Origin of the sequence: Phaeovulum molybdatiresistens, from assembly GCF_023544865.1 — a bacterium.
Taxonomy (GTDB): domain Bacteria; phylum Pseudomonadota; class Alphaproteobacteria; order Rhodobacterales; family Rhodobacteraceae; genus Pontitalea.
Map to the genome: position 1 here is coordinate 1 of NZ_JAMJFX010000010.1, position 55,911 is coordinate 55,911.

The window sequence follows — 55,911 nt, forward strand, 5'->3', positions numbered from 1 at the left end:
CCTCAGGCGCCCCGTCACAACCTTCGCTGCTTCGGTGAAGCGGTATCTACGGAGAACAACAAACACACGCAAGAGGGAATCGCAGAAAAAATGAAACAAACGGAATAAATTTCAAAAGATACAACGAATACAAAATGATAGAGACATGGCGAGGAAGCGGCCAGGCAGAGCGAAGCACGGGGTGGACGCATTTGGCAGCGCCCCACCCTCGGGCAGGCCGGGAATCGCGCGCGCGCCACTGCGCAACTGCGCCTGCCGATGGGCGACCCCACCCGGCGCCCCCTCGGCCCACCCAGAATTGCGCCAACCCCCAAGTCTATTGACGCGTTGATCCGATCGATCATCATCGGATCAGGGAGGACTTCATCATGTGCCAGATCTTTTCGGGTCAGGACCCGACCCGCTACGAATCGGTTACCCGGCGCCTACGCCTGAACGGCCAGTCCACAAGCATCCGCCTGGAACGAGCATTCTGGTCGATTCTCGACCAGATGGCGGCAAGTGAGGGTGCGACCACCCCCGCCTTTCTGTCGCGACTGCATTCCGAAGTTTTGGAACAGCATGGCGAGGCGAGCAATTTCACATCGCTGCTGCGCTGTGCCTGCACCATCCACCTGGGCGAACTGGACAAGGTGCCTCAGGCACGCCGACACCCCCCGGTCCGGCCCGAAGCCCATGTCGCGGCGGAATAGCCCGAAAATGCGAATGTAGTATCGGGCTACTACCTTTGGCTGAATTGGTCCGTTAGCCTTACCAAAACCCCATCTTTGAAGGGTTGCGGCGAAGTCTGACCATCGAGCAACCGCGCGTCGGGGAGGCGCGCGGCGGGCACACGCCCGAAGCGGACCAAACCAAGGGAGGAAATCATGAAAAGATCAGCGATCATTGCCGGACTGTTTTTGTCCACCGCGCTCGGCACAGCCGCAGTCGCGCAGGACAACATGGAGAAACTGTCCAATATGCAGCGCACCGACGCCACCTTCACGGTCATCGACCAGACCGGCCAGACCGCCGAGGCGCTGGCGGCGATCGTGCCGCACATCAAGGTCCCCGAGGGATTCCAGGCCAGCCTCTACGCTGTCGTGCCCGATGCACGTTCGATGGCGGTGGCGCCGCAGGGCACGGTCGTTTTCGTCGGCACCCGCAAGGACAAGGTCTGGTCCGTCGTCGACCGCGACCGCAACCGCGTGGCCGATCAGGTGATGGATTTCGCGCCCTCGGTCACCTTCGACATTCCCAACGGGCCCTGCTTCTCGAAGGATGGGTTCCTGTATATCGCCGAACGCAACCGCGTCCTGGTGTTCCCGGCGGCCGAGTTCTTCTTTGAAGGGCCGGACCCGGCGGTGGGCACGGTCGTTGCCAAGGGCGAACTGATCCCGGCAGAAGAAGAAAGCTTCAACCACACCGCCCGGGTCTGCCGCGTGGGGCCGGATGGCAAGCTGTATATCTCGCTGGGGCAGCCGCATAACGTCCAGCCTGCCGACAAGGTGGAACTTTACGACAAGATCGGCATCGGCGGCATCATCCGCATCAACACCGATGGAACCGGGCGTGAGGTCTATACCCGCGGCATCCGCAACTCGGTCGGGCATGATTTCAACCCGGCCAATGGCGATCTGTGGTTCACCGACAACCAGGTTGACGGTATGGGCGATGACATCCCCCCGGGCGAGCTGAACCGCCAGACCGCCGGGGGCCAGCACTTTGGCTTCCCCTGGACGAATTCGCGCATCGAGATCCCCGAGTTCAAGGATGTGCCCCGCCCCGAAGGTGTTGAATTCACCGAGCCGCAGGTGGAAATGCAGGCCCATGCCGCCGATCTTGGCATGAGCTTCTACAAGGGCAATTCCTTCCCCGAGGAATTTCGCGGCGGCATCTTCTCGGCCCAGCACGGGTCGTGGAACCGCACCGTTCCGGTGGGCGCGCAGGTGATGTTCACCCGCCTGGATGAGGAAGGCAACGCCGCGGGCACCGAGGTCTTTGCCTCGGGCTGGCTGAATGAAGAGACCGGCGAGTACCGTGGCCGGCCAATGGATATTGCCTTCCTGCCCGATGGCTCGATGCTGGTGTCCGATGATTTCGCCGGCGCGATCTGGCGCATCGCCTATGTGGGAACGCCTGCGCAATGAGGTTGATTGCGGTTCTGGCTCTCGGCGGGGTTATCCTCGCCGGGGGCGTCCCTGTCGGTGCGGCAGGCAAAAATGAGTCTGAAAAGCCGGCATCCGCGTCAGCCCCGGAACCGGATGCCACGGGCGACCGGGCGGCGGGCCGGGTTCTGGCGGGCCAATGCCGCACCTGTCACGGCCTGGATGGCATGGCCCAGATCCCCATCGCCCCCCATATCGGCGGCGAGCCGGTAGACTATATCATTCATCAGCTGACAGCCTTCCGCGATGGCACGCGCGAACATGAGATGATGTCGATCGTCGCCCGGTCGCTAAGCGATCAGCAGATCCGCGATCTGGCGGCCTGGTATTCGGGCCATTCCGTTACCGTCACTCCCGCCCCCGACCCGGCTGCGGCGCCAGAGGCCTGTCTGGCCTGTCATGGCACCGACGGGCTTGCCCAGATCCCCGATGCGCCCAACCTGGCAGGTGAGACAAACATCTACATAGACACCCAGCTGAAGGCCTTTCGCAGCGGCAAGCGTGTGCATGACATCATGACACCGATCGCCCAGGGCATGACCGACGCCGATATCCGTGCCGTTGCGGATTGGTATTCCGCCGTGAAGATCAACATCGAACTGGCCGAGTAGGGCCGGCCCCGCGCTTGATCCCGGCCCGAACCGCGCCATATCTCTGGCGCGACAGGGGCGGCCAACCGGCGGAGGGGTGATGGCAAAGATGCGCAAGAAGGCGGATTTGCCGACAAAGGTCTGCGCCTGTTGCGGGCTGGGCTTTGCATGGCGCCGCAAATGGGCGCGGGACTGGGATCAGGTCAAATACTGCTCGGACCGCTGCCGCAGCGCCGCCAAGGGCCGCGCCCAGCGTGAGCCACGGGCATGACCGCCGCCCCATCCCCGCCGCGCACGGGTGCCTTGCGCCTTGTGATGGGCGATCAGTTGACGACGGGGCTGGCCTCGCTGGCCAGCCTCGATCCTGCGCGCGATGTGGTGCTGATGGTCGAGGTCGCGGATGAGGCGCGCTACGTCCCGCACCACAAGCAAAAGATCGCCTTCCTGCTGGCCGCGATGCGCCATTTCGCGCGCGATCTGGCGGCGCGTGGGGTGCGCGTCGATTATGTCCGGCTTGACGATCCGGCAAACACCCACAGCTTCACGGATGAGCTGACCCGCGCGGTCGCCCGCCACGCACCCGCACGGGTGGTGGTGACCGAACCCGGCGAATGGCGGGTGTGGCAAATGATGCAGGGCTGGTCCACCACGCTGGGCCTGCCGGTCGAGATCTGCGCCGATGATCGCTTCTTCTGCAGCCGGGCTGAATTCGCCCGCCTTGCCCAAGCCCGCAAGACCGGCCGGATGGAATTTTTCTATCGTGAGATGCGCCGCCGCACCGGCATCTTGATGGATGGCGATACCCCTGTGGGCGGGCAATGGAATTTCGACGCGGACAACCGCAAGGCGCTGCCGCGTGGCCTGCGCCCGCCTGCCCGGCGCCGCTTTGCCCCCGACGACCTGACGCGCGAGGTGATCAACCTGGTCGCGGCGCGCTTTGCCGACCATTTCGGCGATCTGGATCCGTTCGGTTGGGCGGTGACGCGCGCCGATGCGCTGGCCGCCCTAGACGATTTCATCGCAACGGCCCTGCCCGATTTCGGCGATTATCAGGATGCGATGAAGGCAGGCGAGGATTTCCTGTTCCACGGCTTGATCTCACCCTACCTCAACTGCGGGCTTCTGACCGCAGTTGAGGTCTGCGCCGCGGCCGAAACCGCCTTGCGCGCGGGGCGTGCGCCGCTGAACGCTGTCGAAGGCTTCATCCGGCAGATTCTGGGCTGGCGCGAATTCGTGCGCGGCATCTACTGGACCGAAATGCCCGATTATGCGCAGACCAACCACCTGAACGCGGGCCGCGACCTGCCCGCGTTTTACTGGACCGGCCAGACATCGATGCGCTGCATGGCCGATTGCATCGCCGCCACCCGCCGCAACGCCTATGCCCACCACATCCAACGCCTGATGGTCACCGGCAACTTCGCGCTGCTGGCCGGGATCGCGCCCGCGCAGATTGAGGAATGGTATCTGGCGGTCTATGCCGATGCCTTCGAATGGGTCGAGCTGCCCAATGTGCATGGCATGGTTATGCATGCCGATGGCGGGCGGATCGGATCAAAACCCTATGCCGCCTCTGGCGCCTATATCAACCGGATGTCGGATTATTGCGGCACCTGCACCTTTGATCCGAAGCAAAAGACAGGCGCACGGGCCTGCCCGTTCAACTATCTCTACTGGAATTTCCTGATCGAGAACGAAGCGGCCCTGGCCCGCAACCCGCGCATGGCCCTCCCCTATCGCAATCTGGCCCGGATGACCCCCGCCGACCGCGATCAGATCATCCGCGCCGCCCGCCATTTCCTGGCCGGTCACGCCCCGGCGCCCGCATCGATGCAGCCGAGGCTGGATGACGGCTGGTAGCGCCCGTCACAACTGTGCACTGTTGACTTTACCCAAGGGCCCAAATTAGCTGGCGGCCTCGACAACTGTGGGTGAAGATTATGAATCTTTTGGGTAAATTGTCACAATTCTGCTGCGCGGCCCTTGTCGCGTCGGGCCCGGCCGTGGCGCAAGGCGCGCCCGACGTTCAGGGCTTCTGGGCCGGGGGCTACGTTGATGGCCGGGGCGGGCAGATCCAGTTCCAGCTGACCATCATCGATGGGCTTGGAGAACTTGAATATAATGCCTCGAATTGGGGCGGCTTGGGGTTCGCGATCTGCGAATATCTGTTCCCCGTCGAAAACGGGCAGCCGGGCAAGGTGCTGCGCAACTCGGGCGCGGGCACGGGCAATTGCCTGGCGGAACCCGCCTTCACCCTGACGCGCGCCAACAAGGACGTGCTCAGCGTGGCCTTCGCCAACCCCGAGATCGAGCTTGAGGCCGCCGAACTGTCCGGCGTCCTGCGCCCCTTCGACCCGGCCGAGGCCCATGCCCCGATCGCCAATCTTGACATTCTGGGCGCAACGCCCGGCATGACGCTGGACCAGATCGAACAGCTTCTGGCCGATAAGGGCTATCAGCGGCAGGAAAACCGCGATCGGTTGATGGAATATCAGGATTTCACGCGCGACATGCTGGCCTGGGGCCGCGCCCCCAATGATCAGGGCAAACCCACCGATTGGTTCTTTGCCAGCTTCAGCGCCAAGAAAAGCTGGGCTCCAGACGACGCCCCCGTCGCCATGTCCATCGCGCGCGACTGGACCATTCCGACATCCGAGGCGATCGCCGGCGCAACGATGGTGGAAAGCCTTGCCACCAAATACGGTCCGCGGTCGAATTCGATCAACGAAGCGCGGTTTTATGACCGATCGGGCACTGTGCTGCAGGACGCCTATTCCTGCGGCGATGGCCCGCATCAGCCGATCCAGTCCAGCTATCAGTTGGATGACCAACTGGGGAATGAGGAAATCTCGGTCACCTGCGGCGCGGTTCTGGACGCTTACGTCTCCACCGATTCCTCGACCGGGCGCGCGGTGCGGTTGAAGCTGCGCATCACCGACCCGGACCCGCTGTGGGATGATTTCTGGAAAACCTGGAGCCATTCCGAAGGCGCGCGGATCAAGGCCGTTTACGAAGGCGTCGCGGGCGCCACCGGCAAGGCGCCGGAACTGTGATCGCACGCCCGGGCCGGACCCTGCCGGCCCGGGCGTAACCGCAAAGCCATCAGGCCCCCGTCACAGCCGCGCCAGAATGCGGTCAGCACGCTGGACAAGATCGCCCTCGCCCGGACCAATCGCCAGTTCGCCGATGCGCTGGTGCCAGTCGGCCACAGCGGCGGTCACCGCCCCCGGAAAGCCCAGATCCTGCAGCGTCGCGACAACCTCGCGCATCTCGGCGGCGCGGCGCAGGCCGTGGCTCATCATGCGTTCAAGGTTGTAGGCACCCTGGCGGGGCCAGTCGATTTCCGGGTTCGACGCCATCAGCGAGGCAAGAACCTGCGCCTCGACCCCGGCGCGGCGGGCTGCAAGAAAACATTCCGCATGCAGCGCCTCGATGCCCTTGATCATCACCGAACGCAGCATCTTGACGCTGGACGCATCGCCCACCCCCGGACCGGCAACCTGCGCCGCCATGCCCAGCACCCCCAGCTGCGCCGCCGCCGTGTCCGCATGCGGACCCGACAGCAACATCGGCGTGCGATGCAGGCGCGGATGCACGGGCGCCATGATGGCCGTATCCACATAGCGCCCGCCCACGCCTTCAATCACCCCGGCAGCCGCGCGCTTGGTTTCGGGCGCACAGGAATTGCCGTCGAACCAAAGCGCGCCGGGCGCAAGGTGGGGCGCACATTCATCGGCCGCGCGCCGCGCCTGATCGGCAGTCACAAGGCAGAACACATGGCTTGCACCCGCAAGCGCCTGTTCCCTGTCGCCACAAACCGTGACGCCCCGACCGGCACCGGCCCTGACCAGCAGATCATGCCCCCCGGGGTGCAGCGACTTCAGGTCAAACGCCGAAATCGCCCCCACAGCCTGCCCGTGCCAGCCCTGTGCAAAGGCTTGCCCCGCCTCGCCAAAACCGATCAGCGTAATCTTCGGACCCGTTCCTGTCTGCATGATGCCCCCCTGCCTGTGACGGCAGGATCGCGCAGACGCCCGCAGCGCCCAAGACCCTATAGCCCAACCTTATGACAACCGCCGGCTTTCTGAACCGCAGGATGTCCCCCGGGGCCTAGTCCAAGCTTGCCTGCGCCTCATCCTGGCCGTTGACCCGGTTCCAGCGGATCGAGGACCAAAGCGAGACACCGATCAGTGCCGCGCCGCCCAGGCCGGTGATCACCTCGGGGATATGCACCAGCGATTGGGCATACATGATGACCGACAGCGCGATGATGGCGTAAAAGGCGCCATGTTCCAGAAAGCGGTATTGGGCCAATGTGCCCCGTTCCACCAGCATGATCGTCATCGACCGCACATACATCGCACCGATCCCAAGGCCGATCGCGATCACGAACAGGTTCTGGCTAAGCGCGAAGGCCCCGATCACCCCGTCGAAGGAAAACGAGGCATCCAGCACCTCTAGATACAGAAAAGCCCCCAGCCCCCCGCGCGCTGCGGATTTCAGCGCCTCTTGCGTGCTGTCGATCAGCCCGCCCAGAACCTCGACCAGAAGGAAGGTCAGCAGGCCCCAGATCGCGGCGGTGAAGAACACCTGCGCATCGGCCCCGTCCAGAAGGCGCGAAAAGCCAAGAATCAGCAACAGGACCAGCGCCACCTCGATGCCACGGATCGTGGCATAGCGCGCCATGTGGCGTTCCAGCCAGCGCACCCAATGCACATCCTTTTCCTGATCGAAGAAAAAGCTGAGCCCCACCATCATCAGGAAGGTGCCACCAAAAGCCGCAATCGGCAGATGCGCATCCTGCATGATGCGGGCATATTCCTCGGGGCGGGCGGCGGCCAGCACCAGCGCCTGCCACGGGCCGATCTTTGCCGCGATCACCACGATCAGCAGCGGAAAGACGATGCGCATCCCGAAAACCGCGATGATGATGCCCCAGGTCAGGAAGCGGTGCTGCCATTCCGGCCGCATATCCTTGAGCTTGTTGGCATTCACGATCGCATTGTCGAAAGACAACGAAATCTCCAGCACCGCCAGAACCGCACAGATGAAAAAGATCGTCAGCATGCCGCCAAGTGTGCCAGTGGTGTGCCAGCCCAGAAAGGCGCCAAGCGCCAGGCCCAGGACGGTAAAGATGAAGGCCCAGCGGAAATACTGCAACATCGGGGCCGTGCCCGCCATTTCGGGCGCGGCCTCTGGCCTGAGGGTCGTCTTGCTTGCCATGTCTGATCAAGGTCCAGGCGGCTGGAAGATTTCAGGTGCCGACATCACGAAAGCGCCGCCACTTTCGCCAGAGGGGCCCGGTCACCACGGGTGCCTGCCACAGGCAAGCCGCGCATAAATGCGCGTTTTAACACAATGACGCAAGGGGCGGCGGCAATCACCGCCCCGCCGCCTGATGTGACATGTCAGGCGCGCCACAGGCGCCTGTCAGCCCCGACGGCTTGGCAAAAAGAACTCCATCACCGACCCGTCGCCCGGTTTCACGCCAAGCCAGTCCTCGGCCTGAAAGTCCACGATCAGCGTGGCGCAGGTCGGATAGCGCCGGAATTCGGGCGCCATCGGGGGACGCGCCGGCAACATCGCCGCGAATTCCGCGATGCCGGGGTTGTGGCCGATCATCATCACCGTGGGCGCTGTCGCGGTGCGCAGAACCGCCAGCATGACATCAGGGCTGGCGTGATACAACGCCTCGACCAGGCGCACCTCGGGGCGGGTTTCCATCACCGCGCTGGCAACACCATTCCAGGTTTCGCGGGTCCGCAGCGCGGTGGAACACAGCACCTCCTCGGGCTCCATCCCGCGTGAGGCCAGAAAATCCCCAAGTTCGCGCGCCGCACGCACGCCCCGGGTGTTCAGCGGGCGGTCGTGATCGGCCAACAGCGGATCATCCCAGGATGATTTCGCATGGCGCGTGAGGATCAGGCGGCGGTGTCCCAAGGGTGTCATTTGTGAAATTGCCTCATATGCCAAGCGGATTGTCGGGCCAGCCTGCCATAGGTTTGGCTCAACGGGCAAGCGCGGCGCACAAGGCAGCCTGCGTTCAGGCAAGTTTCGCCCTCAGGCCGATCCAGAAAGGCATGGCAGGCCGGAAGAACATACCCCTCCCCGGTCAGGGCACCGGGGGGACAGGCCGCAAGACAGGGCGCAGCGCATCCCTTACAGGGCGGCGCCGCCGCAGGGGTCGGCACACTGATACGGACCGGCAAGGCAATGGCCCCACGATAGGACGCCATCAGCCCCATCCGGTCATGCACCACAAAACCGACAGGCGACGTCCAGGCCCGGCCACTGCGCAAGGCCCAGCGCTGGAACGGATGCCAAGGCGGCCCGCCAAAGGGAAACACCGCCATGCCCCCCAAGCCAAGGGCCATCGCCCCGATCACCCGCGACGACCAGCGATCCAGCGGATCCGCCGCACCATCAGCAAACTCAGGGCTGGCGGTGACATGGTCCCAAAACCCCGGCTCGTCCGGAGACAACAGCGCCAGGGTCGGAAATTCGACCGGCAAGCCATCCCCGGGCCCAAGCCCCACAAGGCCCGACACGAAAAGCAGCTCGGCCGCAGCGACCGCTTGCAGCGCCGCCAGGGTCACCGTTTGCGCGGCTTCACCCGCGGCTCGGTCGAGCGGATCAGGCTGCCCGCACCGTGGTCGGTGAACAATTCCAGCAGGCAGGCATTGGGCACACGCCCATCCAGAATCACCACCGCGCGGACACCATCCTCCAACGCCTTCAGCGCTGTTTCCGTCTTGGGGATCATGCCACCGGCGATCGTCCCATCGCCGATCATCGCCCGGACCTCATCCGGGGTCATCTGGGTGACGACCTCGCCTACCTTGTTCTTGACGCCCGACACATCGGTCAGCAACAACAAGCGATCGGCCTGAAGCGCCCCGGCAATCGCACCCGCCGCGGTATCACCATTCACGTTGAAGGTTTCATTGTCATTCACGCCAGTGCCAACCGGGGCCACAACCGGGATGATCCCGGCATTGTACAGATCGCGCAGAACCTGAACGTTCATCTCGACCGGGCGCCCGACAAAGCCAAGTTCGGGATCGTCGGGTTCACAGACCATCAGGTCGTCGTCCTTGCCCGAAATGCCCACCGCGCGACCACCCTGATCGTTGATCGCCTGCACGATGCGCTTGTTGACCAGACCGGACAACACCATCTCGACCACCTCGACGGTGGCCTTGTCGGTAACGCGTTTGCCCCGGACCCAGTCAGAGGTGATCCCAAGCTTGCCAAGCAGATCGTTGATCATCGGCCCGCCGCCATGGACCACCACCGGGTTCATGCCGACCTGTCGCATCAACACGATGTCGCGGGCGAATTCCGCCATCGCCGCATCGTCGCCCATTGCATTCCCGCCGAACTTCACCACGACGACAGCGCCTGTGTAACGCTGCAGATAGGGCAACGCCTCGGAAAGGGTGCGGGCGGTGGCGATCCAGTCTCGGTTCATGGTCTGCTTTCTCATCGTGGGGTCCCCGGAGCATGCGGGGCAAGTGTTACGGGCAATCGCCCCCCCTGCCAAGCCCCGAGAGCGTCCACCCCCGGGCGCGCGGCCAAGGCCGGGGGCGCCGCCCCCGGACCCCCGGAGGCATCCCGATCTCACCAAGATCGGATCAGTTGAGTGAAGCGATAATCGCGCGCAGGGTTTCGATCCCTTCGCCCTTTTCGGACGAGGTCACCACGATTTCGGGATAGGCGGCGGGATGCTTGCCAAGCGCCGCCTTGACCTGCGCAATCGCCTGTTCGCGTTCCGCGCGGTTCACCTTGTCCGATTTGGTCATCACGACCTGGAACGTGACGGCCGAGCGATCAAGCAGCGTCAGGATTTCTTCATCGACGGCCTTGATGCCATGGCGCGTGTCGATCAGGACAAAGGCCCGACGCAAGGTAACGCGACCCGCGAGATAGGATTTCAGCAGTTGCTGCCATTTCGCGACGATCGCGACCGGCGCCTGCGCATAGCCATAGCCCGGCAAGTCGACCAGATAGGGGCCGCCTTCGGTTGTAAAATAGTTGATTTCCTGGGTGCGTCCCGGTGTGTTCGACGCGCGCGCAAGGTTCTTGCGGTTCGTCAACGCGTTGATGAGCGAGGACTTCCCCACGTTGGAACGCCCGGCAAAACAGACCTCGATCCGGTCGGCCGCGGGCAGGCCGGACATTGCGACCACGCCCTTGAGAAACTCGACCGGGGCCGCAAACATGAGGCGCCCTTTTTCAAGGGAGGCATCATCCGGGGTCGGGGCAAGGGTAAACTGCATCTGCATCACGAAATCTCCACATGATCGCCACGCGTGATAGTGCCCGCCTCGCGCACCACCGCGAACAGCCCGAACTGGGCGTCACCGTTCAGTTGCTGCAACAGCGAAAGGACATCCAGATCCTCATGGCCGGTTTCGGGGTTGGCACAGGTTGCGCGGCATCGCGTGATTGGCTCAACAATTTCCAGCACGGCTGTTCCGATCCGCAGATTGCGACCGGCTAGCGCGCGTTCGGACCACGGCAACCAGCCCTCAACCCATAGATTGCCGCGAAACCGGTTGCGCGACAGGGGCACACCCGTAGCCGCGCCAAGCGCATCAAGCGAGGACTGGGATAGAACCGAGACATAGGGTTCAGGCGAATCGGTCAGGGCCATGCCCGGGGCATGTTCCACACTGCGCGGCGCAGGCCGGTGTGCAGGCCAAAGCGGGCGCAGCCACGCAATGAGCGCCGCCTGATCTTCCGAAAGGTCGGGATGCACGGCCAACGAACCAGCCTCTGGGTGGGTCAGCGTGATCCGCCCGTCCGCGGCAGTCGCGGCACGAATAGCCATCAGGCTGGGCGCGGCCGCGCCACGAAGGAAATTCTGCTTCCCCGCCCAAGCCGTCATCGGGCCTTCAGGCTTTGCCGCCTGATGGGCGATGGCCCACCGCCGGTCGAAAGGCAGAGCGCGCCCCCGGGTCAGGGGCGCGCTTTCGATTTCCTCATACCCGACCGACTTGATCGGATGGCGCAGGATATGGGCCAGATGTGCCGTCATTTCCCGGATTTGTCGGCGGGCTTCTTGCCGGCGTCCTTCGCGGCCTTGCGACGGAAGCCCTGACGGATGTTGTCAAACAGATCCGGGCGTTTCCCGTGCATCGACATGATCGTGTACTGCTGGATGAAGGTGATCGTGTTGTTCGCGATCCAGTACAGCACAAGGCCCGATGCGAAACCGCCCAGCATGAACATGAAGACCCAGGGCATCCAGGCGAAGATCATCGCCTGGGTCGGATCGGTCGGCGCAGGATTCAGCTTTTGCTGGAACCACATCGAAATGCCCAGAAGGATCGGCAGCACCCCCAACGAGAAGATGAAGAAGATCGAGGACGGGTCCGGCGTGGCGAAGGGCAGCAGACCGAACAGGTTGAGGATCGAGGACGGATCGGGCGCCGACAGGTCGCGGATCCAGCCGATCCACGGGGCGTGATAAAGCTCGATCGTGACGTAGATCACCTTGTAGAGCGCGAAGAAGATCGGGATCTGTAGCAGGATCGGCAGGCAGCCCGATGCCGGGTTGACCTTTTCACGCTTGTAAAGCGCCATCATTTCTTGCTGCATCTTCATGCGGTCGTCGCCGACGCGTTCCTTCAGCTTTTCCATTTCGGGCTGAAGTTCCTTCATCCGCGCCATCGAGATGTAGGATTTGCGGGCCAGCGGGAAGACGATCATCTTGATGATCACGGTCAGCGCAATGATTGCCCAGCCCATGTTCCCGATCGTGGCGTGAAGCCAGTGCAACAAGCGGAACATCGGCTTCGTCAGGAAATAGAACCAGCCCCAGTCGATCGAATCGACAAACCCCTGAATGCCGGTGTCATCCTGGTAGTTCCGGATGGCCTCCCATTCCTTTGCGCCGGCGAAAAGCATGGTCGTGGCGCTGATCGCGGCCCCGGGGGCCACTTCCATCACGGGCAGGCGGGCCTCGGTCTGATAGATGTCGGATTGCGCGACGTATTTCAGGGCCGAGGTAAAGCCTTGACCCGGCGCCGGGGCAAGCGTGGTCATCCAGTATTTGTCGGTGAAGCCAGTCCAGCCATTTTCCGTCACGGTGACGATGTCCGCCTGGCCTTCGCCTGCAACTACGTCGAGGCCGGTCACATCGTCGTAATCCACCTCTTGCAGCTTGCCATCCGACATACGCACGGCACCTTCGTGCAGAACGTAGACGCGCTGCGTGTCCGGGATGCCGTGGCGCGCGATGATGCCATAGGGCGCAAGGCGCGCCGCGGCATCCGTGTCGTTCTGGACGGATTGCGTCACGGTAAACAGGTAATCACTGTCCACAGCGATCTCGCGGCGGAAGGTCAGGCCGGCCCCGTTGTCCCATTCCAGCGTCACCGGCTTGCCCGGCGCCAGAACATCGCCAGACGCGAGCCGCCAGATGGTCCGCGGGCCGGGGACCAGGGTCGGATCAAGCCCCGCCCCCGGAACCCAGCCGTAAACGGCATAATAGGGGTTGGAGGCCGCCAGGTCGGTCCCACCGACGGGGGCCAGAAGGCGCACCAACGGCGCGTCGTCTTCCAGTGAAACTTTGTAATTGCGCAGGGACAGGTCATCAATACGACCACCCAACAGCGATACGGACCCAGTCAGCTTTGGCGTATCAATGGAGATGCGCGGGGCCTGCGCCAGTTCGTTTGCCGTCGTCTCGGCCGCACCGGTTGAGGGGGTGCCGGTCGGGGCCGCATCGATCTGCGCCACGACGGCGGGCTGATCACTTTGCGGGACAGGCTCTGGCGGGGCGAAGAAGGTGTACCAGACCAGGATCACCACGAAGGAGAGCACGGTCGCAAGGATTAGGTTCTTGTTCTGATCTTCCATAAGCGCGGGTCCACCAACCTGTCCTGGGTTGGGGAGGGTTCAACAGAAGGGCTGGCGAAAGGTCAAGCGCTTTTACCGGGCTTCACGGCAGAGAGAGCCACGCGTGGCCGCTTCATCCCCCTGTGCTACGCCCCCGCCCCAGGCGTGGCGGCTGCGAAATCTTGGCCCGGTGACGTTCGAGCCAAGCCGCCGTTTCCTCTTGCGGCATGGCCCGGGCGATGCCTGCCCCCTGAACGTGACGGCAACCCAGCTGTGCCAACATCGCATGTTCACCGATCGAGCCAACGCCATCGGCAAGCGTTTCAAGGCCCAGCCCGTCCGCCATCGCGATCAGCGCGGCGGCGGCGCGCTGCTGCGCCGGATCGGTATCAATGCGGGCAACAAACGTCCGATGCAGGCGCAGGCGTTGCGCACCCGACCGACGGATCTGGGCCACCGACGTCGCCCCCATCCCGAAATCCGACAGATCCAGGCCCGCGCCCATCTCACAAAGAGCGTCCAGATTGTGGCGCACCACCTCATCCACAAGAAGCGGCAGGATTGCGGGCGAAAGCACGAAGCGCACCCTTCCTGGCGAAATTTCGAACCTGTCGAAATCCCATTGCATGCGAGAGGCGAACTTGGGGTCGTGAAAAGACTGTGGGTGAACCGGAAGGCTGATTGTCGCAACGCCGGCGCCCTGGCGGTCCCAATCACGCAAGGCGTGGAAGGCGTTGAACACCAGAACCTCCTGCAGACGGCCAAGCAGGCCCGCCGATTCGATCGCTGGCATGATTTCGGCCTCGGTTAGAATGCCGCGCGCCGCATGAAGCCAGCGCGGCACAGCGTCGAAACCAGATACCTCGCCGGTATCGGTACACAACTGCGACTGCAGATGGGCGATGATGCGGCCCTCCTCAAGGGCGGCGGCGGCTTCGCGGGTCAGATCATCTTCATGCATGCGCGCAGGCCAGATGTCGGGCGCATAGGCACGAATCGCGCTGGGGCCACTGCGCCGGGCTGCATCCGCAGCAGCTTCGGCCGCCGAAAGCAGGGCGGCACCAGTCATCTTCGGGGCCCTGCTCATCGGGCAAAAGCCGACATGCGCCGTGACGGTCACCGTCTGCTGCCGGATAGAGAGCGGGGTTTCCACAGCGGCCTGTAGGCGGGACGAAATCTGGATCAACCCCTCAAGGTCAAGCCGGGGGGTCGGTTGCAGGATGACCGCGAAGCGTAGCCCATCAAGGCGGGCAAGGATGTCGCGGTCGCGCAATGCACCGCGCAGGCGTTCGGCACTGCGGCGCAGCAGATGATCAACCTCTGTCTGGCTGCGGTCAGCCTGGACCGATTCCTCATCGTCAAAACCGACAACCAGAGCTGCCGTCTTGCCACCCGTTTCACGCGCGGTGGCCAATGCGCGGTCAATCTGCGCCTCAGCCTCGGGGCGAAGGCAAAGACCCGTTGCCGCATCAAGGCCCGCCTTGGCCTGCGCCAAGGGCGGCAAGGTCCGCCCCATCCAGGCAACACCCAACGCGGTCGCCGCGATCAGGATCATCGCGTCAGCCCCGAACCAGAGCCCAGCCAGACCAATGGCAGGTAGAAAGACAGCCATTTCCCGTCGCAGCAGCATCGCCGCCACCGCCCGTGCCCAATGAACAATTCTTCCGGTCATCACCTGCCCCCGGCACCGCTTTCCCGGGGCACACGCCCCTATCCCGGCAGGCTAGGGCGCAATGGTCAGCAGCCGGTTAATCCGACTGCCGCAGTTTCGGAGGGTTTATCTTAAATTCTTCGGATTCCGCCGGCGTGCCGCCCCGCATCAACCCCGCGAAATCGAACAGCGACGGATCCAGAAGGTGCGAGGGCCGCGCGTTCATCAACGCGCGGAACATGACCTGCCGACGGCCGGGGCTGCGCGCCTCCCACCCGTCCAGGATCTGCTTGACCTGCTGGCGCTGCAACCCGTCCTGGGATCCGCACAGATCGCAGGGGATGATCGGGTAATTCATCGCCCGGGCGAATTTCTCGCAATCGGCCTCGGCCACAAAGGCCAGCGGGCGGTAGACAAACAGATCGCCCTCCTCGTTCAACAGCTTGGGCGGCATGGTTGCCAGCCGCCCGCCGTGGAACAGGTTCATGAAGAAGGTTTCCAGAATGTCGTCGCGGTGGTGGCCCAGGACCACGGCGGAACACCCCTCTTCGCGCGCGATTCGATACAGGTTGCCCCGGCGCAGGCGCGAACACAGGCTGCAATAGGTGCGGCCCCGCGGGATCTTGTCCACGACGATGGAATAGGTGTCCTGATATTCGATCCGGTGCGGAACGCCCATCTTTTCGAGGAATTCGGGTAGAACCGTCGCCGGAAAGCCGGGCTGGCCCTGATCGAGGTTGCAGGCCAGAAGTTCAACCGGCAGCAGCCCGCGCCACTGCAATTCGTGCAGCACAGCCAGCAGGGTGTAGCTGTCTTTGCCGCCCGACAGGCAGACCAGCCATTTCGCGCCGCGTTCGATCATGCCGTAAGTCTCGATCGCCTCGCGGGTTTCGCGCACGATGCGCTTGCGCAGCTTCTTGAACTCGGTCGAGGAAGGCGCGCCCGCGAACAGCGGGTGGATCGGTTCGGCGTCATCATCAAGCATCGGGATCATCCTTCGCGGGCGGGACCGGATCATAGCCATGGCCGCCCCAGGGGTGGCAGCGGCAGATGCGGCGGGCAGTCAGGTAGCCACCCTTCAGCGCGCCGTGTTTTTCCAGCGCCTCTAGCGCATAGGCCGAACAGGTGGGCTGATATCGGCAGCCATGGCCGACCCAGGGGCTGAGCAGCAACCGATAGGCCCGCACCGGCAGGGCCAGAAGGTGGGCCAGCGGGCTCATCCGCGCCCCCGTCTGGGGCCTTTCGGGGGGACAGGCTCGGGTCGGGGTTTGCGGGGCTTGTCGGAATGCACTTCGGTCAGGGCGCGGCGCAGATCGTCCAGCATCGCGGCAAAGTCGCGCTCGGCAGTGGCGCCGGGACGGCCGACCAGCACATAATCCCAGCCGGGTCGACCGGCACCCGGCAGAACCAGGCGAGCCACCTCACGCAGGCGGCGCTTGGCGCGGTTGCGCGCAACCGCATTGCCGACCTTTTTCGAACAGGTGAACCCAACGCGGATCAGGTCCGGCGCAACAGGCTCATCTGGTTTGCGGGGGCGGGCTTGCAGCAGAAAACCCGGCGCGCCTTGCCGCCGGGCCGAAGCCGCACGCAGAAAATCGGCGCGCTGGCGCAGAACCTCAACTCGGGGCGACGCGCAAACGGAAACCGCCGGTGCGCTTCCCGCGCCCCGGCCTTGCGGGCCAGTCACGGGAACCTCCGGCGGTGTCATGCCTTGCGGGCCGTTCCTGCCTTACGCCGAAAGAACCTTGCGGCCCTTGGCGCGGCGGGCGTTCAGCACACGGCGGCCACCCTTGGTCGCCATGCGGGCGCGGAAGCCGTGGCGGCGGGCGCGAACAAGGTTCGACGGCTGAAAAGTGCGTTTCATCGCGATCACTCCGGTTCGGGCGCCCAAACCGCAAGGATTCGAGAGCCTCTGTCATTCGAAGCCCGGTCTTTAGTCGGGCTTGGGTTCCAAGTCAATTCGCCCGCGCGGATTTTCTTCGCAGGCTTTTGCCGGTGCGGCAAGGCACCTATTTATTCGGCGAAGGGTTTGGTATTTCCTGAAAATGCGGCGGCGGGACGGCGGGCATGTGGCCCGCGATCCGGTTGCGAATGGGTGAGGCATGGCGCTGAACACACTCTCTGGTCGTTTCCTGATGCTGACGAGCGTCTTCGTCATGCTGGCCGAAGTGCTGATTCTTCTGCCCTCGCTTGGCAACTTTCGTGAGGATTACCTGCTGACGCGCCTAGAACGCGCGCAGATTGCCTCGCTTGCCCTGTTGACGACGGATGAGCTGATCGACCCCGACCTGGAATCGGAACTGCTGGAAAACGCCGGCGTGTTCAACGTGGTTCTGCGCCGCGATGCGATGCGCCAGCTGGTGTTGTCCTCGCCCATTCCCGAGGCGGTTGCGGCAACCTATGATCTGCGCGACGGATCCGCGCTGGGACGGATGCGCGATGCGCTGGTGCTTCTGGGCAATCCGGCCAATCAGGTGATCCGGGTGATCGGCGATCCGGTCCGGCAAGGCGGCCTTGTGATCGAGGTCACGATGGAAACCGCGCCGATGCGGGCCGCGATGATCGAATATGGGATGCGGTTGCTGGTGCTGTCTGCGGTGATCTCGGTGCTGACCGCGCTGTTGCTGTTCCTGGCGGTGCGCCGGTTGATGGTTACGCCGATCAAGCGCGTGGTGGCGCATATGGCCGCCTATGCCGAAGCCCCAGAAGATGCCCGCCGGATCATCGCACCACAGGCCCGGATCACCGAACTGCGCGTGGCCGAAGACGCGCTGGCCTCGATGCAGCGCGACCTGACGGCGGCGCTGCGCCAAAAGGAAAGGCTGGCGCAACTGGGTCAGGCGGTTGCAAAAATCAGCCATGATCTGCGCAACATCCTGACGACCGCACAGCTGTTTGCCGACCGGATGGAGGAAAGCGACGACCCGGCGGTGAAGCGGTCGGCCCCGAAGCTGGTCAATTCGATCTCGCGCGCGGTGAACCTGTGCGAAACGACGCTGACCTTCGGTCGCGCGGAAGAGCCGCCACCGGCACTGTCACGTTTCATGCTGGCAGGTCTGGCCGCCGAGGTGATCGAAGGCGAAACCCTTTCGGCCAATGCCGCAGGGGTGGATTTCGTCACCGACATCGCGCCGAATCTGGTGATCCGGGCGGATCGCGAACAACTTTACCGCGTCCTGTCCAACCTGGTGCGAAACGCCCGTCAGGCGATCGAGGCGACGGGGCGGCCCGGCACCATTGAGATCGGCGCCGGCGAAGAGGAAAGCGGCTGGTGGATTCGGGTCGGCGACACCGGCCCCGGCCTGCCCGAGCGCGCGCGCGAACATCTGTTCCAGCCCTTTGCCGGGGGTACGCGCAAGGGCGGCACGGGCCTTGGCCTTGCCATCGCCGCCGAACTGGTGCGCGGCCACGGCGGCCGCCTGGACTTGGTGCGCACCGATTCCGAGGGCACCGAATTCATGCTGCACCTGCCAAAGGATCTTGTCCTGGACAGCACCGCAGCCTGAGCTGCGCGCATTTCTAACATTTTCCGAATTTTGCCCTTGCAAACCCCCGACACCAGGTCTAAATCCCGCCCCACAGTGGACCCGTAGCTCAGCTGGATAGAGCACCAGACTACGAATCTGGGGGTCGGGCGTTCGAATCGCTCCGGGTCCGCCATTTCCCCAAGATAATTCAGAAAAAACCAATCGGTTGATGGGCGTATCGTCAAACCGCTTGGACAGGTTTGTCAGTCTCTGCTCCGGTTTCGATCCGGTCGAGCGTGTCAACGACCCGTTACGCCAGGTCACTCCTGCCCGCTTCAATCGTGCAACAAGACAGCTCTGCCAGCGGCCAGTGACCGCTGATCGCCATGATGTCATGCGGCGTGCAGCCCGTGCGGCGACAGCCCATCGGGCAACCCGGCCTCAACTGCCATCGCGCGGAATCCGTTCATGAATCCTGCAGGAACGAAAGGCTCGCCGTTCGAAACGACAAGGAAGGCTAGGTTGTCGAGCGCAAGACGGTCGATCAGCGCCTTCAACTCGGGGTGCAGCAGGATATGCACGTCCCGACCCGTCTTCTGTTGAACGACGCCCAGAACGCCGGGACATGTGTAGCAGAAGATCACGCGCGGTGCGGTGCTGGCGCCGCACCCCATGGCCGCAGTCACATGCGCATGCCGCAGTAGTGCGCGAAGGCGAGGAAGCAGGATCATCTCAGGCTCAGCGTCCGGCGGCTCATGAAGCAGATGCGTTTGGTGCCGGTCCACCAGGAACCGACAAGATTTATCCATACCTGCTCAGGGACTTGGCGATCACCCGGCCCAACCTAGTGTGGTGCACCGACATCACCTGTATCCGCATGCATCGCGGATTTCTTTACCAGGTTGCCGTCATGGCCGCCATCACCCGGAAGCGGCCAGCTACCCCTGCGTCTGACGGGGCGCATCCGCCTCGGGCGCTGTGGGTGGCAGGGCCAGAACATCCACCGCCGAGGCAGCCAAGACCTTTTCGGTGACACTGCCCAGGACCATCCGCGCCAGCCCGCTTTTGCCATGGCTTGCGAGGACGATCAGATCGGCGTTCAGCGCTTCGGCCGCCCTGTGGATTTCATGCACCGTTGTCGTCGCGCCGTAACGGACCACCGGTTCCGCCTGCATGAAGGCAAGGTCGGCCATGAAGCGTGCCAGATTGCGCCGCGCTTCGCTCTGCTGGTCTGCCAGATGGCTGTCACGGTCATCCTTGGGCATCGACCCAGACATCGCCAGCCGAAGGGCCGGGACGTCGAAGACATGCAGGATCGACCGGCGCGCATCCTGCCCCAGCCCCAGCGCGGCAAAGCGATGCAGCGCGCGTTTTGCGCCATCCGAAAGATCGGTGGTCAGCAGGATATGCCGCCACGGCGCGACCGGCGGACCGTTGACCATCAGCACCGGGCAATCCACCGACCGGATCACCCGCTCGGCCGTCGTGCCCAGAAAGGCATCCTTAAGGATCTGCCGCCGGTGTGGCCCGATCACCAGCAGATCGGGCTTGCGGTTTTCCGCCGCCTGCACGATCCCCGAAAAGGGATCGGCCAGGACGATTTCCATTTCGCAGTCAATGCCATCGGCAGCGCGCAACGACTGCGACAGCTCGCGCATCAGCGTGCGCGCATCCACTGCCTCATGATCGACGATCCGGCGGGGGCGGTCGTCATCGACGACATGCACAAGGTCCAGAACCGCCCCATGCGCGCGCGCCAGCAGAACGGCACGGCGTAGCGCCCTGTCCGACCGTTCGGAAAAATCCGTCGCCAACATGATACGCTGCATGGTTTCCCCCCATCTACCCGTGTCCACGTGATTTAATCCGGCCTTGACGTCGGATGGATTGATCGAGGTCAAACATGATGAAGAATTCTTCACTATACTACATCAAAATACCATTTACTTGGGTGTCCGATGGCGAACGAACAATATCAGACCGTGAAGGACGTGGCCGGGCGCCTGAAGGTCGCCGAGGCGACGGTGCGCCACTGGATCAAGCAGGGTGAACTGCGCGCCATCGACATCGGCAAGGGCTGGCGCATCGCCGAGGCCGATCTGGACCGCTTTTTGCAACGCCACGAAACCGCCCCCCGCGCACCAGGCGGGGCAGTGCGGGGGGCTGCGGGTCAGGAGGAAGTCACGTGATGATGCCAATGTCCCCTTTTGCCGAAGTCGCCATTCTTCTGGTCATGGCCGCAGGTATCGGGCTGATCGGCACGCTGCTGCGCCAGCCCCTGATCGTCAGCTTCATTGCCGTGGGCCTGATCGCGGGTCCATCGGCGCTGGATGTCGTGCATTCGGACGAACAGATCGACCTGTTGTCGGAACTTGGCATCGCGGTTTTGTTGTTTCTGGTGGGGATCAAGCTGGATGTGAAGCTGATCCGTTCGTTGGGTGCGGTGTCGGTGCTGACGGGGCTTGGGCAGGTCGCCTTCACCGCCTTCTTCGGCTATCTGATCGGGCTTGCGCTGGGGCTGGGCCATGTCACCAGCCTGTATGTCGCCGTGGCGCTGACCTTTTCGTCCACCATCATCATCGTCAAGCTGTTGTCCGACAAGCGTGAGATCGACGCGCTGCATGGCCAGATCGCCCTTGGCTTTCTGATCGTGCAGGATCTGGTCGTGGTGCTGGCGATGATCGTCCTGTCGGCGATCGGCATCGGCGCGCCGGGCGAAGGTGGCGGGCATGGCGGCGGATCGGTTCTGATGGTGCTGGCCTCGGGCGTGGCGCTGGTGGGGGCGGTGGTGCTGTTTGTGCGCTATGCCGCCGATCCGCTGACCGAAAGGTTGGCCCGCGCGCCGGAACTTCTGGTGATCTTCTCCATCGCGCTGGCCGCGATGTTTGCCGCGGTGGGCGACGCGGTGGGCCTGGGCAAAGAGGTGGGGGGCCTGATGGCCGGCGTGGCGCTGGCCTCAACCGCGTATCGCGAAACGATCGCGGCGCGGCTTGCCCCCCTGCGCGATTTCCTTTTGCTGTTCTTCTTCATCGCGCTTGGCGCCACGCTGGATCTGTCGCTTCTGGGCGCGCATGTGACCGGGGCGGTGATCTTTTCGGCCTTCGTGCTGATCGGTAACCCGTTGATCGTGCTGGCCATCATGGGGGCCATGGGCTATCGCAAGCGCACCGGCTTTCTGGCCGGGCTGACGGTGGCGCAGATCAGCGAATTTTCCCTGATCTTCGTTGCCATGGGCGTCAGCCTTGGTCATGTGGCCGATGATGCGCTGGGGCTGGTGACGATGGTCGGTCTGGTGACGATCGCGGCCTCGACCTACATGATCAGCTATTCGCACCACCTTTACGCCTTGTTCGAGCCTGTTCTGGGTATTTTCGAACGCAAGGGCACCCCGCGTGAGCCGTCCGAAACCGGCGCCCATCAGGGCCGGGCCTATCGGGTCATCATCTTCGGGCTGGGCCGTTTTGGCACGGCCATCGGCATGCGGCTGAAAAAGCGCGGGATCACGGTGCTGGGGGTGGATTTCAACCCCGAGGCGGTGAAACGTTGGCGCGAACTGGGCCTTGAGGCGAATTTCGGCGATGCGACCGACCCGGAATTCGTGGCCGAACTGCCGTTGCGCGGCGCGCAATGGGTGGTCTCGACCGTGCCGATCCATCCCACGGGGCTTAGCCACGAAGATGCCCGCCGGACCCTGATTCAGCTGGCCCGGACGGCGGGGTTTGCGGGCCGCATTGCCGCCGCCTCGCACAGCGCCGCCGATACCGAAGTGCTTTTCGGATCGGGCGCGGATCTGGTGCTGGAACCGTTCCAGGATGCCGCTGACCGGTCGGTTGAGCTGCTCTGTGGCGCGGCCGAGGAAGAACGCACCGAAATCCCCGAAATCGCCGCCGAGGGTCGCGAACCCGCCTGACCGCCATCCCCGGCCGATCCTAAAGGAGAGCCCTATGACCGATGCCCATGCCCGCCCCGCCGCCGAATGCCTGGCCGATCTGGACGCCCGTCCCGATGGCCTGACCGGGGCCGAGGCAGACCGGCGTCTGTCCCAGCATGGTCCGAACCGCCTGCCCGAAGCCCATGCACGCGGCCCCGTGCTGCGCTTTGTGGCGCAATTCAACAATGTGCTGATCTATGTGCTGCTGGGCGCGGCGCTGGTCACCGGCGCCCTGCAGCACTGGATCGACACCGGGGTCATTCTGGCGGTGGTGCTGGCCAATGCGGTGATCGGCTTCATCCAGGAGGGCAAGGCCGAAACCGCGATGGCAGCGATCCGCAACATGCTGGCCCCGCGCGCGACCGTTCTGCGCGACGGGCGACGCCAAAGCGTCGAGGGCGCGGCGATCGTGCCCGGCGACATCGTCTTGCTGGAGGCGGGCGACAAGGTGCCCGCCGATCTGCGCGTTCTGGAAGCACGCGGCCTGGCCGCGCAAGAGGCGATCCTGACGGGCGAATCCGTCCCGGTGGAAAAGGGCGTGGCCCCCGTCAGTGCGGATGCCCCGCTTGGCGACCGTCGGTCGATGCTTTGGTCGGGGACACTGGTCACCAAGGGAACGGCGCGGGGGCTGGTCGTGGCCACCGGCCGCGCCACCGAAATCGGGCGCATCGGCGGGCTTCTGGCGGGCGTCGAACAGCTCACCACCCCGCTGATCGCGCAGATGGATCATTTTGCGCGCTGGCTGTCGTTCCTGATCCTGCTGGCCGGGGGGCTGCTGCTGGCCTGGGGCTATTTCGTCGGCCATCAGGATTTCTCGGACCTGTTCATGACGGTGGTGGCCATCGCGGTCTCGGCCATCCCTGAAGGCTTGCCCGCGGTGATGACCATCACCCTGGCCATCGGTGTGCAGGCCATGGCCAGCCGCCATGCCATCGTGCGCCGCCTGCCCGCGATTGAGGCGATTGGCTCGGTCTCGGTTATCTGCACCGACAAGACCGGCACCCTGACGCGCAACGAAATGGTCGTCGTCGCCGCCGAGACACCGCAGGGCAGCTTCACGGTCACCGGCGAAGGCTATACCCCGCAGGGCGAGGTCACACCCGCCGGCGATCTGACGCGTCTGGCGCGCGCGGCGGCGCGGTGCAACGATGCGGCGCTGGTCGATCGCGGCGGGATCTGGACCGTCGAGGGCGATCCGATGGAAGGCGCGCTGCTGGCCTTTGCGGGCAAGATCGCGCCCCCCGGCGATGGGCCGCGTCTGGATGCCATTCCCTTCGACAGCCGCCACCGTTTCATGGCCGTGCTGACCGAAACGGCGGATGGTCGCTGGACCCATGTCAAGGGCGCGCCCGAACGCGTGCTGCGCATGTGCCGCGATCTTGACCTTGATCACTGGCATGACCGGGCCGAGGCGATGGCCCGGCGTGGCCTGCGGGTGCTTGCGCTGGCCGAACGGGCCGAGGCGGGCACGGACATCGCCGAAGACACGCTTGACGGCAGCCTGACCTTTCTGGGCCTTGTCGGGCTGATCGACCCACCCCGCCCCGAGGCGATTGCCGCCGTGGCCGAATGCCGCGCCGCTGGCATCCGGGTAAAGATGATCACCGGCGATCATGCGGGCACTGCCGCCGCCATTGCCGCGCAGATCGGGCTGGAAAACACCCGCGCCGTTCTGACCGGCGCCGATCTGGACAAGCTGGATGACGCGCAGCTTGCGCTGGAGGTGACATCGGTCGACATCTTTGCCCGCACCAGCCCCGAGGACAAGCTGCGCCTTGTGACCGCGATGCAGGCCAATGGCCTGTCGGTTGCGATGACCGGCGATGGCGTGAACGACGCGCCCGCGCTGAAACGGGCCGATGCGGGTATCGCCATGGGGCTGAAAGGGTCCGAAGCGGCCAAGGAGGCGGCCGATCTGGTGCTGGCGGATGACAATTTCGCCTCGATCGCGGCGGCGGTGCGCGAAGGCCGGACGGTCTATGACAACCTCAAGAAGGTCATCAGCTGGACCCTACCCACCAATGCGGGCGAAAGCTTTGTCATCATCGTCGCGCTGATGGCGGGGATGGCGCTGCCGATGTCGGCGGTGCAGATCCTGTGGGTCAATCTGATCACCGGTATCACCCTTGGCATCGCCTTGGCCTTTGAGCCGACCGAGGCCGGCACCATGCGCCGCCCGCCGCGCCCGCGCGATGCGCCGATCCTGTCGGGCGGGCTGGTCTGGCATGTGGTTCTGGTGGCGCTGTTGTTCCTTGCAGCGGTGTTCGGCATGTTCAGCTATGCCATCGACAGGGGCTATCCGCTTGCGCTGGCGCAGACGATGGCGATGAACACCTTGGTCGTTCTGGAAATCTTCCACCTGTTTTTTATCCGCAACATCCACGGCACCTCGCTGACATGGGCGGCGGTGCGCGGGACGAAGGTGGTCTGGACGGTGGTGATCGCCGTCACGGCCGCGCAATTCGCGGTGACCTATCTGCCGCCCTTGCAGACGATTTTGGGCACCCGGCCCGTTCCCTTGGGCGATGGCGTACTGATCGTTGCAATCGGCGTCGCCTTCTTTGCGATCATCGAGATCGAAAAGCAGATCCGACTGGGGCTGAGACGGCGTTGATCGCCGTTGCCCCGGGTCACGCGCGGGCCCCTCAGCGGCCCCACCGGACCACAGGGTCGGGTGGGACCGTCTGGTCCGGGACCATCAGCGCGCCTTGACCCAGCGGACAATCTCGGCCGGGTCGGGCGGCAGGGCCTGGGCAAGACCGCCGGAAAATTCCTGGAAGGCCGGCAGGTTCAGCGCATTCACCCCGACCAGAACCGGCATCCCGCGATCCAGCGCCTCGGCGATCAGGGCGGACAGGCCGCGGCCTTCCGTTTCGCGTTTCCCGAACTTGTTGACGATCAGCAGATCGGCCCCGTCCAGGCGCTGTTCCACCTGTTGCACGGTCTGTTCCAGCGCGCCGGAATCAAGCCGGCATCCGCGGGCAAGATCGCCCCGGTCCTCGCTGATGCGGATCACCGGACCATCGGGCAGGATACGCAGGTCCATGTCGCATTTTGTCCGCCCCGGCCGGCTTGGGTTGGTCTGGACGGTGCCGCACAGGCGCAGGCCCTCGGCGGAAAGAAATTCGGCGGCCTGGGCAATCAACGCATCCGTGCGCCCGCGGCCTTGCAGGCTGACATAGCCAAGTTTCATCGCGCGGCCCCCGACCCTGTTGCAACATAGCGGCCCGATTTCCCGCCCTCTTTCAGCGTAAGATGGACCCCTTCGATCCGCATTCCCTTTTCGGCGGCCTTGAGCATGTCATAAATCGTCAGGGCCGCAACCGTGGCGGCGGTCAGGGCCTCCATCTCGACGCCGGTGTTGCCGCGGGTGCGCACCGTGGCGCGGATGCGCACGCCGGGCAAGGCGGTGTCGGGGATGAAATCCACCGAGGCCTGGGTCAACGGCAGGGGATGGCACAGCGGGATCAGATCGGCGGTGCGCTTGGCAGCCATGATCCCCGCCAGCCGCGCAACCCCCAGGACATCGCCCTTGGTGGCCGTGCCCGCCAGCACCAGCGACAGGGTGTCCGGGGCCATCACCACGCAGGCCTCGGCGATGGCAAGGCGGTCGGTGGGCGATTTGTCCGCCACATCGACCATATGCGCGTGCCCTTCGGCATTGAAATGGGTCAGCGTCATGTCAGCCCCCCGTCATCGGCGGAAAAAAGGCCACCTCGCGCACGCCGGCCAGCGGCGCCGTGGGGTCTGCCAGAACCTGATCAAGTGCTACGCGCACCGCCGAGGGGTCGGCAAAGGCTGCGGCGTGGCGATCACTGCGCTGCGCCAGTTCCGCGATCAGTTCGGCCGCGGTGGCGGCGGCGGTTTCAATCCGTTCGCGCGGTTCAGCGATGCGTTCGCGCAGCCAGGCGAAATACAGGACATCCAGACTTTGCATCTTTACCCCCCGGTATGGTTCATCGTCCGGCGCATCGCGCCCGCGACGGTCTGGCGGGAATAGTCGAAGTCATGGCCCGCCGGTTTCAGCCCGATGCCCGCACGGATCGCGGTTTTCAGTGCCGCCGCATCGTCGCTTTCGCGCAGAACGCCGCGTAGATCGCTGGAACCTTCCTGGCCGAGGCAGGTGAACAGTTCACCCGTGCAGCTAAGCCGCACCCGGTTGCAGCTTTCGCAGAAACTATGGCTGAGCGGCGTGATGAAGCCGATCTTCTGGCCGGTTTCCGCCAGCCGGACATAGCGGGCGGGGCCGCCGGTGGTTTCGGCCATATCGGTCAGGCTGTAGCGCATGGCCAGGCGGGCGCGCAGGTCCGACAGCGGCCAGAACTGATCCAGCCGTTCCTCGACCGCGGATTGGCCCATGGGCATCACCTCGATGAAGGTCAGATCGTGGCCTTCGGCACCGCACCAGTCGACCAGCGGGAACAGCTCCTCCTCGGTAAAGCCCTTCAGGGCGACGGTGTTGATCTTGACGCGCAGGCCCGCATCGCGGGCGGCGCGGATCCCTTCCAGCACCGGGGCCAGTTGGCCGCGCCGGGTTAAAGAAGCGAATTTTTCAGGGTTCAGCGTATCCAGCGACACATTCACCCGCCGCACGCCGCAGGCGGCCAGATCGGCGGCATGGCGCGCCAGCTGGCTGCCATTGGTGGTCAGCGTCAGTTCGCGCAGCGCGCCGCTGTCCAGGTGCCGCGACAGGCGGCGGAAGAATTGCATGACATCGCGGCGCACCAGCGGCTCACCGCCGGTGACGCGCAGCTTGGTCACGCCCAGGTCGATGAAGGCAGAACAGAGCCGATCCAGCTCTTCCAGGCTCAGCAAATCGCGCCGGGGCAGGAACTGCATCTTTTCCGCCATGCAATAGGTGCAGCGGAAATCGCAGCGGTCGGTAACCGAGACGCGCAGATAGCCGACCTTGCGGCAAAAACGGTCCATCAGCGGGCCACAGGCGGGCCGATGGGGCCCGGTTTCAAAACTGCCTTGGTTCTGGATCATCTTGCGTCTTTCTGTGCTGGCGCGCGGGCCCGAAGGGACAGGGCCCGCGCGCAAGGCTGGCAGCCGGGGAAAAGGCCGGCTGCCATCCAGGGGTAGGGATCAGTTCACCGCGTCCGATGCGTTCTTCATCAGGAAGTCGGAGACCAGTGCCATTTCGGCCTCATCCAGACCTGCGCGCGGGAACATCGAAGGCAGGATGCCTTTCCACTGCATCTGCGTGAAGCCGCCCGGATCGCGCGGGCCGTGGCAGACGGTGCAGCGTTCGTAGAAGATCTTCTCGCCCGGCTCCATGCTGGCGTAAAGCGAGGCGACCAGGTCATAGATCCGGTCAAGTCCCAGCTTTTCGTCATCCACGGCGCCGATTTCGACATCTTCCAGGATCGGCGGCTTGTCATAGGCCATGTTCGGGCCTTCGGGGTCTTCGCATTTGCGCAGGCTGATCAGGCAGGTGTTGGCCGTGGTCGCCTGGCTAAGCCCCGAGGACCGCTGCGTTGAGGTCAGGAAGTTCACCAGACCCGAGTTGCAGCGCCCCTTGCTGTCCAGTTGCGGCCAGCCCCCTTCATAGATCGAGACGACGCCCGGCATGATGTCATCGGACACCACCGCCCCTGCGATCACCGTGCCGCGATCATTGTACAGCTCGACCAGATCGCCATCGGCAATCCCGCGCGCTTCGGCATCCTGACGGTTGATCCGCACCGGCTCGCGGCCCTGCACCATGTACAGATCGCGCAGCCGTTCCGAATTGCCCATCTGGCTGTGCAGGCGGAACCACGGGTGGGGGCTGACCACATGCAACTGACCTTCCTTGGCATTGCCCAGGTATTCGTGCGGCTCAAGCCAGACCGGCATGCCGGGCATGTCCTCAATCCCCATTTCGGCGATGGTGTCGCAGAACATCTCGATCTTGCCCGACCGGGTGTGCAGCGGCGTGGCCTCGGGGTCGGTGTAGAAATCGCCGTGGCGCACCCACTGCCGGGCCTCTTGCGGGGCTTTTTGCCAAGCATAGCCCTTTTCCCAGAATTCTTCGAACGGCGTATCCTGCGCCGCAGAGGTGCGGCCGTAGGCGAATTTCAGGATGTCCATATATTCGGGGAATTGGTCCCATTCGTAATAGGCCGAGGCCACGCCCAGAAGATCGGCCAGCGCGCCAAAGATCTCGAAATCGTCGCGGCTTTCGCCGACTGGCTCGATCACCTTCTTCATCGCATAGATGCGGTCGTTGGAATAGGTGCCGCCGACCGAGATGTCATCGCGTTCCAGCGTGGAGGCCGCGGGCAGCACGATATCGGCCCAGCGGGTTGCTGCCGTCCACCACACGTCCTGGCTGACGATGGTTTCCACCTTCTGCAACGCGCGGATCAGCCGGTTGGTATCCTGCTGGTGCGACATGAAGTTGTTGCCGGAATTGTAGATCATCTTGACGTCCGGATAGACGCCCTTGTTGCCGTTATAGGTGAACTCCATGCCGGGGTTTTCCAGCATTTCGGTGATGCGCGAGGCCGGGCAGATGCCCTTGACCAGGTTCTTGCCCTGGCTAAGACCCGCAGGCGTGGCCTTGCCCGATTGCGGCATGCCGCCGTTGCCGTAATGCCAGCTAAAGCCCACGCCCTCGCCCGGCTTGCCGATCTTGCCGGTCAGCGCGGCAAAGTTGACGATGGCCCAGTGGGTCAGTTCGCCGTGATGCGCACGCTGCAGCGACCACGCGCCCGCGATCTCGGTTTTCGAGGTGGCCAGCAGCTCGGCCAGTTCGCGGATCTTGTCAGCCGGGATTCCGGTGATCTTTTCGGCCCATTCCGGCGTTTTCGGCGTGCCGTCGGTGTCGCCATTGACATAGGCGATCCACTTGTCGGACCCGACGGTGTATTTTTCCATATAGGCGCGGTCTTCCAGGCCCTTTTCCAGCACGTGGAAGGCCATCGCGTTGAACAGGGCGACGTCGGTGTTGGGGACGATCTTCACCCATTCCGAACCAAAGAATTCATCCGAGGCCGTTTTCTGCGGGTTGATCGAGATGAACTTGCAGCCGTTGTCGCGGATCTGTTCCCAGGGCTGATACATGCCGTGGTCAGCCACGGTATATTCCACGCGGTTGTTCTTGATCGGGTCGCAGCCGACCAGAACGAACACCTCGGTATTGTCGCGGATGACTTCCCAGGCGGTCTGGGCGGAGTAAACCTCCATGTCGCCGATGACATGGGGCAGGCTGATCTGGCTTGCGCCGGCCGACCAGTCGCCCTGCGTGTTGGTGCAACCGCCGATCAGGTTGAACAGGCGACCCTGCAGCACGTTGGGGCGCATCAGGCCGGCATGGCTCCAGCCGCCGTAGGACGACGAAAAGATCGCTTGGTTGCCGTGCTCTGCGACGGTATCCACGATCGCCTTCGCGGTCAGTTTCAGCGCGGTGTCCCAATCGACGCGGACATATTCTTCCTTGCCGCGAAGTTCGGACTTGGTGTCGCCGGTTTCCCAGCCTTCCAGATAGGATTTGCGGACCATCGGATAGTTGATCCGGGTCTTGTCATAGGTGCGGTCCAGCACACCGAAACTGAGCATCTCGGTCGGGCGCTGATCCAGTTCCATCATCGGCGACAGGCCGACCAGCTTGCCATCGCGCACGACGGCCTCGAACGGGCCGTAGTGGGTGGCGTGAAAGATGCGGCCTGTATGCGAATTGGGGTCGATCGCGGCCAGCGCGGTGCTGCCCATCAGGCTTCCGACGCCAAAAGCGGCGACGCCGCCCTGCAAAAAGGCGCGGCGGGTTGGGTTGGTAAACGACATCGTGGCCTCCGTAAGCTGCGCGTTCGAAGCTGTTTACCAATTTGGACGGGGGCGCCCGTTGATGTCGCGCAATTTGCATTGTGAGAAGATGTAAAGCTTTGTAAGAACGATCCATGCGCCATCACATCCTGATCGTCGAAGATGACAGGGTCAGCCGGATGCGGCTGGCAGCGCATCTGCGCGCGCTGGGCTATCGCGTGTCCGAGGCGGCCGATGCCGCAACGATGGAACATCTGATAGAGGATGATCCGCCCGAGCTTTTGCTGGTGGACATCAATCTGGAAGGCAAGGATGGCCTGACCATCACCCGCGAACAGCGCGCGCGATCCAAGGTCGGGATCATCCTGCTGACCTCGCGCAGCGACCAGGTCGACAAGATCGTTGGGCTGGAAATGGGCGCGGACGATTATGTGACCAAGCCCTATGATCCACGCGAACTGGCCGCCCGGGTCAAGAACCTGCTGGCCCGGATCGCCGATCTGGGTGGCCCGCCCCAGGGGCCCGGCCCCACCGACGCCATCGGCCCCTGGCGGCTGGACCGCATCCGGCGGCGGTTGGTGTCGCCTGTCGGGGCCGAGCCGCTCAGCCCGCAGGAATTTCAGGTTCTGGTGGCGCTGGCCGATCATCCCGGGCTGACGCTGGGGCGCGCGCGCATGGCCGAACTGATCGGGCGCGGCGATCTGCGCCCCAATGACCGGATGATCGATGTGATCGTCGGCAGGTTGCGCAAGAAGATCGAACAAGACCCGGCCAATCCCGACTGGATCCTGACGATCCACGGCGAAGGTTACCGGCTGGTTCCGTCAGACAGCTGAAGTCCAAGCGCGCGGGCGGCCCTGCGCAACTGCGCTTCGGCGGTGCGGGCCGTCTCACCAATCTCTGCGGGCAGATCGTCGGGCGCAGTCTCAACCGCGGCAAGAAGGTCGCACAGGGGTGTCAGGGCGAAATTCGCCGCCGCCCCCTTCAGCTTGTGCGCCGCGCGCGCGCGGGCGGTGCCGGTTTCGGCCTGCAGCCCGGTCAGGGCCGCGGGCAGGTCGTCAAGGAAGATCTGCACGATCTCGGTCACGGTGGCTTCGCCCAGCGCCTGCAGATCCGCGCGCAGGGCGGCAAGGGTCGGATCATCCTGTGCTATGGCGGGGTCTTCGGGCATGGGGGGCGCGGTCGGGGTTTCCCCGGCGGGCGCGATCGTGTGCAGCAGTGCCATCAGGGCGCGGGGCGATACCGGCTTGGCCAGGATTGCCTGCATCCCAAGCCGCGCGCGTTCGGCCGGGGTATCGGCGATCAGATGCGCGGTCAGCGCCGCCAGCGTGGGCGGATCGGGCAGGCGCGCCAGCCCCGCCGCAACCTCGGTGCCCGGCATGTCGGGCAGGTCCAGGTCGATCAGCGCCAGATCGAACCGCGCCGCTGTGGCCAGCCGCAGGCCGGTGCTGCCATCCTCGGCCTCGGTGACCGTGCACCCGAGCTTTTCCAGCAATCCGCGCGCCACCATCCGGTTCACCGGATGATCCTCGATCACCAGCACGGAAAGGTCGAACTGGGCGCTGGGCGCCCCGGTGGGTTCCGCCGCGATCTGGCCCGGATCGCCGATCCCAAGCGGCACCGTCAGCGTGAACCGCGACCCAAGCCCCGGTTCCGTTTCCACATGCAGCCCGCCGCCCATCGCCTCGGTCAGCTGGCGCGAGATGGCCAGACCCAGGCCCACCCCCTCGGTGCCGGCGCGCCGCGCCGCATCCGACCGGTTATAGACATCGAAGGCCCGCGCCAGGGTGTCCCGATCCAGCCCCATGCCGGTATCGCTTACGCTGAAGCTCAGGACGGCTGAACCCGACTCGGGGCCGGGCGCGTGATCCACCACAAGCGAAACGCTGCCCCGGGCCGTGTATTTCACCGCATTCGAGATCAGGTTGGTCAGCACCTGCCGAATCTTGACGACATCGCCCAGCAACACCGGCGGCGCGTCTTGCGGCAGATCGATCACGGTTTCCAGTCCCTTGGCCTGGCCCAGGCCTTGCAGCTGCTGGCCCAGCTGGCCGATCAGCGCGCGCAGGTCGAAATGCACCGCATTACGGCGGGCGGCGGGTTCCTGGGCGGCGGTGAAGGTCAGGATGTCATTGGTGATTTCCAGCAGATCACGCGCCGCGGTCAGCGCGACCGATATCCGCCGCTGCCCGCTGGCCGGGGCGGTCTCCTGGTGCAACAGTTCCAGCATGCCGATGATCCCGTTCAGGGGGGTTCGGATCTCATGGCTCATGCGGGCCAGGAACTGGGTCTGTTTGCGGTTCGCCTCTTCCGCCTCGATGCGCGCGGCATCCGAGGCCTGCATTTCGCGCAGCACATCGGTCGTGCGGGTCAGGACCGCCTCTTCCAGATGGTCCCGCAGGCGGGCGGCCTCGGCGGCGCGGCGGCGCAGGATGTTGATCGCCTTTTCCATCCGGCCGATTTCGTCATGGCCGCTGATCGGGACGCGGGTTGCAAAATCGCCCTCGGCCACGGCGACGATGCGTTCCGCCACCGTGCCAAGCCGTTTCACCAGCCGCTTACGGGCATAGATCCACAGCAGGCTTGCCGCCATCAATGCCGCCGAGATGAAGACAACCAGCGCCGCGGTCAGGCGCGATACGAACAGATCCGCGCGCGCAATATCGGCCAGGCTTTCGGACTGGGCCGCATCGCGCAGCGATTCCGCCGCCGTTGAAAGCGTCGCGACATGGTCGCGCAGGCGGTCTTCATCCGCGGCAAGGGCGGCGCGCAGCTGTTCAAGGCGCAGCCGCTGATCCAGCGCCCCGCCGGGCTGTGCGGTTTCGCCGAACCGGCCCAGCAGATCGATGACCTCGCGCCGCGCCGACAGGACCGGCAGGTATTGCGCCCGGCGCAAGGCCAGATCATGGGCATTTGCGATGAAGGCGCGGCGCTGCGCGATCTCTTCGGCGGTGACGGGGTCTGCCACACGCAAGGCCTGCAAGCGCAGCGCGTCGACCATGCGCACCAGTTCGGCCAGCCGGTCGAAGGCGAAGAAATACCTGTCCGCCAGGGCATCGATGCGCGGGTCGGGCGGGGTCTGCGGGGCCTGATACAGCGCCGATAGCCCAGCCGTCACCCGCAACCGCGCCAGATCGACCTGGGCCGAGATGATGTCTTCCAGCCGCGCGCCAGCCGCGTCGACCCGCTGTTGCCCGGCAATCAGATCGCGGCGCAGCGCCGTGGCGTCGGCGGCCGTCGCAACCATCCGCGCAAGGATCGCTGCCGGTGCCTCGTTCCCCACGGGCGCACCCTGTGTCCCGGCCAGCTGGGCAAGCCCCGTCTCGATTTCCGCGATCAACGTGGCCAGCGTCTTGGCGATCCGGGCGGTTTCGGCATCGGTTTCGGCGCGCGCCAGCCCGTCGATCAGGGGTGCCATCAATCCGGATTGCGTGCCGATCTGCGCGGCCAATTCCCTTGCCGGAAGGTTTCGGTCTATGATCTCGTCATGGGTGCGGATCAGATACCAGTTCACCGTGATCGCCGCTGCGCCCACCATCACGGTCAGGGCAACCAGTATGGCGAAAACCGATAGAAGCTGGGTATCGAAACGGGCCTTGCGCATGTGCCAGTGTTACGGGCGCGCGCTTGCGCGATCAATCGCCCTTGTGGCGGGGATCGCCACACTTTGGGCCGGGGCCGCGGCAGGGGCCGAGACGCGCCTGTGTGTTTTGGTTCCCCATTTCAAGGATGAATACTGGCTAAGCGTTGGCTACGGGCTGGAAGAAGAGGCCCGGCGTCATGGCGTGGACCTGATGTTCTTTGAGGCGGGCGGCTATCGCGCGCTGCAGACCCAGATCGCGCAGCTTGAAGGCTGCCTTGATCGCGGGGCGGATGCGGTGTTGATCGGGGCTGTCAGTTCGGATCACCCTGCGCTTCTGGCTGCGGTTTCACAGGCCGCGGTCCAGCGCCCGGTGTTCGGGCTGGTCAATGCCCTTGACGCCCCCGATCTGGCCGGGCGCGTCGGGGTGGATTGGGCCGATATGGGGCGCGCGGTCGGCCGCTATCTGGCCGAACGTCACCCTTTGGGCACGGCGCCCCGGCAGGCGGTGCTGATTTCGGGCCCGGCCGAGGCGGGCTGGACTGGCCCGCTTGAAACTGGCCTGCGCGATGAACTGGCGCAAAGCGCGGTCCGGATCGTGGGGGTGCTGGGCGCGGATACCGGCCTGCGCGAACAGCTGCGGCTGGTCGAAGACGCGCTTGATCGCTGGCCCGGGGCGGATTTCCTGATCGGGTCGGCGCCTGCGATCGAGGCGGCGATGGGCCATCTTGCCCAACCGGTGCAGCATGCGACGCCCCGACCGGGCCTTGTGGCCACCTACAGCAGCCATACCATCAAACGCGGCCTGATCGGCGGGCAGGTTCTGGCCGCGCCTTTTGATGACCCGATGGAACAAGGCCGGCTGGCCGTGCGCCAGGCGATCGGCCTGATCGCGGTTGCCCATCCCGATCAGGCGCTTGGCCCCGAAATCCGCCTTTTGCAGCCCGGGTCGGATGGGTTGCCACAGATGAACCTGTCCCCGCCCGAATACTTCCCGATGATCGAATAGGCCCGCCCCGCGCAAACGAAAGGCCGCGACGCAAGCCGCGGCCTTTTTACCGTTGGTTTTGTCGGCCGCGTCAGACCGGCGGCTTGCCCCGCACCGCGCGGGCGATCATCGCAACCACGAACAGGATCAGGAAGATCACGAACAGGATCTGCGCGATCCCCGCCGACGCCCCGGCGATGCCGCCAAACCCAAGCGCCGCGGCGATCAGCGCGATTACAAGAAAGGTCAGTGCCCAACCAAGGATGGCATTCTCCTTTGTTCTGGGTGTTCAACGCGCCTTGGCGCATTCTGTCAGGGTAACGCGCGCCTTGCGCTGCGGGTTCCCGTGCAGGCCGATATTGCCGCGGGGGAACAAGCCGCGGGGCGCCGCGTTCGGAAGGTGCCGACACAACGGATAAGGAATTTCTGGCATGAACATGTTTGAACTGCGCGGGCTTGGCGGGCTTTTGCTGTTGGCGCTTGATATCTGGGCGCTTGTTTCCATCATCAATTCGTCGCGCAGGACCGGGTCCAAGGTGCTGTGGTGCCTGCTGGTCGTGCTGCTGCCGCTTCTGGGATTCATCATCTGGCTTGTGGCGGGGCCACGGTCGGCAAAATAAGCAATGGCCCGCGCGGTGGGCGCGGGCCATTGCAAAAATCCGGGGGACCGGCGTCAGATGCCGCGGCCCCATTCATCGACTTCGCGTTCGACCTCGTCCTTGGCGCGGCCATAGCGTTCCTGCACCAGGCCCACCAGCTCTTCGCGGCGGCCCTTGATCTGGTCCAGCTCGTCATCGGTCAGCGCACCCCATTTGGCGATGGCCTTGCCCTTGATCTGCTTCCAGTTTCCTTCGATGCGATCCCAGTTCATGGCATCCTCCTTGCACTTTGTGACACTGTGCAAGGGAAACGGTCGGGGGCGGGCGCGGTTCCCGCACGGCTGCGTGAACGCCAGGTTCAGACCATTTCATCCGGGATCAGCGGGGCCGGCGTGCCAAAGGCTTCGGCCGCGCGCAGATCATAGGGCAGGATAAAGCCGTGGCGCTGATCGGGCGGATATTTCGCATTGGCCAGCGCCAGCGCGCGCCAGGCCTGCACCGCATGGTCCAGCGACAGGAATTCATCCCCCGCCGCTGGCGGCAACCAGTGGCGCATGACGCGTTCGCGCAGCGCCTCGATATCCTCGTGCCGGTTCAGGAAAACGCCTGCCTCGGTGTCCCAGTGCAGCGACCGCCCGTTCAGATTGGCCGAAGACACGATCGCGGCCCGGTCATCGAAGATCGAGACCTTGGTGTGGATATAGACCAGCGGCGCACCGCGCAGGGCGGCGCGGCCATTCGGCGCCTCGCCCGGATCGGGGCGGCGGGGCTGGGCCGTTGCCCCGATGAACAGACGCGCGCCAAAGCCGTCGCGCAGGATACGCAGGGCCCTGGCCTGCAGGAATTCGCCAAAGCGCGCATCAAGCCCGGTGGCCCCGTCAAAGGCCACCTCATCGGGGGCGGCGGGCAGGATCAGGATCATGCCCAGGCCGGGGTTTTCCCGCGCGGCGCGGGCCAGCGTTCGCGCCAGCCCCCGGTCGCGGAAATATTGCGTTTCCAGATAGATCAGCTTGCGGCTGCGCCGGGCCAGCATGGCGTGGCCATCATGGATTTCGGCGGCGACAGGTTCGGGCCCGAAACGGAACAGGTCAAAGCGGCGGCGGCGCGACAGGGTGCGCAGGAAACGCCGCGGCGGGGCGGGCTCGGCCCGGCCGGCAACCACATCCAGAAAGGTTTCCAGATGGGTCTGCGCCTCGGCCACCACGGGGCCTTCCAGCAACAGCTGCACATCCTGCCACGTTTCACCCCCGGGCCGGTCATGGTCGGGGCTGTCAAAGCGCCGTTCATTCAGGTCAAGCCCGCCGATATAGAGCCGCTTTCGGTCAAAGACCGCCAGCTTCTGGTGATGCGTCGCGGGGTATAGCTGCGGCAGCCCGATCAGGCGGGGAAAGCATTGACCGTTCAGCCCCAGTTTCATCAGGCGCAAAAGCCCCGGCGCCTCGCGCAGGGTCGTGGCGCGTTCGGGCGCCGGCATGGCGTTCAGCCATCTGGCGTTGCGCAACAGCCGCCGCGCGATCAGCGGCCAGACCAGCAGCCGCGGCACAAGGCCCGTTCGCGCCGGGTGCATCGCGGGAATGACGCGCAGCTTGGCGCGCGGCCCGGCAAGTTCGGCCGCGGCATAGAGCATCCGCACACTGCGCCATGTGCCCCGGTGCAGGTCCGGGCGCGCGCAGGGGTCGAAATCCGACAGGATGAGGGTGACCGCAACACCCCGGCGCAGGGTATGTTCGACAAGGTCGAACCACGTGTCCCCGATCGCCCTGCCGGCACGCGATCGCAGCCGTGTGTCCAGATCAAAGATGCGGAAACTGGCCCAGATTTCGCGGCTCGCTTCCAGGAAGGCGCGTTCCAGCGCGGGATAGGCCTCTGCCGCTGTCAGAAGCACCCGCATCCGGCTGTCGGCCCGTATCCCTGCTTTTCTAAGCCGTTCCATCCATTCCTACCACCACGCCTTTCCCGCCCCGTTGGTCAAACGTTCGCAGATGCGGCCCGGTTCCCGTATCATGCCGCCTCGGGGTTCGGGGGCGGCGTTGTGCGGTCATGGCGGGCCTCGGCCTCGGACAGGGGGCGCAGGGCAAAGGGCACGCTGACATGATAGGTGTCATCTTTGACGCCAGATTCTATCGTTCCGCCCAGTTGCTGCACAAAGGCCCCAAGCAGTTGCGACCCAAGGCCGGTGCTGTCCTGGCCATGCGGCGGCGTCACCGGCCCTGCCACACTGTTGGAAATACGCAGATGTGCCCGCATCGGTTCAGCACGCTTCAATTCCACCTTGATCCACGGCGCGGCCGTGTCGTTGCTGGCGTATTTCAGCGCGTTCGTCATCGCCTCGGTCAGCAACAGCGCCAGCGGCACCGCCTGATCCGGGGTCAGGCGGATGTCATCGACATCGGTGGCGACCGAAAAGCGCCGCCCCGGGCCCGAGCCCAGCTTGACGATCTGGTTGACGATATCGGGCAGCAGTTCATTGGCGCTGATGTCGGTCAGGCCGCTGGTCTGATACAGCCCGCGGTGAATTGTCGCCAGGCTGATCACCCGTTCCTGCAGGCCCTTCATCAGGCCCTTCGCCTCGGGCGTGCGGGCCTGACGCATCTGCATGTTGATGATCGAGGCGATCAGTTGCAGGTTGTTCTTCACGCGGTGATGCACCTCGCGCAGCAGAACTTCCTTGTGGTGGATGGTGTCTTCCAGCTGCGCCTCATCATGCAGGATGGTTTCGGTCATGCGTTCAAAGGCATCGGCCAGTTCGCGAATTTCCAGCGACGCCCGGTCCAGGTTCAGATGCCCGACGATCCGATGGCCACCGGCAAAGCGGCGGATGGCGCGGCCAAGCTGGCGGATGTGCCGGATCACCAGCTGCTGAACCGCGACATAGGCCACGAACAGGCTGGCAAGCCACATGGCCGTGGGAAATAGCACCGGCGGCAGGTCGGCCAGCGGGCCAAGGCTTTGCATCCCGTCCGCAGGCCAGCTGCCCAGCGCATAGACCTGGTTTGGCACCAGTTCGACCACCGAATAGATCCGATCATTGCCCAGCCGGGATTTCGCCGAAAAGCTGACCGAAATCGGCGCGGCCAGCGCCTTGAGCGCGCGATCCGCAGGCAGCCGGTCCTGCGCATCCTCAAGCCCGGTGGACGAGGTCAGGATACTGCCGGTGCGATCAAAGGTCATGATGATCAGCGGGCGGCTGACCTCGGTATCGGGGCCGTCATTCGCCTCGGCCAAGGCCTTGTGCGGGATCGACAGGGACACGACCCCGATCTTGTCGCCCCGTTCGTCAAAGACCGGATGCACGATGCCCAGGATCGAAGTCCCCGAAACCGGCGACCCGGGGTTGACGATGAACGAGGGTTCATCCTTCTCGATCATCTGTTGGAACAGCGCATCATCGGCATAGTCGAACAGCCGCCCCGATGACGAACAGGTCATCAGCCCCGACACCGGGATATAGGCGGCAAGCGACAGATAGGGCAGCTGTTCGGCCACCAGCCGCATCTTGTCGACGCAGGCGGCATCATGCCCGATCAGCGGCAGGATCGACCGCGACACCACCGCGGCCACCCCTTGCGCCTGTTCGATCAGCCGGGTTTCACCGCCCAGCGCGCGCATCGTCGCCCCCATCAGCGCGGCTTCGGACCGGGCGCGGGCCTCGTTCATCAGCGAGGTGGCCTGATAGACCGACAGCACCAGAACCGGGAACAGCGCGATCGCCAGCACCACCGCAAGCCGAACCGGCAACCGTCGGGTCCAGCCCTGCGCCGGTGGCATCGGCGCCGGCATCATGCGGCGGCAACCCCGGACCGGCCCATGACCGCCAGCGAATTGCCATCCGCCTCGGCCAGAATATCCTCGCCCTCGGCCAGGTTCAGCATTTCGGCCAGCCGCGCGCGGGCCCGGTTGGCGCGGCTTTTCACCGTGCCGACCGCCACGCCCATCATCGCAGCTGCATCCTCATAGGAAAAGCCCGAGGCGCCTACCAGCACCAGAACTTCGCGATGTTCGGGGCTAAGCTTATCAAAGGCCTGCAGAAAATCGTTCATCGCCAGACGCCCGTCATGCGCGGGCTTGTCAAAAAGCGAGGCGGCGTGAATGCCATCGGGGTCTGCCACCTCGCGTTTGCGTTTGCGCCGGTCGGAATAGAATGTGTTGCGCAGGATGGTGAACAGCCAGGCCCGCAGGTTGGTGCCGCGCTGGAACCGGTCGATGTTGGACCAGGCCTTCACGATGGTATCCTGCACCAGATCATCGGCGGCCGAGGCATTTCGCGTCAGCGACAGCGCAAAGGCCCGCAGCGCGCCCAGATGTTCGGGCAATTCATCGCGGGGATCTTGCGCGGGATTTGCCAGCGCGTCGGAGGCGGCTTTGGAGGGCGCGCTCATTTGTCGCCCTCCTTCGCCTTCAGCTGCGCCAGCAGCTGCTTGAACCGATCGGGGATTTCCTCATTCAGCGCCTCTTCGTAGACCCGCTTCAGGTTTTCGTCGATCTGCTCTTTCAGCCTGGCGTTTGACTTGCGCTCTGCCATGTCAATATTCATACCTGCCTTCCGATCCCGCGATTTTTGCACGGAACCAAACGCGCGGCCAGAACGTTTGGTTCCCGAAAAACATGAAAAGGGAGATTTTCATGACCAATGACCTTGCCGGCGCCATTGCTGCCAACCTTCCCTATCTGCGCCGCTATGCGCGTGCGCTGACCGGCAGTCAGGGCAGCGGTGACCGCTTTGCCGCCGCCACGCTGGAAGCGATCCTGGCCGATACGGCGCCGTTCGCCGATGGCGTGGAACCCAAGGTCGCGCTGTTTCATGCGTTCCATCTGGTCTGGGCCTCGGCCGGTGCGCCCCTGGGCGAGGCGGACAGCGCATTGGCCGAACGTGCGCAGCGCCACATGGCGCGGCTGACGCCCAACACGCGCGAGGCGCTTTTGCTGAACTCTCTCGAAGGGTTCCGGCCCGATCAGATCGCGCGGATCATGCAGATCGAAACGGACGAAGCCGCCGCCCTGATCGATATCGCCCTGGCCGAGATGGAAGCCTCGATCGCCGGCAAGGTGATGATCATCGAGGATGAGGCGATCATCGCGATGGATATCCGCGCCATCGTCGAGGACATGGGCCATACCGTCACCGGCGTTGCGCGCACCCGGTCCGAGGCGGTGGCGCTGGCCGCCAGCAACCGTCCCGATCTGATCCTGGCCGATATCCAGCTGGCCGACAATTCATCGGGGATCGACGCGGTCAACGACATCCTGGGCCAGTTCGACGAACTGCCGGTGATCTTCATCACCGCCTTCCCCGAACGGCTTTTGACCGGGGAACGCCCCGAACCCGCCTTCCTGATCACCAAGCCCTACAGCGAGGATCAGGTGCGTTCCGCCGTCAGCCAGGCGATGTTCTTTGCCTCGACGGAAACGCTTGCGGCCTGATCGGGCGGCATAGTCCTGACCAGCGGGCCCCGGCATCTGCCGGGGCTTTCCTTTTCGTGATCGGCGGCGGGGGAACGCGGCCGGCTGGGGGGCGTTTTTCCATGCATGGGCAGGCTGACCTGCCACAATGAAGGGAGACGAAAATGTTCAACAAGATCCTAATCTCGACCCTGTCGGTGGGGCTTGTGGCCGGGGCGGCACTGGCCGAGGAAACCCCGATCAAGTCAATCGAGGTTACCGCCGACATCGCCGCGATCGAGAATGCCGAGGCGGCAACGTTCTGGGGCAATCTGGAATCCGACCTTGAAGCGGCGATCGCCGCGGAAATCGCGCCCGATCGTCTGGTCGGCGCCGAGGGCGAGGGGTCGGAAATCAAGGTCGATGTGGACGAAATCGCCCTGTCCGACACCTGGGCCACCGTCACCGATCTGGGGGAATCGCGCCTGGTCGGTCAGGTCAACGTGACCAGCCAGACCGACAATTCCAAATTCGACGGCTATGAGCTGAGCGTTGCCTTCAAGGATGCGATCGTATTCCTGCCCGAAGGCGCCGATGTCACCCTGCTGACGCGTGACAGTGCCGAATATTACGCGGCCATGCTGCAGGCCTTTGCCGAACATGTCGTGGACCGGCTGAAATAAGCCCGCATTTGCACGAAACGATCGCCCCGGACCAATGGTCCGGGGCTTTTTCATGCGGGTCTTCGGGTGGTGCGGCACGAAAAAACCGGGCCCCGGTAAGGGGCCCGGCAAAGCGCGGCAAGATCAGGGATCATTTGGCGGTCGCGCGCAGCATCCAGGCGGCCTTTTCGTGAAAGGCGGACCGCGCCGTCGCCAGATCGGCGGTGACCACATCCTTGCGGCTTTCGGCCAGGGCGACCAGCGCATGCATCCGGTGTGCGACGCGTTCGTGATCGCCAGCCAGATCCGCGGCCATCGCCTTGGCATCCGGCATCTTTTCCAGATCCTGCACCACCGAGGCGGCGATGATCTGCGACATCTTCATCGGCGCCAGCTGGCCCAGCGCCCGGATGCGTTCGGCCAGGTCGTCGGCGGCTTCGAACAGATCCTGATACTGTTCCTCGGTCAGTGCATGGATCGAATAGAACAGCGGCCCTTCCACGTTCCAGTGATAGGCGTGGGTCTTGAACAAAAGGCGATAGGTATCGGACAGAACCGAGGTCAGCGCCTCGGCGATCGGTTCGACATCGCGCACCCCGGTCTTGACCGTCTCGGCTGTGGGAACGACCTTCATTGCATCGGCCATGATAACTCCTTTCCTGCGGGCGCGTCTGGCCCCTGTTTTCGGTGACAGGGCGCAAAACGCCCCTTGCCACGTCAACGCGCGGAGCAGCCCGGATGTTCCGGTTGTGCGAATTCCGACGGCCCCGGCGCAGGTTGTTGCGCTGCGCGCCCGGCTGCGCGAAGGTTGCAGGGGAAAGGAATGGGTCATGGTGAACCGGATCTGGCAGCTTGTCAGGGGCATCGCGCAGCGCATGGAACAGACAAACCTGTCGCTGGTGGCGGCAGGTGTGGCCTTTTATGCCATGTTTGCCCTTTTCCCCGGCCTGACCGCGACCATCGCGATCTGGAGCATCGTTGCCGATCCGGGCGTGATCCGAAGCTATCTGACGGTGGCCGAGGATTTCATCCCCACCGACGCCTATGCCATTGTTCTGGATCAGATCCTGGCCCTGCTGGCCGCACCCCGGGCGGCGCTGGGCTGGGGCACCGTTCTGTCGGTGCTGATCGCGCTGTTTTCTGCGCGCGCGGGGGTGGGGGCGCTGGTGCGCGCGCTGAACGTGATCCACGGCACAAGGCAGCGCAACACCCTTTGGGCGCTGCTGACCGGCTATGCCATGACCATGGCCTTGGTGGGGGTGATGCTGGCGGCGCTGGCGACGGTGGTGGTCGTGCCCATCGCGCTTCGGTTTCTGCCGCTTGGCCTTTTGAATGGCTGGCTTCTGTCGGCACTGCCCTGGGGGGCGATGCTGTTGCTGATGCTGACCGCGCTGGGCATCCTGTATCGCTATGGGCCCAATACCGAAGGCCACCGCGACCCGATCGTGACCTGGGGCGCGGTGGTGGCAACGCTTAGCTGGGCCGCGGCCTCATTGGCGTTCAGCTTTTACCTGACGAATTTCGGCGCTTATAACCGCGTCTACGGGTCGATCGGGGCGGTGATCGCGCTGTTGATGTGGCTGTATCTTTCCGCCTTTTCGGTGCTGCTGGGCGCCGCGCTGAACGCCGAGCTGATGGCCCGTCGCGGTCAAAAATCGAAGGTCACCCCCTGCGCCAGCGGCAGTGCGGCGGAATAGTTGATCGTGTTGGTCTGGCGCCGCATGTAGCCCTTCCACGCATCCGACCCGCTTTCACGCCCGCCCCCGGTTTCCTTTTCGCCACCAAAGGCCCCGCCGATTTCCGCGCCCGAAGGCCCGATGTTGACATTGGCGATCCCGCAATCCGACCCGGCCGATGACAGGAAGGCCCCCGCCTCGCGCATGTTCAGGGTAAAGATGCACGACGACAGGCCCTGCGGCACATCGTTTTGCAGCGCGATGGCGTCCTCCAGCCGATCATAGCCCAGAACGTAGAGGATAGGGGCAAAGGTTTCCTCACGCACGCAGCCGGTCTGACCCGGCATCTCGACCACGGCGGGTTCGACATAGGCACCGCCCTGTGGAACCCCCTCGGCGACGGCGCGGCCGCCATGAACCTTGCCGCCTTCGGCCCGGGCCTGTTCCAGCATGGCCAGCATCCGATCGCGCGCGGCATGGTCGACCAGCGGCCCTACCAGGGTCGTGGCCTTGCGCGGGTCGCCGATCGGCAGGCTGGCATAGGCCTTGGTCAGCCGGGCCACCAGTGTTTCGCGGATGTCATTGTGCACAATCAGCCGCCGCAGGCTGGTGCAGCGTTGCCCTGCCGTGCCCACGGCGGAAAACACGATGGCCCGCACCGCCATGTCCAGATCGGCCGAGGGCGCCACGATCATCGCATTGTTTCCCCCCAGCTCCAGGATCGAGCGGCCAAAGCGTTCCGCCACCTTCGGCCCCACGATCCGCCCCATCCGGGTTGATCCCGTGGCCGAGATGATCGGAACGTCAGGCGCGCTGACCAGCGCCTCGCCCAGCGCCGGACCGCCGATGACCAGCTGCGCCAGCCCCGCAGGCGCGTCACCGAACCGGGCTATCGCGCGATCCAGGGCCTTCATCGCGGCGATTGCCGTCAGCGGGGTCTTTTCCGACGGTTTCCAGATGATCGAATCGCCGCAAACCAGCGCCAGCGCCGCGTTCCACGACCAGACCGCGACAGGAAAGTTGAACGCCGAGATGATCCCGACGGGTCCCATCGGATGCCAGCTTTCCATCATCCGGTGGCCCGGCCGTTCCGACGCGATGGTCAACCCGTAAAGCTGCCGCGACAGGCCCACGGCAAAGTCGCAGATGTCGATCATCTCTTGCACCTCGCCCAGACCTTCCGAGGTGATCTTGCCTGCCTCCAGCGTGACCAGCGCGCCAAGCGCCTCTTTGGCGGCGCGCAATTCTTCGCCCAGCAGGCGGACCAGTTCGCCGCGGCGGGGCGCGGGCACCTCGCGCCAACTGCGGAAGGCCGTCTGCGCGCGGGCGATCACGGCGGGCATGTCGCTGGCGGGGGTTTCGCGCACGCGGGCGATTTCGGCGCCATCAATGGGCGAATGCACGGCAAGGCTGCCGCCGGTGATATCGGCGGATGTGATCCCGAGGGCGTTGAAAATGTCTTCGGTGGTCATGTCAGTCTCCCTGTGATGTGACTGTCGCGCGTTGCGCCTCAATCCCCATCGAGATGAGGAAGGGGCGCGTTTTCTGGCGCTGTTGAAAATCGGATTTCGACCCTGTTCCGGCCCAATCAGCCAGAATTAGCGACTGTGCCACCGCGCCGCCCAATGTCGTGCCGGGGCCGGTGACGATGAACAGATCGGGGGCGAATTCGCGCGCCGCTGTGGCGATGGCGCGTGTGAAGTCGTAGGTCCGGACCACCTGATGGCCCAGCGTGTAATCCCACAGGGCGGCGGTGTCGCTTGCCCCGGGCCACCAGATCGCGCCGCGCCCGTCGATCAGCGGAACCTTGGGCTGGCCGAACAGATCCTGGGCCAGGCGTGCGCGCCCGGCTTCGGCGATGGGGGACTGAAGCGCGGTGTGAAAGGCCGCGTGATTGGCAAGCCGCATCGGAAACCGACCCTGTTCCGGCGGAAGAGCGGCCTCAAAGGCGGCAAGCCCGGCGTCATTTCCGGCCAGAACCAGCATCCCGCCAAGGTCGATCGACAGGCCCAGATCATGGCCCGGCCGCGCGTCGATATCCGCCACCAGCGACAGAAGTTCCGCCTTGCGGGCCGGGTTCGGGACCCAGTCTTCGACCATGAAAGGGTGGATGATCTGACCGCCGATCAGCGCATCCTGCATCAGCGTGCCCATGGTGTTGACGACGTGAAACCCCGCCTCGGGGCTTAGCGCGCCACCACAGGCCAGTGCCGAATACCAGCCCATCGAATTGCCGGTAACGGCCACCACATCAACCCCGCGCAGGGCACGAAAATCGGCCAGCGTTGCCGCATAGATCAGCGCCGAAGCATTGTCGCCCCGTGTGTGCCGCGCGACCGAATAGGTCGCGGCGCCGTCCAGCGCGGCAAGTGTTTCCTGCCCCAGGGCCGCGCGTTCCGCATCAAACCGCGCCAGCAGCGCTGGGTCATGAAAATGCCGGCCCAGAACGCCAAGTTCGGTCTTTGTATAGGTGCCCCGACCGGGGCAGATGACGACGGCCTTCATCGGCCGATCAGCCGCAGCGCGGCCTCCTCGATGCCTTTGGCCGATGGAAGCGTGGCCGCATAGGCGGGGCCGGTGGCGATAAAGCAATCCTCGGCCACAACGCGCGCTAGCGATTTGCGCCCGGCTTCAACCATCAGGGTCATCAGCGCCTCGGACTGGCTGCCGGTGCGGCGGCATTCATCCACGATGAGAATATGGTCGCAATCTTGGGTCGCCCGAAGCAGGGCCGCTTCGGGCAGGGGCGCCAGCCAGCGGATGTCGATCACACGGGCGGCGACGCCCTGCGCGGCCAGCGCCGCCTGGGCTTGATGCGACAGGTAGCAGCCATTGCCGTAGGACAGGATGGCAAGGTCCTTGCCCTGCCCGTGCAACCCGATCTCGCCCAGCGGAATGCGCTGATCCGGGCCAGGATAGAGCCGCATCCACGCCCCGTCCTTTTCAGCGTGAAGATCGCGCATCGGATACAGCGCGATGGGTTCGACAAAGACGCAGACGCGCTGTTCCTGCCGCGCAAGGCGGACACATTCGCGCAGCATCATCGCCGCATCCGCCCCGTTGGATGGCACCGCAAGGATCAGCCCCGGAATGTCGCGCAGGACGGCCAGGGAATTGTCATTGTGAAAATGCCCGCCAAACCCCTTTTGGTAACCCAGCCCCGCGATGCGCAGCACCATCGGATTGGTGAACTGCCCGTTGGAAAAGAACGGCAGGGTGGCCGCCTCGCCGCGGATCTGGTCTTCGGCATTGTGCAGATAGGCCAGGAACTGAATCTCGGGGATCGGCAGAAAGCCGTTGTGCGCCAGCCCGATGCCAAGCCCCAGGATCGACTGTTCATCCAACAGCGTGTCGATGACCCGGTCGGGGCCAAAGCGCGATTGCAGCTTTTGGGTGACGCCATAGACCCCGCCCTTGCGGCCCACATCCTCGCCCATCAGCGCGATTTCGCGGTGCTCCAGCATCAGATCCGTCAGCGCCCAGTTCAACAGTTTCGACATCGGCTGCGGTTCGGCCATGGCCGCCAGATCCGGGCCGAAAGCGGCGGCGCGGGCCTGCGCGTCGGGGCCATTGCTGGGCTTGCAGGGCCGCGACGGCGGGATCAGGCTGGCCATGACCTGCGCCGCGGTCTGCAGGCGGGGCCGGGTGACCGCCTGTTCGGCCACGCGGGTTACGCGATCCAGTGTCTCGGTATAAATTTCCAGCGCCTGTGCCGGGGCCAGGGCGCCCGCCTGCTGCAACAGGCGCACCGAATGCAGCAGCGGGTCATTGGCCTCTTCGGCCTCAACCTCTTCGCGGGGCATGTAGGTGGTGGGCAGGTCCGCGCCCGCATGGCCATAAAGTCGCACGGTGCGCAGATGCAGAAACGCCGGTTTGCGCCGGCTTCGGACGTAATCGGCGGCCTCGGCCGCGATCTTGAACGTCTCATACAGGTCCAGCCCGTCGGCCGCGAAATACCGGACCCCCGGGCGCGCCTGCATCGATGCCGCGATCCAGCCCTTGGGCGTTTTCGTTGAAATGCCGATGCCGTTGTCTTCGCAAACAAACAGAACCGGCATGGGCAGAGCCTGAAACGCGGTCCAGCCCGCGGTGTTGAACGCCCCCTGCGCGGTGGAATGGTTGGCCGAGGCATCGCCAAACGAACACATCACGATCGCATCGTCGGGCAGGGCACGGTGTTCGGGCGGGTGGCGGCGGGCCAGGCCCAACGAATGGGCAACCCCCACGGCCTTCGGCAGATGGCTGGCGATGGTTGAGGTCTGCGGCGGGATCGCCAGTGCCTTTGACCCCAGAACCTTGTGCCGCCCGCCGGAAATCGGATCCTCGGAGGACGAGGCGAAGGACAAAAGCATGTCCCAGGTCATGGTCTGGCCGGGGACCTGATCGGCGCGGGCAATCTGAAAGGCCGCGTCGCGATAGTGCAGAAAGGCCATGTCGGTGGGCCGCAGCGCATGGGCGACGGCGGCCATCCCCTCATGCCCCGATGACCCGATCGTATAAAACCCCTGTCCGGCCTTCTGCATGGCCCGGCTGGTGCGATCCAGCGCGCGGCTTAGACACTGGGCGCGGAACAGGCGCACCGCATCGGGTGCCGAAAGCCCCGGAACAGGGTCTTTCCCAACGGGAAAATCCTGCGCCGCAACGCGACGCAGGAAGTTTTCATGAACGATCTGGGAACGTGGCATATGTCCCTTTCTGTGATCCTCAGTAGAAGGCTTGCAGCCCCGTGATGGCCCGACCCAGGATCAGGGCATGCACGTCATGCGTGCCTTCGTAGGTGTTGACGGTTTCCAAGTTGACCATGTGGCGGATGACCTGGAAATCCTCGGAAATGCCGTTGCCGCCGTGCATGTCGCGCGCCCAACGGGCGATATCCAGCGCCTTGCCGCAGTTGTTGCGCTTGATGATGGAAATCATCTCGGGCGCGGCGTTGGCTTCGTCCAGCAGGCGGCCGACGCGCAGGCTGGCCTGCAGGCCAAGGCTGATTTCGGTCATCATGTTGGCCAGCTTCAGCTGATACAGCTGCGTGTTGGCCAGCGGGCGGTTGAACTGCTTGCGGTCCAGGCCATACTGGCGCGCGGCGTGCATGCAGAATTCGGCCGAGCCCATCACGCCCCAGCTGATGCCATAGCGCGCACGGTTCAGACAGCCGAACGGACCTTTCAGCCCTTCGACATTCGGCAGCAGCGCATCTTCGCCGACCTCGACGTTGTTCATCACGATCTCGCCGGTCACCGAAGCCCGGAGTGAGAGCTTGCCTCCGACCTTCGGTGCCGAGAGCCCGGCCATGCCTTTTTCAAGGACAAAGCCGCGGATCTTGCCGCCATGCGCTTCCGACTTCGCCCAGACGACGAAGACATCCGCGATCGGCGAATTGGAAATCCACATTTTCGACCCGTTCAGCACATAGCCGTTCGCGGTCTTCTTGGCGGTGGTCTTCATCCCCGCCGGATCCGAGCCCGCATCGGGTTCGGTCAGGCCAAAGCAGCCGATGTATTCGCCCGAGGCCAGTTTCGGCAGGTATTTCTTGCGCTGTTCTTCCGAGCCATAGGCATAGATCGGATACATCACCAGGCTGGACTGCACCGACATCATCGAGCGATAGCCCGAATCGACGCGCTCAACCTCACGGGCGACCAGGCCATAGGCCACATAGGACGCGCCCAGCCCGCCATATTCTTCCGGCACGGTCACGCCCAGTAGGCCCATTTCGCCCATTTCACGGAAAATCGCCGGATCGGTCGTTTCCTCACGATAGGCGGCGGTCACGCGGGGCTGCAGCTTTTCCTGGGCATAGGTGCGCGCGGCATCGCGCAGCATCCGCTCTTCCTCGGTCAGTTGCTGATCCAGGCGGAAGGGGTCTTCCCAGTCAAAGCGCGACAGGTCGGGGGCGTCTTTCGGTTTGAGGGCCATGGTATTGATCCTTGCGGTCATGATGTTTGACCCTTTATGCGCCTGTTCCTTTGCGTAATCCAACGCTATTGTCGCGATAGAATATGCATGGAGCGCATATATGGCCCTGCCGCGCCGCTATATCCCGTCGATCAGTCTGCTGGCGGCCTTTGAGGCGGTCTGCCGCACCGGGTCCACTGCCGCCGCCGCGCGGGAACTGGATCTGACGCAGGGGGCGGTCAGCCGCCTGATCCAGAACCTGGAAGGCCAGCTGGGCGTGACCCTGTTCAAGCGCGAACGCCGCCGCCTGCGCCCGACGGAACCCGCGCTGGCCTATGCCCGCGACGTGCGCAAGGCGCTGGAACTGATTGCGCGGGCCTCGCTGGGGTTGCGCGCCAATCCCGGTGGCGGGGTGCTTAGCCTGGCGATTCTGCCAACCTTCGGCACGCGCTGGCTTGCGCCGCGGCTGGGGGCGTTTCTGGCGGCGCATCCGGGTATCACGCTGAACCTTGGCACCCGGCTGCGGCCCTTCGACTTCGACAGCGAAACCTTTGACGCGGCCATCCATTTCGGCATCCGCATGTGGCCCGGCGCCGAACACATGCCGCTGTTCGAGGAACGCATTATCGCCTGCTGTTCGGCGGCCTTCGCCGCGGAACATCCGATGCGCGAACCGGCCGACCTGCTTGATCTGCCGCTGTTGCAGCTGGAATCGCGGCCCAATGCCTGGGGCGCCTGGTTCGCCCATCACGGGCTGGAGGCACCGCATACCCAGGGTATGCTGTTCGATCAGTTCGCGCCGATGATGCAGGCTGCTGCGCATGGGGTCGGGGTTGCCTTGTTGCCGGAATTTCTGGCCGATGCGGAAATCCGCGAAGGCCGGCTGATCCGCACGCCCGGCGATATCGTGGCGGGCGTGGGAACCTATTACCTTGTCTGGCCCGAAGGGGCCGAGGTCACTCTGCCGCTTGCAGCCTTCCGGGATTGGATCGCGGCCGAGGCGAAGGCGTCGGCAGGGGCGTGATCTGGCCGGGCAGGTAATAGCGCCCGAATTCGGTATCCAGAAAATCGGCCAGCCCCACCTGTTCCTGCCCGATGAAGCCACGCCCGGGCAGCTTGCCGGTGCGCACCATGTCCACCACGCCGGTGACGCCCGCCGCGGTGGTGATCTGGATCGCGCTCCAGCGTTTGCCGTCGATGACGGTGGACAGGGATTTGTTCAGGAAGGAAATCTCGCGCAGCGCACCATCCACCATGCCGGTCGCGGTGCAGAAGACCACCACCACATCCTGATCGGTGCGCGGCAGGGCATGTTCAAAGATATCCTTCATCAGGTCGCGGCGACGTTCCAGCCCCAGCCCCGTCAGCAAAAGCCGCAGGATATCGCGATGGCCGGGGTAGCGGATCGTGCGATAGCTGACGCGCCGGGCCTTGCCTTCCAGCGTCTCGCCCAGCGTCCCAAGCCCGCCCGAGGTGTTGAAACATTCGTAGTCCACCCCGTCCAGCGCGAAATCTTCCAGATCCTCCAGCGGGGCCAGGCTGACCTTGCGGCCATCAACCAGGGCCTCGCAGGGGTTCAGATATTCGTTGATCAGCCCGTCGGTTGACCAGGTCAGGTTGTATTTCAACGCGTTGGTCGGATACAGCGGCAGCGCGCCAACGCGCAGCGACAGGGTTTCCAGTTCGTCGAACTGCGCCGCCAAATGCGCCCCCACCATGCCCACGAAGCCCGGTGCCAGTCCGCATTGCGGCATCAGCACCGTTTCGGCATCGCGGGCCAGGTCGCGCACGCGGGCGGTTCCGGCGACATCCTCGGTCAGGTCGAAATAATGCGCCCCGGCATTGCGCGCGGCTTCGGCAATGGTGGGCGTCAGAAAGAAGGGCGCGGCCGAAATCACCGCGTCAAACCCCTTCAGCCGCGCGGTCAGCGCCCCAAGATCATCCGCCGCAACCTGCAGCGTAGCGGTGCCCGCGGCCGCCGCTGCCTGCAGCGCCGCGGCATTCTGATCGGCCAGCGTGACACGGTAATTGCCCGAGGCCCCCAGAAGCGCGGCGATGGTCGTGCCGATCTTGCCGGCACCGATGATGCAGATGTTCCACATGGCATTCCCCCTGTTCGTTAGCGTCAGAGTGACGCACAGGTCCGCCGTATTGAACAATCAAACACACCGAAATGTAGTATGTTGAGATATATTTCACCGATAATTTCGGCTAAATGACGGATCAACCATTCAGCATCCGGTCAGCGCTGGCCTCAAACAGGGTGCGGGCGTAATCGGTTTTCATACCGGCGCGGGCCAGATCCTCATGCAGCAGCTCTTCAACCGCGCGGCCGTGCTGCATCACCAGAACGCGGTCGCACATGTGGTCAATCACCGCCAAATCATGACTGACCATCATGAAGGTCAGCCCCCGCTCCGCGCGCAAACGGTTGAGAAGGTTCAGCGTTTCGGCCTGAACACTGGCATCCAGCGCGCTGGTGGGTTCGTCCAGCAGCAGGATTTCGGGTTCCAGCATCAGCGCGCGGGCAATCGCGACCCGCTGGCGCTGCCCGCCCGAAAGCTGATGCGGATAGCGGAACCGAAAGCTGGGCGGCAGGCCGACATCGTCCAACGCCTGAACCACGCGCGCATCGGTATTGCCGATGCCGTGGATCGCCAGCGGCTCGGCCAGGGTGCGGTCGATCGTGTGGCGGGGGTGAAGTGAGCCATAGGGGTCCTGAAAGACCATCTGCACCCGTTTGGCAAAGGCCTTGCCACGCGGGGTTTGCACCGGGGCGCCGTCAATGCGGATACTGCCCGCCGAAATCGGCGCCAGCCCGCAGATCGCCCGCAAGATCGTCGATTTGCCGGACCCACTTTCGCCGACAAGTCCGTAACTTTCGCGGGCCGCGACCGTCAGCGACACATCCTCGACCGCGCGCACATCGCGCCCGCCGACATGATAGGTGACGGAAAGGTTCTCGATTTCGATCAGCATCCGCCCACCCCTATTCCGCCCAGGCCGCATGACGATCCAGCCCCGGCAGGGGCGATCGGTCGCCACCGATCCGGGGCAGACAGTTCAAAAGCCCCTGGGTATAGGGGTGCTGCGCCTGCATCAGGTTCCTGGCCTCCAGTTCCTCGACCACGCGGCCCTTGTACATCACCAGAACCCGGTCGCAGAACCGCGCCACCAGCCGCAGGTCATGGCTGATGAAGATCAGCCCCATCCCCCGGTCGCGCACCAGCGCATCCAGGATCGACAGCACCTCCGCCTGGACGGTCACGTCCAGCGCGCTGGTGGGCTCATCGGCGATCAGCAGGTCGGGGTTGGGGATCAGCATCATCGCGATCATCACGCGCTGGCCCATGCCGCCCGACAATTCGTGCGGATAGCTTTCCAGCACACGGTCCGGGTCGCGGATCTGCACGGCCTCCAGCGCGGCGATGGCCTTGGCGCGGGCCTCGGTGCGGCCAACGCGGTGGCGCAGGCGCAGCCCCTCGGTCAGCTGGGCGCCGACCTTCATCACCGGGTTCAGCGAATATTTCGGGTCCTGCATGACCATCGCCATGCGCTGGCCACGCAGGGCGCGCATCTGCCGTTCGCTGGCGCGGGTCAGGTCGATGCCGTCAAAGACCATCTCTTCGGCGTCGATCCGCCCCGGCGGGCGGATCAGCCGCAGGACGGATCGGCCCGTCATCGTCTTGCCCGATCCGCTTTCGCCGACGATGCCCAGCCGTTCCCGGCCCAGGCTGAAAGATACACCGCGCACCGCCTGAACCGGGCCCGATTCGGTGTCAAAGGTCACGCGAAGGTTTTTCACCGACAGCAGGGTCATTTTCCCGCGCTCCTTGGGTCAAGCACGTCGCGCAGGCCATCGCCCAGCAGGTTGAACCCAAGCGAAACGATGAAGATCGCCAGCCCCGGCATGGTGGCCACCCACCATTGTTCGAACAGAAACTTGCGCCCCGATGAAATCATCAGCCCCCATTCCGCCATTGGCGGCTGCACGCCAAGGCCCAGAAAGCCCAGCCCCGCCGCCGTCAGGATCACCCCGGCCATGTCCAGCGTGACCCGGATGATGACCGAGGGCAGGCACATCGGCATCACATAGCCCCAGATGATCCGCCCCGCGCCAGCGCCCTGCAACCGGACGGCGGCGATGTAATCGGCATTGCGCACGGTCAGCGTTTCGGCGCGTGCGACGCGGGCATAGGGCGGCCAGGATGTCAGCGCGATGGCCAGCACCGCATTTTCGATCCCCGGGCCCAGCACGGCGACCAGCGCCAGCGCCAGGATCAGCTTGGGAAAGGCCAGGAAGATATCGGTGATGCGCATCAGCACCTGATCGACCCAGCCGCCGAAATAGCCCGCGACAGTGCCGATCAGCAGGCCAAAGATCGGCGCGGTGATCGCCACAAGTCCCACGATGTACAGCGTCACCCGCGCGCCAAAGACGATGCGGGAAAAGATGTCGCGGCCAAATTCATCCGTGCCCAGCAGGTGCCCCGCCGTCAGGGGGGGCAAAAGCCGCTGGGTCAGGTTCTGGGTGATCGGATCATGGGTCGCCACAAGCGGCGCGAAGGCCGCCATCAGCAACAGCAGCGACACGATCAGAAAGCCGATCATCGCCAGCGGATTGCGCCGGAACCGCAGCCAGCCAAGATAGCCCTGGCCCAGCCGGGCCTGCAGCCGGGACGCGGGGTTCGGGTCGCGCAGCCATGTGGTCAACGTGGTCATCAGCGGGCCCTCGGGTCGACAAGGCGATACAGGATGTCGGAAAACATGTTCAGCGCCACAAAGACGATGCCCACCACCACCGTTCCGCCCAGAACCGCTGGCATGTCGGCAGAAAACAGCGCCGTGGTGATGTAAAGGCCAAGGCCGGGCCAGGCAAAGACCGTCTCGGTCAGCACCGATCCTTCCAGCAGGTTCGCATAGCTTAGCGCGATCACGGTGATCAGCGGCACCATCACGTTCTTCAGCGCATGAACCCAGATCACCCGCCATTCCGGCATGCCCTTGACGCGGGCGGTGGTGATATATTCCTGGCTCAGTTCATTCATCATGAAGCTGCGGGTCATCCGGCTGATATAGGCCATGGAATAATAGCCAAGCACCCCCGCGGGCAGGATGATGTGCGACAGCGCGTTGCGGAAAATATCCCATTTGCCGGCAAGGGCCGTGTCGATCAGGATCATGCCGGTCACCCGCGGCACGTCGAATTCGAACATCATCTCGAACCCGGCATCCAGACGGCCCGGCCCCCCGACCCAGCCCAGGATGCCGTAGAACAGCAACAACCCCATCAGCCCCAGCCAGAACACCGGCATGGAATACCCCATCAGCCCGATCAGCCGCACCAGCTGGTCGATCCAGGTGCCCGGGCGCGTCGCCGCCAAAACCCCCGCCGGAATGCCCAGCAACACGCCAAAGATCGTGGCAATCGTGGCCAGTTCCAGCGTGGCGGGGAAATAGCGCGCGATATCCTCGGCCACCGGGGTTCGCGTGCGGATCGAGGTGCCAAGATCCCCGGTCAGCGCATCGCGGACATAGATGACGAATTGTTCCCACATCGGGCGATCCAGGCCCAGCGCCTCGCGCGCGGCTTCATACTGCGCGGTGGTGGCGCGTTCGCCGACCACGGCCAGAACCGGGTCGATCGGCACGACGCGGCCGATCACGAAAGTGATCAGCATCAGGCCAAGGAAGGTCGCCGCCAGGGCCAGAACCGTCGCGCCAAGACGCTTGAGGTTATGGACCAGGCGCGAGCGGCGGCGGGGCGGGGCGGTATCGGTGCTGGCCATCGGGTCTGTGCGGCGCCCCCGGTCCCCCGGGGGCGCCTGATCTTACTTGGTTGCCAGCCAGTAGGTCGCCTGATCGGTGGCGCCGCCGGTGTAGAACCCTTCGACATTCGACCGCAGGGCCGTCTGGCTGATCTGCTGGAACATCGCGATGAAGGCCGAGGTGTCGCGGTGCTTGCGCTGGATTTCCTCATACATCGCGCGGCGCTTGTCGGTGTCACGCTCGATCACGGCGGCCTCGGTCATGTCGTGCAGCTCGCCCGGATCATAGGCGGTGCGCCAGGCCAGGATGCCGGTCAGCTGGCCTTCATCCGCGTTGTTCGGGTTGTATGCGAAGGTCGAGGCATTGGTATGCGGGTCCGGGTAATCCGGGCCCCAGGCCTGCAAGGTGATGTCGTGGTTGCGGGCGCGGTAATCGCCCAGCACCTCGGCCCCCGCCCCGGGCTTCAGTTCAACCTTGATGCCGGCCTGGCCAAAGGTGTTCTGGATCGACTGCGCCATTTCCACCCGCTGCTGGTCGTTGCGCACCGAAATCGTGGTGGTAAATCCATCGGGGAAGCCCGCCTCGGCCAGCAGGGCCTTGGCCTTTTCCACGTTCAGCTCATAGGGCGTTTCTTCCAGCGAACCCAGATAGCCGCGCGGCAGGAAGTGCTGATGCACCATCATCTGGCCCTTGAACACGGTCGCGGCCATGCCGTCATAATCGACCAGCCAGCGCAGCGCGTCCATGACCTTGGGGTTGTTCAGCGGCTCGCGTTTCTGGTTCAGCGCGAGGTAGTAGATATAGCCCGCCACGTCATCGACGACCTTGACGTCGGGATTGCCCGCGATCCCTTCGATATCGGTGGTGTTCAGCTTGCGCGCGATGTCGATATCGCCCTTTTCCAACTGCAGGCGCTGGGTCGCGGGTTCGGGGACGTGACGCACGAACACACGCTTGAGCTTGGGCGCCCCGCGCCAGTGATCTTC

Annotated in this window: 55 protein-coding genes, 1 tRNA gene and 1 pseudogene (1 of these 57 only partly in view); 19 read left to right on the top strand and 38 right to left on the bottom strand. The window is 64.6% G+C overall.

All coding sequences use genetic code 11. The features are described from left to right. The first annotated feature begins 368 nt into the window (after positions 1–368). The 6 genes from MXB90_RS08770 to MXB90_RS08795 all read left to right on the top strand — a co-directional run bounded on the left by MXB90_RS08770 (position 369) and on the right by MXB90_RS08795 (position 5,790). On the top strand, positions 369–692 hold the full coding sequence (locus tag MXB90_RS08770) for a ribbon-helix-helix domain-containing protein (RefSeq protein ID WP_250043712.1): 324 nt from the start codon (positions 369–371) through the stop codon (positions 690–692). 174 nt (positions 693–866) lie between these two features. After that, complete coding sequence (locus tag MXB90_RS08775; protein WP_250043714.1) at positions 867–2,129, top strand: PQQ-dependent sugar dehydrogenase; 1,263 nt, start codon at positions 867–869, stop codon at positions 2,127–2,129. Next, positions 2,126–2,758, top strand: a complete 633-nt coding sequence (locus MXB90_RS08780) for a c-type cytochrome (protein ID WP_250043716.1) — start codon at positions 2,126–2,128, stop codon at positions 2,756–2,758. The genes MXB90_RS08775 and MXB90_RS08780 overlap by 4 nt, the downstream gene beginning before the upstream one ends. A gap of 79 nt (positions 2,759–2,837) precedes the next feature. Further along, entirely contained in the window at positions 2,838–3,008 is a 171-nt protein-coding gene (locus MXB90_RS08785; protein WP_250043718.1) for a DUF2256 domain-containing protein, read from the top strand. Continuing rightward, a complete protein-coding gene (locus tag MXB90_RS08790; protein ID WP_250043720.1) occupies positions 3,005–4,597 on the top strand; it encodes a cryptochrome/photolyase family protein in 1,593 nt (530 codons plus the stop codon). Before MXB90_RS08785 ends, MXB90_RS08790 begins: the two co-directional genes overlap by 4 nt. A 143-nt stretch (positions 4,598–4,740) precedes the next feature. Then, entirely contained in the window at positions 4,741–5,790 is a 1,050-nt protein-coding gene (locus tag MXB90_RS08795; protein ID WP_250043722.1) for a hypothetical protein, read from the top strand. 60 nt (positions 5,791–5,850) lie between these two features. Here MXB90_RS08795 and MXB90_RS08800 read toward each other — a convergent pair whose 3' ends face one another. The 13 genes from MXB90_RS08800 to rpmH all read right to left on the bottom strand — a co-directional run bounded on the left by MXB90_RS08800 (position 5,851) and on the right by rpmH (position 17,097). Further along, a complete protein-coding gene (locus tag MXB90_RS08800) occupies positions 5,851–6,732 on the bottom strand; it encodes an NAD(P)-dependent oxidoreductase (RefSeq protein WP_250043724.1) in 882 nt (293 codons plus the stop codon). Between the two features lie 115 nt (positions 6,733–6,847). Further along, the gene (locus MXB90_RS08805; protein WP_462982265.1) at positions 6,848–7,918 is read right to left on the bottom strand and encodes a DUF475 domain-containing protein; all 1,071 of its coding nucleotides are present in this window, start codon (positions 7,916–7,918) and stop codon (positions 6,848–6,850) included. A gap of 249 nt (positions 7,919–8,167) precedes the next feature. Continuing rightward, a complete protein-coding gene (locus MXB90_RS08810; RefSeq protein WP_250043727.1) occupies positions 8,168–8,686 on the bottom strand; it encodes a SixA phosphatase family protein in 519 nt (172 codons plus the stop codon). Then, the gene (locus tag MXB90_RS17850; RefSeq protein WP_462982257.1) at positions 8,683–9,333 is read right to left on the bottom strand and encodes a ferredoxin; all 651 of its coding nucleotides are present in this window, start codon (positions 9,331–9,333) and stop codon (positions 8,683–8,685) included. The genes MXB90_RS08810 and MXB90_RS17850 overlap by 4 nt, the downstream gene beginning before the upstream one ends. Beyond that, a complete protein-coding gene (gene argB / locus MXB90_RS08820; RefSeq protein ID WP_250043914.1) occupies positions 9,330–10,208 on the bottom strand; it encodes an acetylglutamate kinase in 879 nt (292 codons plus the stop codon). The genes MXB90_RS17850 and argB overlap by 4 nt, the downstream gene beginning before the upstream one ends. A gap of 163 nt (positions 10,209–10,371) precedes the next feature. Further along, positions 10,372–11,022: a ribosome biogenesis GTP-binding protein YihA/YsxC gene (yihA, locus tag MXB90_RS08825; RefSeq protein ID WP_250043729.1), complete on the bottom strand. Its 651-nt coding sequence runs from the start codon at positions 11,020–11,022 to the stop codon at positions 10,372–10,374. Then, positions 11,022–11,777 (bottom strand): MOSC domain-containing protein, encoded by a 756-nt coding sequence (locus tag MXB90_RS08830; protein ID WP_250043731.1) that lies wholly within the window; start codon positions 11,775–11,777, stop codon positions 11,022–11,024. Before MXB90_RS08830 ends, yihA begins: the two co-directional genes overlap by 1 nt. Further along, positions 11,774–13,603, bottom strand: a complete 1,830-nt coding sequence (yidC, locus tag MXB90_RS08835) for a membrane protein insertase YidC (RefSeq protein WP_250043734.1) — start codon at positions 13,601–13,603, stop codon at positions 11,774–11,776. The genes MXB90_RS08830 and yidC overlap by 4 nt, the downstream gene beginning before the upstream one ends. Positions 13,604–13,715: 112 nt before the next feature. Next, entirely contained in the window at positions 13,716–15,254 is a 1,539-nt protein-coding gene (locus MXB90_RS08840; protein ID WP_250043736.1) for a bifunctional diguanylate cyclase/phosphodiesterase, read from the bottom strand. A 76-nt stretch (positions 15,255–15,330) separates the two neighbouring features. Next, a complete protein-coding gene (gene ttcA, locus MXB90_RS08845; protein ID WP_250043737.1) occupies positions 15,331–16,218 on the bottom strand; it encodes a tRNA 2-thiocytidine(32) synthetase TtcA in 888 nt (295 codons plus the stop codon). Further along, complete coding sequence (gene yidD, locus MXB90_RS08850) at positions 16,211–16,453, bottom strand: membrane protein insertion efficiency factor YidD (protein ID WP_250043739.1); 243 nt, start codon at positions 16,451–16,453, stop codon at positions 16,211–16,213. Before yidD ends, ttcA begins: the two co-directional genes overlap by 8 nt. Next, positions 16,450–16,941, bottom strand: a complete 492-nt coding sequence (rnpA, locus tag MXB90_RS08855) for a ribonuclease P protein component (protein WP_250043741.1) — start codon at positions 16,939–16,941, stop codon at positions 16,450–16,452. Before rnpA ends, yidD begins: the two co-directional genes overlap by 4 nt. Positions 16,942–16,962: 21 nt before the next feature. After that, positions 16,963–17,097, bottom strand: coding sequence for a 50S ribosomal protein L34 (gene rpmH, locus MXB90_RS08860; protein WP_073061402.1), 135 nt, complete (start codon positions 17,095–17,097; stop codon positions 16,963–16,965). Positions 17,098–17,335: 238 nt separating this feature from the next. On the opposite strand from rpmH, the gene MXB90_RS08865 reads away from it, so the two are divergent. Further along, positions 17,336–18,739: a sensor histidine kinase gene (locus tag MXB90_RS08865; protein WP_250043743.1), complete on the top strand. Its 1,404-nt coding sequence runs from the start codon at positions 17,336–17,338 to the stop codon at positions 18,737–18,739. A gap of 77 nt (positions 18,740–18,816) precedes the next feature. Next, a tRNA-Arg gene (locus tag MXB90_RS08870) sits at positions 18,817–18,893 on the top strand. A 199-nt stretch (positions 18,894–19,092) separates the two neighbouring features. Here MXB90_RS08870 and MXB90_RS08875 read toward each other — a convergent pair. Beyond that, positions 19,093–19,431: a hypothetical protein gene (locus tag MXB90_RS08875; RefSeq protein ID WP_462982258.1), complete on the bottom strand. Its 339-nt coding sequence runs from the start codon at positions 19,429–19,431 to the stop codon at positions 19,093–19,095. A 3-nt stretch (positions 19,432–19,434) separates the two neighbouring features. On the opposite strand from MXB90_RS08875, the pseudogene MXB90_RS08880 reads away from it, so the two are divergent. Then, positions 19,435–19,631: pseudogene (locus MXB90_RS08880) on the top strand (IS3 family transposase); the annotation flags it as partial. 7 nt (positions 19,632–19,638) lie between these two features. Here the strand turns inward: MXB90_RS08880 and MXB90_RS08885 are convergent. Beyond that, positions 19,639–20,529, bottom strand: a complete 891-nt coding sequence (locus MXB90_RS08885) for a universal stress protein (RefSeq protein ID WP_250043744.1) — start codon at positions 20,527–20,529, stop codon at positions 19,639–19,641. 129 nt (positions 20,530–20,658) lie between these two features. Between MXB90_RS08885 and MXB90_RS08890 the strand changes: the two genes are divergently transcribed. Genes MXB90_RS08890 through MXB90_RS08900 form a run of 3 tightly spaced genes read left to right on the top strand, consistent with a single transcriptional unit; the run spans position 20,659 to position 25,245 of the window. Beyond that, complete coding sequence (locus MXB90_RS08890; RefSeq protein ID WP_250043745.1) at positions 20,659–20,889, top strand: helix-turn-helix domain-containing protein; 231 nt, start codon at positions 20,659–20,661, stop codon at positions 20,887–20,889. Continuing rightward, positions 20,889–22,610 carry a cation:proton antiporter gene (locus tag MXB90_RS08895; RefSeq protein ID WP_250043746.1) on the top strand — a complete coding sequence of 574 codons (1,722 nt, stop codon included), beginning with the start codon at positions 20,889–20,891 and terminating at the stop codon, positions 22,608–22,610. Before MXB90_RS08890 ends, MXB90_RS08895 begins: the two co-directional genes overlap by 1 nt. A gap of 34 nt (positions 22,611–22,644) precedes the next feature. Then, positions 22,645–25,245 carry a cation-transporting P-type ATPase gene (locus MXB90_RS08900; RefSeq protein ID WP_250043747.1) on the top strand — a complete coding sequence of 867 codons (2,601 nt, stop codon included), beginning with the start codon at positions 22,645–22,647 and terminating at the stop codon, positions 25,243–25,245. Between the two features lie 84 nt (positions 25,246–25,329). On the opposite strand, the gene MXB90_RS08905 is transcribed toward MXB90_RS08900, so the two are convergent. The 5 genes from MXB90_RS08905 to MXB90_RS08925 form a co-directional block, all read right to left on the bottom strand. Then, positions 25,330–25,824 carry a DUF2478 domain-containing protein gene (locus MXB90_RS08905; protein ID WP_250043748.1) on the bottom strand — a complete coding sequence of 165 codons (495 nt, stop codon included), beginning with the start codon at positions 25,822–25,824 and terminating at the stop codon, positions 25,330–25,332. Then, positions 25,821–26,312 carry a cyclic pyranopterin monophosphate synthase MoaC gene (gene moaC, locus MXB90_RS08910; protein ID WP_250043749.1) on the bottom strand — a complete coding sequence of 164 codons (492 nt, stop codon included), beginning with the start codon at positions 26,310–26,312 and terminating at the stop codon, positions 25,821–25,823. The genes MXB90_RS08905 and moaC overlap by 4 nt, the downstream gene beginning before the upstream one ends. Position 26,313: 1 nt before the next feature. Beyond that, positions 26,314–26,559: a molybdopterin converting factor subunit 1 gene (gene moaD, locus MXB90_RS08915; protein ID WP_250043916.1), complete on the bottom strand. Its 246-nt coding sequence runs from the start codon at positions 26,557–26,559 to the stop codon at positions 26,314–26,316. 11 nt (positions 26,560–26,570) lie between these two features. Beyond that, positions 26,571–27,560: a GTP 3',8-cyclase MoaA gene (moaA, locus tag MXB90_RS08920; RefSeq protein ID WP_250043751.1), complete on the bottom strand. Its 990-nt coding sequence runs from the start codon at positions 27,558–27,560 to the stop codon at positions 26,571–26,573. A gap of 159 nt (positions 27,561–27,719) precedes the next feature. Next, on the bottom strand, positions 27,720–30,401 hold the full coding sequence (locus MXB90_RS08925; protein ID WP_250043754.1) for a molybdopterin-dependent oxidoreductase: 2,682 nt from the start codon (positions 30,399–30,401) through the stop codon (positions 27,720–27,722). Positions 30,402–30,514: 113 nt separating this feature from the next. Between MXB90_RS08925 and MXB90_RS08930 the strand changes: the two genes are divergently transcribed. Beyond that, positions 30,515–31,216, top strand: a complete 702-nt coding sequence (locus MXB90_RS08930; protein WP_250043755.1) for a response regulator — start codon at positions 30,515–30,517, stop codon at positions 31,214–31,216. Here MXB90_RS08930 and MXB90_RS08935 read toward each other — a convergent pair. Then, positions 31,189–33,984 (bottom strand): ATP-binding protein, encoded by a 2,796-nt coding sequence (locus MXB90_RS08935; protein ID WP_250043757.1) that lies wholly within the window; start codon positions 33,982–33,984, stop codon positions 31,189–31,191. The genes MXB90_RS08930 and MXB90_RS08935 overlap by 28 nt on opposite strands. Here MXB90_RS08935 and torT point away from each other — a divergent pair. Then, positions 33,983–34,969: a TMAO reductase system periplasmic protein TorT gene (torT, locus tag MXB90_RS08940; RefSeq protein WP_250043759.1), complete on the top strand. Its 987-nt coding sequence runs from the start codon at positions 33,983–33,985 to the stop codon at positions 34,967–34,969. The two genes, MXB90_RS08935 and torT, sit on opposite strands and share 2 nt — an antisense overlap. A gap of 70 nt (positions 34,970–35,039) precedes the next feature. On the opposite strand, the gene MXB90_RS08945 is transcribed toward torT, so the two are convergent. Continuing rightward, complete coding sequence (locus tag MXB90_RS08945) at positions 35,040–35,213, bottom strand: DUF1328 domain-containing protein (RefSeq protein WP_250043918.1); 174 nt, start codon at positions 35,211–35,213, stop codon at positions 35,040–35,042. Positions 35,214–35,385: 172 nt separating this feature from the next. Here MXB90_RS08945 and MXB90_RS08950 point away from each other — a divergent pair, with 172 nt between their 5' ends. Then, positions 35,386–35,568 (top strand): PLDc N-terminal domain-containing protein, encoded by a 183-nt coding sequence (locus MXB90_RS08950; RefSeq protein WP_250043920.1) that lies wholly within the window; start codon positions 35,386–35,388, stop codon positions 35,566–35,568. 53 nt (positions 35,569–35,621) lie between these two features. On the opposite strand, the gene MXB90_RS08955 is transcribed toward MXB90_RS08950, so the two are convergent. The 5 genes from MXB90_RS08955 to MXB90_RS08975 form a co-directional block, all read right to left on the bottom strand. Next, a complete protein-coding gene (locus MXB90_RS08955; protein ID WP_250043761.1) occupies positions 35,622–35,819 on the bottom strand; it encodes a CsbD family protein in 198 nt (65 codons plus the stop codon). Positions 35,820–35,905: 86 nt separating this feature from the next. After that, the gene (locus MXB90_RS08960) at positions 35,906–37,480 is read right to left on the bottom strand and encodes a phospholipase D family protein (protein ID WP_250043763.1); all 1,575 of its coding nucleotides are present in this window, start codon (positions 37,478–37,480) and stop codon (positions 35,906–35,908) included. A gap of 68 nt (positions 37,481–37,548) precedes the next feature. Then, on the bottom strand, positions 37,549–39,330 hold the full coding sequence (locus tag MXB90_RS08965) for a sensor histidine kinase (RefSeq protein WP_250043765.1): 1,782 nt from the start codon (positions 39,328–39,330) through the stop codon (positions 37,549–37,551). Next, complete coding sequence (locus MXB90_RS08970) at positions 39,327–39,926, bottom strand: RNA polymerase sigma factor (RefSeq protein WP_250043767.1); 600 nt, start codon at positions 39,924–39,926, stop codon at positions 39,327–39,329. Before MXB90_RS08970 ends, MXB90_RS08965 begins: the two co-directional genes overlap by 4 nt. Beyond that, on the bottom strand, positions 39,923–40,069 hold the full coding sequence (locus tag MXB90_RS08975) for a NepR family anti-sigma factor (protein ID WP_250043769.1): 147 nt from the start codon (positions 40,067–40,069) through the stop codon (positions 39,923–39,925). Before MXB90_RS08975 ends, MXB90_RS08970 begins: the two co-directional genes overlap by 4 nt. A gap of 101 nt (positions 40,070–40,170) precedes the next feature. On the opposite strand from MXB90_RS08975, the gene MXB90_RS08980 reads away from it, so the two are divergent. Further along, positions 40,171–40,968, top strand: coding sequence for a response regulator (locus tag MXB90_RS08980; protein ID WP_250043771.1), 798 nt, complete (start codon positions 40,171–40,173; stop codon positions 40,966–40,968). Positions 40,969–41,111: 143 nt separating this feature from the next. Further along, complete coding sequence (locus MXB90_RS08985) at positions 41,112–41,609, top strand: hypothetical protein (RefSeq protein ID WP_250043773.1); 498 nt, start codon at positions 41,112–41,114, stop codon at positions 41,607–41,609. Positions 41,610–41,739: 130 nt separating this feature from the next. Here the strand turns inward: MXB90_RS08985 and MXB90_RS08990 are convergent, their stop codons facing one another. After that, entirely contained in the window at positions 41,740–42,234 is a 495-nt protein-coding gene (locus MXB90_RS08990) for a Dps family protein (protein WP_250043775.1), read from the bottom strand. A gap of 184 nt (positions 42,235–42,418) precedes the next feature. Here MXB90_RS08990 and MXB90_RS08995 point away from each other — a divergent pair, with 184 nt between their 5' ends. Next, positions 42,419–43,285, top strand: a complete 867-nt coding sequence (locus MXB90_RS08995; protein WP_250043777.1) for a YihY/virulence factor BrkB family protein — start codon at positions 42,419–42,421, stop codon at positions 43,283–43,285. On the opposite strand, the gene amaB is transcribed toward MXB90_RS08995, so the two are convergent. The 4 genes from amaB to MXB90_RS09015 are packed head-to-tail and all read right to left on the bottom strand — an operon-like array spanning position 43,237 to position 49,177. Continuing rightward, positions 43,237–44,736: an L-piperidine-6-carboxylate dehydrogenase gene (gene amaB / locus MXB90_RS09000; protein WP_250043779.1), complete on the bottom strand. Its 1,500-nt coding sequence runs from the start codon at positions 44,734–44,736 to the stop codon at positions 43,237–43,239. The genes MXB90_RS08995 and amaB overlap by 49 nt on opposite strands. Before the next feature lies 1 nt (position 44,737). Next, entirely contained in the window at positions 44,738–45,769 is a 1,032-nt protein-coding gene (locus tag MXB90_RS09005) for an ACP S-malonyltransferase (protein WP_250043781.1), read from the bottom strand. After that, a complete protein-coding gene (locus tag MXB90_RS09010) occupies positions 45,766–47,949 on the bottom strand; it encodes a dehydrogenase E1 component subunit alpha/beta (protein ID WP_250043783.1) in 2,184 nt (727 codons plus the stop codon). Before MXB90_RS09010 ends, MXB90_RS09005 begins: the two co-directional genes overlap by 4 nt. A 19-nt stretch (positions 47,950–47,968) precedes the next feature. Next, positions 47,969–49,177, bottom strand: a complete 1,209-nt coding sequence (locus MXB90_RS09015) for an acyl-CoA dehydrogenase (RefSeq protein ID WP_250043784.1) — start codon at positions 49,175–49,177, stop codon at positions 47,969–47,971. Between the two features lie 100 nt (positions 49,178–49,277). Here MXB90_RS09015 and MXB90_RS09020 point away from each other — a divergent pair, with 100 nt between their 5' ends. Continuing rightward, a complete protein-coding gene (locus MXB90_RS09020) occupies positions 49,278–50,180 on the top strand; it encodes a LysR family transcriptional regulator (protein ID WP_250043785.1) in 903 nt (300 codons plus the stop codon). Here MXB90_RS09020 and MXB90_RS09025 read toward each other — a convergent pair. From MXB90_RS09025 to MXB90_RS09050, 6 genes are all read right to left on the bottom strand, one after another. Continuing rightward, positions 50,113–51,258: a saccharopine dehydrogenase family protein gene (locus MXB90_RS09025; RefSeq protein ID WP_250043786.1), complete on the bottom strand. Its 1,146-nt coding sequence runs from the start codon at positions 51,256–51,258 to the stop codon at positions 50,113–50,115. The two genes, MXB90_RS09020 and MXB90_RS09025, sit on opposite strands and share 68 nt — an antisense overlap. A gap of 121 nt (positions 51,259–51,379) precedes the next feature. Then, positions 51,380–52,135 carry an ABC transporter ATP-binding protein gene (locus MXB90_RS09030; protein ID WP_250043787.1) on the bottom strand — a complete coding sequence of 252 codons (756 nt, stop codon included), beginning with the start codon at positions 52,133–52,135 and terminating at the stop codon, positions 51,380–51,382. 10 nt (positions 52,136–52,145) lie between these two features. Then, complete coding sequence (locus MXB90_RS09035; protein WP_250043788.1) at positions 52,146–52,976, bottom strand: ABC transporter ATP-binding protein; 831 nt, start codon at positions 52,974–52,976, stop codon at positions 52,146–52,148. Beyond that, positions 52,973–53,878, bottom strand: coding sequence for an ABC transporter permease (locus tag MXB90_RS09040; protein ID WP_250043789.1), 906 nt, complete (start codon positions 53,876–53,878; stop codon positions 52,973–52,975). The genes MXB90_RS09035 and MXB90_RS09040 overlap by 4 nt, the downstream gene beginning before the upstream one ends. Next, positions 53,878–54,945, bottom strand: a complete 1,068-nt coding sequence (locus MXB90_RS09045) for an ABC transporter permease (protein ID WP_250043790.1) — start codon at positions 54,943–54,945, stop codon at positions 53,878–53,880. The genes MXB90_RS09040 and MXB90_RS09045 overlap by 1 nt, the downstream gene beginning before the upstream one ends. Positions 54,946–54,987: 42 nt before the next feature. Next, positions 54,988–55,911, bottom strand: partial view of an ABC transporter substrate-binding protein gene (locus tag MXB90_RS09050; protein ID WP_250043791.1) — the 3' portion only. It continues 681 nt past the right edge of the window; the window shows 924 of its 1,605 coding nt (coding positions 682–1,605); the start codon falls outside the window, past its right edge — the gene reads right to left on this strand; it ends in the stop codon at positions 54,988–54,990.

Bases quoted from the DNA above. Each gene is read 5' to 3' on its own strand.
- MXB90_RS08770 (WP_250043712.1), top strand. From the start codon at position 369: ATGTGCCAGATCTTTTCGGGTCAGGACCCGACCCGCTACGAATCGGTT.
- MXB90_RS08775 (WP_250043714.1), top strand. From the start codon at position 867: ATGAAAAGATCAGCGATCATTGCCGGACTGTTTTTGTCCACCGCGCTC.
- MXB90_RS08780 (WP_250043716.1), top strand. From the start codon at position 2,126: ATGAGGTTGATTGCGGTTCTGGCTCTCGGCGGGGTTATCCTCGCCGGG.
- MXB90_RS08785 (WP_250043718.1), top strand. From the start codon at position 2,838: ATGGCAAAGATGCGCAAGAAGGCGGATTTGCCGACAAAGGTCTGCGCC.
- MXB90_RS08790 (WP_250043720.1), top strand. From the start codon at position 3,005: ATGACCGCCGCCCCATCCCCGCCGCGCACGGGTGCCTTGCGCCTTGTG.
- MXB90_RS08800 (WP_250043724.1), bottom strand. From the start codon at position 6,732: ATGCAGACAGGAACGGGTCCGAAGATTACGCTGATCGGTTTTGGCGAG.
- MXB90_RS08805 (WP_462982265.1), bottom strand. From the start codon at position 7,918: ATGGCGGGCACGGCCCCGATGTTGCAGTATTTCCGCTGGGCCTTCATC.
- MXB90_RS08810 (WP_250043727.1), bottom strand. From the start codon at position 8,686: ATGACACCCTTGGGACACCGCCGCCTGATCCTCACGCGCCATGCGAAA.
- argB (WP_250043914.1), bottom strand. From the start codon at position 10,208: ATGAACCGAGACTGGATCGCCACCGCCCGCACCCTTTCCGAGGCGTTG.
- yihA (WP_250043729.1), bottom strand. From the start codon at position 11,022: ATGCAGATGCAGTTTACCCTTGCCCCGACCCCGGATGATGCCTCCCTT.
- MXB90_RS08830 (WP_250043731.1), bottom strand. From the start codon at position 11,777: ATGACGGCACATCTGGCCCATATCCTGCGCCATCCGATCAAGTCGGTC.
- yidC (WP_250043734.1), bottom strand. From the start codon at position 13,603: ATGGAAGATCAGAACAAGAACCTAATCCTTGCGACCGTGCTCTCCTTC.
- MXB90_RS08840 (WP_250043736.1), bottom strand. From the start codon at position 15,254: ATGACCGGAAGAATTGTTCATTGGGCACGGGCGGTGGCGGCGATGCTG.
- ttcA (WP_250043737.1), bottom strand. From the start codon at position 16,218: ATGCTTGATGATGACGCCGAACCGATCCACCCGCTGTTCGCGGGCGCG.
- yidD (WP_250043739.1), bottom strand. From the start codon at position 16,453: ATGAGCCCGCTGGCCCACCTTCTGGCCCTGCCGGTGCGGGCCTATCGG.
- rnpA (WP_250043741.1), bottom strand. From the start codon at position 16,941: ATGACACCGCCGGAGGTTCCCGTGACTGGCCCGCAAGGCCGGGGCGCG.
- rpmH (WP_073061402.1), bottom strand. From the start codon at position 17,097: ATGAAACGCACTTTTCAGCCGTCGAACCTTGTTCGCGCCCGCCGCCAC.
- MXB90_RS08865 (WP_250043743.1), top strand. From the start codon at position 17,336: ATGGCGCTGAACACACTCTCTGGTCGTTTCCTGATGCTGACGAGCGTC.
- MXB90_RS08875 (WP_462982258.1), bottom strand. From the start codon at position 19,431: ATGATCCTGCTTCCTCGCCTTCGCGCACTACTGCGGCATGCGCATGTG.
- MXB90_RS08885 (WP_250043744.1), bottom strand. From the start codon at position 20,529: ATGCAGCGTATCATGTTGGCGACGGATTTTTCCGAACGGTCGGACAGG.
- MXB90_RS08890 (WP_250043745.1), top strand. From the start codon at position 20,659: ATGGCGAACGAACAATATCAGACCGTGAAGGACGTGGCCGGGCGCCTG.
- MXB90_RS08895 (WP_250043746.1), top strand. From the start codon at position 20,889: ATGATGCCAATGTCCCCTTTTGCCGAAGTCGCCATTCTTCTGGTCATG.
- MXB90_RS08900 (WP_250043747.1), top strand. From the start codon at position 22,645: ATGACCGATGCCCATGCCCGCCCCGCCGCCGAATGCCTGGCCGATCTG.
- MXB90_RS08905 (WP_250043748.1), bottom strand. From the start codon at position 25,824: ATGAAACTTGGCTATGTCAGCCTGCAAGGCCGCGGGCGCACGGATGCG.
- moaC (WP_250043749.1), bottom strand. From the start codon at position 26,312: ATGACGCTGACCCATTTCAATGCCGAAGGGCACGCGCATATGGTCGAT.
- moaA (WP_250043751.1), bottom strand. From the start codon at position 27,560: ATGGACCGTTTTTGCCGCAAGGTCGGCTATCTGCGCGTCTCGGTTACC.
- MXB90_RS08925 (WP_250043754.1), bottom strand. From the start codon at position 30,401: ATGTCGTTTACCAACCCAACCCGCCGCGCCTTTTTGCAGGGCGGCGTC.
- MXB90_RS08930 (WP_250043755.1), top strand. From the start codon at position 30,515: ATGCGCCATCACATCCTGATCGTCGAAGATGACAGGGTCAGCCGGATG.
- torT (WP_250043759.1), top strand. From the start codon at position 33,983: ATGTGCCAGTGTTACGGGCGCGCGCTTGCGCGATCAATCGCCCTTGTG.
- MXB90_RS08935 (WP_250043757.1), bottom strand. From the start codon at position 33,984: ATGCGCAAGGCCCGTTTCGATACCCAGCTTCTATCGGTTTTCGCCATA.
- MXB90_RS08950 (WP_250043920.1), top strand. From the start codon at position 35,386: ATGTTTGAACTGCGCGGGCTTGGCGGGCTTTTGCTGTTGGCGCTTGAT.
- MXB90_RS08955 (WP_250043761.1), bottom strand. From the start codon at position 35,819: ATGAACTGGGATCGCATCGAAGGAAACTGGAAGCAGATCAAGGGCAAG.
- MXB90_RS08960 (WP_250043763.1), bottom strand. From the start codon at position 37,480: ATGGAACGGCTTAGAAAAGCAGGGATACGGGCCGACAGCCGGATGCGG.
- MXB90_RS08965 (WP_250043765.1), bottom strand. From the start codon at position 39,330: ATGATGCCGGCGCCGATGCCACCGGCGCAGGGCTGGACCCGACGGTTG.
- MXB90_RS08970 (WP_250043767.1), bottom strand. From the start codon at position 39,926: ATGAGCGCGCCCTCCAAAGCCGCCTCCGACGCGCTGGCAAATCCCGCG.
- MXB90_RS08975 (WP_250043769.1), bottom strand. From the start codon at position 40,069: ATGGCAGAGCGCAAGTCAAACGCCAGGCTGAAAGAGCAGATCGACGAA.
- MXB90_RS08980 (WP_250043771.1), top strand. From the start codon at position 40,171: ATGACCAATGACCTTGCCGGCGCCATTGCTGCCAACCTTCCCTATCTG.
- MXB90_RS08985 (WP_250043773.1), top strand. From the start codon at position 41,112: ATGTTCAACAAGATCCTAATCTCGACCCTGTCGGTGGGGCTTGTGGCC.
- MXB90_RS08990 (WP_250043775.1), bottom strand. From the start codon at position 42,234: ATGGCCGATGCAATGAAGGTCGTTCCCACAGCCGAGACGGTCAAGACC.
- MXB90_RS08995 (WP_250043777.1), top strand. From the start codon at position 42,419: ATGGTGAACCGGATCTGGCAGCTTGTCAGGGGCATCGCGCAGCGCATG.
- amaB (WP_250043779.1), bottom strand. From the start codon at position 44,736: ATGACCACCGAAGACATTTTCAACGCCCTCGGGATCACATCCGCCGAT.
- MXB90_RS09005 (WP_250043781.1), bottom strand. From the start codon at position 45,769: ATGAAGGCCGTCGTCATCTGCCCCGGTCGGGGCACCTATACAAAGACC.
- MXB90_RS09010 (WP_250043783.1), bottom strand. From the start codon at position 47,949: ATGCCACGTTCCCAGATCGTTCATGAAAACTTCCTGCGTCGCGTTGCG.
- MXB90_RS09015 (WP_250043784.1), bottom strand. From the start codon at position 49,177: ATGGCCCTCAAACCGAAAGACGCCCCCGACCTGTCGCGCTTTGACTGG.
- MXB90_RS09020 (WP_250043785.1), top strand. From the start codon at position 49,278: ATGGCCCTGCCGCGCCGCTATATCCCGTCGATCAGTCTGCTGGCGGCC.
- MXB90_RS09025 (WP_250043786.1), bottom strand. From the start codon at position 51,258: ATGTGGAACATCTGCATCATCGGTGCCGGCAAGATCGGCACGACCATC.
- MXB90_RS09030 (WP_250043787.1), bottom strand. From the start codon at position 52,135: ATGCTGATCGAAATCGAGAACCTTTCCGTCACCTATCATGTCGGCGGG.
- MXB90_RS09035 (WP_250043788.1), bottom strand. From the start codon at position 52,976: ATGACCCTGCTGTCGGTGAAAAACCTTCGCGTGACCTTTGACACCGAA.
- MXB90_RS09040 (WP_250043789.1), bottom strand. From the start codon at position 53,878: ATGACCACGTTGACCACATGGCTGCGCGACCCGAACCCCGCGTCCCGG.
- MXB90_RS09045 (WP_250043790.1), bottom strand. From the start codon at position 54,945: ATGGCCAGCACCGATACCGCCCCGCCCCGCCGCCGCTCGCGCCTGGTC.